51 protein-coding genes and 1 pseudogene (1 of these 52 cut by a window edge) are annotated in these 56956 nt (G+C 73.2%); 18 read left to right on the top strand and 34 right to left on the bottom strand.

Translation table 11 applies throughout. From position 1 onward, the window contains the following. Positions 1 to 1877, top strand: partial view of an Lhr family helicase gene (locus tag ABD811_RS07255; protein WP_344942737.1) — the end only. 2962 nt of this gene lie to the left of the window's left edge; 1877 of the gene's 4839 nt are visible here — the last part of the coding sequence; its start codon lies off the left edge, out of view; its stop codon occupies positions 1875 to 1877. 194 nt (positions 1878 to 2071) lie between these two features. On the opposite strand, the gene secA2 is transcribed toward ABD811_RS07255, so the two are convergent. Continuing rightward, positions 2072 to 4417: an accessory Sec system translocase SecA2 gene (secA2, locus tag ABD811_RS07250; protein ID WP_344942734.1), complete on the bottom strand. Its 2346-nt coding sequence runs from the start codon at positions 4415 to 4417 to the stop codon at positions 2072 to 2074. A gap of 212 nt (positions 4418 to 4629) precedes the next feature. On the opposite strand from secA2, the gene ABD811_RS07245 reads away from it, so the two are divergent. Further along, a complete protein-coding gene (locus tag ABD811_RS07245) occupies positions 4630 to 4764 on the top strand; it encodes a hypothetical protein (protein WP_344942731.1) in 135 nt (44 codons plus the stop codon). Positions 4765 to 4812: 48 nt separating this feature from the next. On the opposite strand, the gene ABD811_RS07240 is transcribed toward ABD811_RS07245, so the two are convergent. Then, entirely contained in the window at positions 4813 to 6033 is a 1221-nt protein-coding gene (locus ABD811_RS07240) for an ROK family transcriptional regulator (RefSeq protein ID WP_344942728.1), read from the bottom strand. 254 nt (positions 6034 to 6287) lie between these two features. Between ABD811_RS07240 and ABD811_RS07235 the strand changes: the two genes are divergently transcribed. From ABD811_RS07235 to ABD811_RS07205, 7 genes are all read left to right on the top strand, one after another. After that, positions 6288 to 7553 carry an extracellular solute-binding protein gene (locus ABD811_RS07235; RefSeq protein WP_344942726.1) on the top strand — a complete coding sequence of 422 codons (1266 nt, stop codon included), beginning with the start codon at positions 6288 to 6290 and terminating at the stop codon, positions 7551 to 7553. A 15-nt stretch (positions 7554 to 7568) separates the two neighbouring features. Continuing rightward, on the top strand, positions 7569 to 8552 hold the full coding sequence (locus ABD811_RS07230) for a carbohydrate ABC transporter permease (RefSeq protein WP_344942724.1): 984 nt from the start codon (positions 7569 to 7571) through the stop codon (positions 8550 to 8552). Beyond that, the gene (locus tag ABD811_RS07225) at positions 8549 to 9397 is read left to right on the top strand and encodes a carbohydrate ABC transporter permease (protein WP_344942722.1); all 849 of its coding nucleotides are present in this window, start codon (positions 8549 to 8551) and stop codon (positions 9395 to 9397) included. The genes ABD811_RS07230 and ABD811_RS07225 overlap by 4 nt, the downstream gene beginning before the upstream one ends. Before the next feature lie 58 nt (positions 9398 to 9455). Next, positions 9456 to 10904, top strand: a complete 1449-nt coding sequence (locus tag ABD811_RS07220; protein ID WP_344942720.1) for a glycoside hydrolase family 3 protein — start codon at positions 9456 to 9458, stop codon at positions 10902 to 10904. Between the two features lie 191 nt (positions 10905 to 11095). Next, entirely contained in the window at positions 11096 to 11560 is a 465-nt protein-coding gene (locus tag ABD811_RS07215) for an RrF2 family transcriptional regulator (RefSeq protein WP_344942716.1), read from the top strand. Positions 11561 to 11570: 10 nt separating this feature from the next. Then, complete coding sequence (locus ABD811_RS07210) at positions 11571 to 12377, top strand: DNA-formamidopyrimidine glycosylase family protein (protein ID WP_344942713.1); 807 nt, start codon at positions 11571 to 11573, stop codon at positions 12375 to 12377. Positions 12378 to 12522: 145 nt separating this feature from the next. After that, positions 12523 to 13416, top strand: coding sequence for a LysR family transcriptional regulator (locus tag ABD811_RS07205; RefSeq protein ID WP_344942710.1), 894 nt, complete (start codon positions 12523 to 12525; stop codon positions 13414 to 13416). 104 nt (positions 13417 to 13520) lie between these two features. Here ABD811_RS07205 and ABD811_RS07200 read toward each other — a convergent pair whose 3' ends face one another. The 3 genes from ABD811_RS07200 to ABD811_RS07190 form a co-directional block, all read right to left on the bottom strand. Beyond that, entirely contained in the window at positions 13521 to 15326 is a 1806-nt protein-coding gene (locus tag ABD811_RS07200) for a M43 family zinc metalloprotease (RefSeq protein ID WP_344942707.1), read from the bottom strand. 39 nt (positions 15327 to 15365) lie between these two features. Then, positions 15366 to 15677, bottom strand: a complete 312-nt coding sequence (locus ABD811_RS07195) for a hypothetical protein (protein ID WP_344942704.1) — start codon at positions 15675 to 15677, stop codon at positions 15366 to 15368. A gap of 361 nt (positions 15678 to 16038) precedes the next feature. Next, positions 16039 to 16905, bottom strand: a complete 867-nt coding sequence (locus tag ABD811_RS07190; RefSeq protein WP_344942701.1) for an LLM class flavin-dependent oxidoreductase — start codon at positions 16903 to 16905, stop codon at positions 16039 to 16041. Between the two features lie 243 nt (positions 16906 to 17148). Here ABD811_RS07190 and ABD811_RS07185 point away from each other — a divergent pair, with 243 nt between their 5' ends. Next, positions 17149 to 17553, top strand: a complete 405-nt coding sequence (locus ABD811_RS07185; protein WP_344942699.1) for an ATP-binding protein — start codon at positions 17149 to 17151, stop codon at positions 17551 to 17553. 51 nt (positions 17554 to 17604) lie between these two features. Here the strand turns inward: ABD811_RS07185 and ABD811_RS07180 are convergent, their stop codons facing one another. The 4 genes from ABD811_RS07180 to ABD811_RS07165 form a co-directional block, all read right to left on the bottom strand. After that, complete coding sequence (locus tag ABD811_RS07180; RefSeq protein ID WP_344942696.1) at positions 17605 to 18315, bottom strand: GNAT family N-acetyltransferase; 711 nt, start codon at positions 18313 to 18315, stop codon at positions 17605 to 17607. A gap of 82 nt (positions 18316 to 18397) precedes the next feature. Further along, positions 18398 to 18865, bottom strand: coding sequence for a Dps family protein (locus ABD811_RS07175; protein ID WP_344942693.1), 468 nt, complete (start codon positions 18863 to 18865; stop codon positions 18398 to 18400). A gap of 218 nt (positions 18866 to 19083) precedes the next feature. Beyond that, positions 19084 to 19455, bottom strand: a complete 372-nt coding sequence (locus tag ABD811_RS07170) for a helix-turn-helix domain-containing protein (protein WP_285493106.1) — start codon at positions 19453 to 19455, stop codon at positions 19084 to 19086. Between the two features lie 117 nt (positions 19456 to 19572). Beyond that, on the bottom strand, positions 19573 to 20877 hold the full coding sequence (locus tag ABD811_RS07165; RefSeq protein ID WP_344942687.1) for a CinA family nicotinamide mononucleotide deamidase-related protein: 1305 nt from the start codon (positions 20875 to 20877) through the stop codon (positions 19573 to 19575). A gap of 307 nt (positions 20878 to 21184) precedes the next feature. Between ABD811_RS07165 and ABD811_RS07160 the strand changes: the two genes are divergently transcribed. Then, the gene (locus ABD811_RS07160) at positions 21185 to 21466 is read left to right on the top strand and encodes a helix-turn-helix domain-containing protein (RefSeq protein ID WP_344942684.1); all 282 of its coding nucleotides are present in this window, start codon (positions 21185 to 21187) and stop codon (positions 21464 to 21466) included. A gap of 301 nt (positions 21467 to 21767) precedes the next feature. Here ABD811_RS07160 and ABD811_RS07155 read toward each other — a convergent pair whose 3' ends face one another. The 9 genes from ABD811_RS07155 to ABD811_RS07115 all read right to left on the bottom strand — a co-directional run bounded on the left by ABD811_RS07155 (position 21768) and on the right by ABD811_RS07115 (position 32566). After that, positions 21768 to 22271 (bottom strand): DUF1990 domain-containing protein, encoded by a 504-nt coding sequence (locus ABD811_RS07155; RefSeq protein WP_344942680.1) that lies wholly within the window; start codon positions 22269 to 22271, stop codon positions 21768 to 21770. Next, positions 22268 to 22900, bottom strand: a complete 633-nt coding sequence (gene pgsA / locus ABD811_RS07150) for a CDP-diacylglycerol--glycerol-3-phosphate 3-phosphatidyltransferase (protein WP_344942678.1) — start codon at positions 22898 to 22900, stop codon at positions 22268 to 22270. The genes ABD811_RS07155 and pgsA overlap by 4 nt, the downstream gene beginning before the upstream one ends. Further along, positions 22897 to 24318 carry a 30S ribosomal protein S12 methylthiotransferase RimO gene (gene rimO / locus ABD811_RS07145; RefSeq protein ID WP_344942675.1) on the bottom strand — a complete coding sequence of 474 codons (1422 nt, stop codon included), beginning with the start codon at positions 24316 to 24318 and terminating at the stop codon, positions 22897 to 22899. The genes pgsA and rimO overlap by 4 nt, the downstream gene beginning before the upstream one ends. 67 nt (positions 24319 to 24385) lie before the next feature. Beyond that, positions 24386 to 25075 carry a helix-turn-helix domain-containing protein gene (locus ABD811_RS07140; protein ID WP_425549375.1) on the bottom strand — a complete coding sequence of 230 codons (690 nt, stop codon included), beginning with the start codon at positions 25073 to 25075 and terminating at the stop codon, positions 24386 to 24388. A 394-nt stretch (positions 25076 to 25469) separates the two neighbouring features. Continuing rightward, positions 25470 to 28115, bottom strand: coding sequence for a DNA translocase FtsK (locus ABD811_RS07135; RefSeq protein ID WP_344942669.1), 2646 nt, complete (start codon positions 28113 to 28115; stop codon positions 25470 to 25472). A 142-nt stretch (positions 28116 to 28257) separates the two neighbouring features. After that, positions 28258 to 29943, bottom strand: a complete 1686-nt coding sequence (locus tag ABD811_RS07130) for a ribonuclease J (protein WP_344942665.1) — start codon at positions 29941 to 29943, stop codon at positions 28258 to 28260. Further along, positions 29940 to 30875 carry a 4-hydroxy-tetrahydrodipicolinate synthase gene (gene dapA, locus ABD811_RS07125; protein ID WP_344942663.1) on the bottom strand — a complete coding sequence of 312 codons (936 nt, stop codon included), beginning with the start codon at positions 30873 to 30875 and terminating at the stop codon, positions 29940 to 29942. Before dapA ends, ABD811_RS07130 begins: the two co-directional genes overlap by 4 nt. A gap of 331 nt (positions 30876 to 31206) precedes the next feature. Then, positions 31207 to 31410 carry a hypothetical protein gene (locus ABD811_RS07120; RefSeq protein WP_344942659.1) on the bottom strand — a complete coding sequence of 68 codons (204 nt, stop codon included), beginning with the start codon at positions 31408 to 31410 and terminating at the stop codon, positions 31207 to 31209. 130 nt (positions 31411 to 31540) lie between these two features. Then, the gene (locus ABD811_RS07115; RefSeq protein ID WP_344942657.1) at positions 31541 to 32566 is read right to left on the bottom strand and encodes a glycoside hydrolase family 18 protein; all 1026 of its coding nucleotides are present in this window, start codon (positions 32564 to 32566) and stop codon (positions 31541 to 31543) included. Between the two features lie 352 nt (positions 32567 to 32918). Between ABD811_RS07115 and ABD811_RS07110 the strand changes: the two genes are divergently transcribed. After that, the gene (locus ABD811_RS07110; protein ID WP_344942654.1) at positions 32919 to 33326 is read left to right on the top strand and encodes a RidA family protein; all 408 of its coding nucleotides are present in this window, start codon (positions 32919 to 32921) and stop codon (positions 33324 to 33326) included. Between the two features lie 26 nt (positions 33327 to 33352). On the opposite strand, the gene ABD811_RS07105 is transcribed toward ABD811_RS07110, so the two are convergent. Both ABD811_RS07105 and ABD811_RS07100 read right to left on the bottom strand, forming a co-directional pair. Then, on the bottom strand, positions 33353 to 34390 hold the full coding sequence (locus tag ABD811_RS07105) for a hypothetical protein (protein ID WP_344942651.1): 1038 nt from the start codon (positions 34388 to 34390) through the stop codon (positions 33353 to 33355). A gap of 2 nt (positions 34391 to 34392) precedes the next feature. Continuing rightward, on the bottom strand, positions 34393 to 35355 hold the full coding sequence (locus ABD811_RS07100) for a DMT family transporter (protein ID WP_344942649.1): 963 nt from the start codon (positions 35353 to 35355) through the stop codon (positions 34393 to 34395). Here ABD811_RS07100 and ABD811_RS07095 point away from each other — a divergent pair. Further along, positions 35354 to 36763 carry an aminotransferase-like domain-containing protein gene (locus tag ABD811_RS07095; protein ID WP_344942646.1) on the top strand — a complete coding sequence of 470 codons (1410 nt, stop codon included), beginning with the start codon at positions 35354 to 35356 and terminating at the stop codon, positions 36761 to 36763. The genes ABD811_RS07100 and ABD811_RS07095 overlap by 2 nt on opposite strands. On the opposite strand, the gene ABD811_RS07090 is transcribed toward ABD811_RS07095, so the two are convergent. Then, positions 36760 to 37116: a VOC family protein gene (locus ABD811_RS07090; RefSeq protein WP_344942643.1), complete on the bottom strand. Its 357-nt coding sequence runs from the start codon at positions 37114 to 37116 to the stop codon at positions 36760 to 36762. The two genes, ABD811_RS07095 and ABD811_RS07090, sit on opposite strands and share 4 nt — an antisense overlap. Before the next feature lie 131 nt (positions 37117 to 37247). On the opposite strand from ABD811_RS07090, the gene ABD811_RS07085 reads away from it, so the two are divergent. From ABD811_RS07085 to ABD811_RS07070, 4 genes are all read left to right on the top strand, one after another. Next, the gene (locus tag ABD811_RS07085; protein WP_344942641.1) at positions 37248 to 37847 is read left to right on the top strand and encodes a CGNR zinc finger domain-containing protein; all 600 of its coding nucleotides are present in this window, start codon (positions 37248 to 37250) and stop codon (positions 37845 to 37847) included. A gap of 65 nt (positions 37848 to 37912) precedes the next feature. After that, on the top strand, positions 37913 to 38470 hold the full coding sequence (locus ABD811_RS07080) for a GNAT family N-acetyltransferase (protein ID WP_344942638.1): 558 nt from the start codon (positions 37913 to 37915) through the stop codon (positions 38468 to 38470). Positions 38471 to 38525: 55 nt separating this feature from the next. Continuing rightward, a complete protein-coding gene (locus ABD811_RS07075; protein WP_344942774.1) occupies positions 38526 to 40229 on the top strand; it encodes an MFS transporter in 1704 nt (567 codons plus the stop codon). Between the two features lie 68 nt (positions 40230 to 40297). After that, positions 40298 to 41164 carry a 1,4-dihydroxy-2-naphthoate polyprenyltransferase gene (locus tag ABD811_RS07070; RefSeq protein ID WP_344942635.1) on the top strand — a complete coding sequence of 289 codons (867 nt, stop codon included), beginning with the start codon at positions 40298 to 40300 and terminating at the stop codon, positions 41162 to 41164. 19 nt (positions 41165 to 41183) lie between these two features. Here ABD811_RS07070 and ABD811_RS07065 read toward each other — a convergent pair whose 3' ends face one another. Next, a complete protein-coding gene (locus ABD811_RS07065; protein ID WP_344942632.1) occupies positions 41184 to 41879 on the bottom strand; it encodes a uracil-DNA glycosylase in 696 nt (231 codons plus the stop codon). 167 nt (positions 41880 to 42046) lie between these two features. Here ABD811_RS07065 and modA point away from each other — a divergent pair, with 167 nt between their 5' ends. Beyond that, positions 42047 to 42838 carry a molybdate ABC transporter substrate-binding protein gene (modA, locus tag ABD811_RS07060; RefSeq protein WP_344942629.1) on the top strand — a complete coding sequence of 264 codons (792 nt, stop codon included), beginning with the start codon at positions 42047 to 42049 and terminating at the stop codon, positions 42836 to 42838. Here modA and dacB read toward each other — a convergent pair. The 12 genes and pseudogenes from dacB to infB all read right to left on the bottom strand — a co-directional run. After that, positions 42835 to 44369 (bottom strand): annotated as a pseudogene (gene dacB, locus ABD811_RS07055) (D-alanyl-D-alanine carboxypeptidase/D-alanyl-D-alanine endopeptidase). The gene modA and the pseudogene dacB sit on opposite strands and share 4 nt — an antisense overlap. A gap of 23 nt (positions 44370 to 44392) precedes the next feature. Next, positions 44393 to 44974 carry a transglutaminase-like domain-containing protein gene (locus tag ABD811_RS07050; protein WP_344942769.1) on the bottom strand — a complete coding sequence of 194 codons (582 nt, stop codon included), beginning with the start codon at positions 44972 to 44974 and terminating at the stop codon, positions 44393 to 44395. Further along, the gene (gene dapB / locus ABD811_RS07045) at positions 44974 to 45714 is read right to left on the bottom strand and encodes a 4-hydroxy-tetrahydrodipicolinate reductase (RefSeq protein WP_344942626.1); all 741 of its coding nucleotides are present in this window, start codon (positions 45712 to 45714) and stop codon (positions 44974 to 44976) included. Before dapB ends, ABD811_RS07050 begins: the two co-directional genes overlap by 1 nt. Before the next feature lie 47 nt (positions 45715 to 45761). Then, positions 45762 to 47087 (bottom strand): M16 family metallopeptidase, encoded by a 1326-nt coding sequence (locus ABD811_RS07040; protein ID WP_344942623.1) that lies wholly within the window; start codon positions 47085 to 47087, stop codon positions 45762 to 45764. A gap of 183 nt (positions 47088 to 47270) precedes the next feature. After that, the gene (locus tag ABD811_RS07035; RefSeq protein WP_344942766.1) at positions 47271 to 49640 is read right to left on the bottom strand and encodes a polyribonucleotide nucleotidyltransferase; all 2370 of its coding nucleotides are present in this window, start codon (positions 49638 to 49640) and stop codon (positions 47271 to 47273) included. A 319-nt stretch (positions 49641 to 49959) separates the two neighbouring features. Next, a complete protein-coding gene (gene rpsO / locus ABD811_RS07030; RefSeq protein ID WP_344942619.1) occupies positions 49960 to 50229 on the bottom strand; it encodes a 30S ribosomal protein S15 in 270 nt (89 codons plus the stop codon). Between the two features lie 257 nt (positions 50230 to 50486). Beyond that, the gene (locus tag ABD811_RS07025; protein ID WP_344942616.1) at positions 50487 to 51446 is read right to left on the bottom strand and encodes a bifunctional riboflavin kinase/FAD synthetase; all 960 of its coding nucleotides are present in this window, start codon (positions 51444 to 51446) and stop codon (positions 50487 to 50489) included. A 162-nt stretch (positions 51447 to 51608) separates the two neighbouring features. Next, positions 51609 to 52493 (bottom strand): tRNA pseudouridine(55) synthase TruB, encoded by an 885-nt coding sequence (gene truB, locus ABD811_RS07020; protein WP_344942612.1) that lies wholly within the window; start codon positions 52491 to 52493, stop codon positions 51609 to 51611. Next, positions 52490 to 53905, bottom strand: coding sequence for a DHH family phosphoesterase (locus ABD811_RS07015; RefSeq protein ID WP_344942610.1), 1416 nt, complete (start codon positions 53903 to 53905; stop codon positions 52490 to 52492). Before ABD811_RS07015 ends, truB begins: the two co-directional genes overlap by 4 nt. After that, the gene (gene rbfA / locus ABD811_RS07010) at positions 53898 to 54380 is read right to left on the bottom strand and encodes a 30S ribosome-binding factor RbfA (protein ID WP_344942607.1); all 483 of its coding nucleotides are present in this window, start codon (positions 54378 to 54380) and stop codon (positions 53898 to 53900) included. Before rbfA ends, ABD811_RS07015 begins: the two co-directional genes overlap by 8 nt. A 97-nt stretch (positions 54381 to 54477) precedes the next feature. After that, positions 54478 to 54786, bottom strand: coding sequence for a DUF503 domain-containing protein (locus ABD811_RS07005; protein ID WP_344942604.1), 309 nt, complete (start codon positions 54784 to 54786; stop codon positions 54478 to 54480). A 297-nt stretch (positions 54787 to 55083) separates the two neighbouring features. After that, positions 55084 to 56956 (bottom strand): translation initiation factor IF-2 (gene infB / locus ABD811_RS07000; RefSeq protein ID WP_344942601.1); only part of this gene is annotated, 1873 nt, incomplete at its 5' end.

Genomic DNA, 56956 nt, shown 5'->3' with positions numbered 1-56956 from the left:
GCCGTGCCCGCGACGTGGAGGGCGTCGCCGACCTGCTGCGCGAGCTGGGCCCGCTGACCGCCGCCGAACTGGCCGCCCGCACGATCTCCCCGCCCGGCGCGGGCGAGCCCCTCGCCGCGGGCGACGTGGCGGCCGATGGCGACAGCGACGCGCCGGGCGGCGCGCAGGGGCCGCGGTGGGCGGCGGAGCTGGAGGAGACGCGGCGGGCGATCCGGGTGCGGGTCGGCGGGCGGGACTGCTGGGCGGCCGTCGAGGACGCGGCCCGGCTGCGCGACGCGCTGGGCGTGCCGCTGCCGGTGGGCGTCCCCGAGGCGTTCCTCGAGCCGGTGGACGACCCGCTCGGCGACCTGGTGTCCCGGTACGCGCGCACGCACGGGCCGTTCCGGGCGGCCGACGTCGCCGCGCGGTTCGGGCTGGGCGCGGCCGTGGTGACCGACGCGCTGCGGCGGCTGGGCGGCGCGGGACGCGTCGTGGAGGGCGAGTTCCTGCCCGTCGAGGCGATCTCGGGGCCGCCGACGAGCGAATGGTGCGACACCGGCGTGCTGCGGACGCTGCGGCGGCGGTCGCTGGCGCGGCTGCGCGCCGAGGTGGAACCGTCCCCGCCCGAGGCGCTGGGCCGGTTCCTGCCCGCCTGGCACGGCATCGCGGGCGGGTCCCGGCTGCGCGGCATCGACGCGCTGGTGCAGGCGATCGAGCAGTTGCAGGGCGCGGCGGTCCCGGCGTCGGCGCTGGAGACGCTGGTGCTGCCGTCGCGCGTCCCCGGCTACTCCCCGGCCCTGCTGGACGAGCTGACCTCGGCGGGCGAGGTGATCTGGGCCGGTCAGGGCGGACTGCCGGGCGGTGACGGCTGGGTGTCGCTGCAGCTGGCCGACACCGCGCCGCTGCTGATGCCCGAGCCGGCACCGATCACCCTGACGCCCGTGCACCAGGCGGTGCTGGACGCGCTCGGCGACGGCGGCGCGCTGTTCTTCCGCACGCTGTCCGACCGGGTCAACGCCACCGTCACCGCGTCCGACCAGGATCTGGTCACGGCCGTGTGGGACCTGGTCTGGGCGGGGCTGCTGACCAACGACACGCTGGCGCCGTTGCGGGCGGCGCTCGGGTCCGGGCGTCCGGCGCACCGGGCGCGCGCCACCCGCCGCCGGGGGCGTCCCGTGCTGCCGTCCCGTACGGGCCCGCCGACGGTCGCGGGCCGCTGGTGGCCGCTGCCCGAGCGTGAGTCCGACGCCACGCGCCGGTCGCACGCGCTGGCCGACGCGCTGCTGGAACGGTACGGCATCGTCATCAGGGGCGCGGTGGCCGCCGAGCGCGCCCCGGGCGGGTTCGCGGGCGTCTACCCGGTGCTGCGGGCGTTCGAGGAGAGCGGCCGGTGCCGCCGCGGCTACTTCGTCGAGGGCCTGGGCGCGGCCCAGTTCGCGCTGCCCGGGGCCGTCGACCGGCTGCGGGCGCTGCGTCCGCGGGAGCCCGCCGACCCGTGGGAGACCCCCGTCCGGCGGGACGACGACCGCGCGCTGGTGCTGGCGGCGGCCGACCCGGCCAACCCGTACGGCGCCGCCCTGCCGTGGCCTGAACGCGACGACGAGGTCGCCAGCGGTCACAAGCCGGGCCGCAAGGCGGGCGCGCTGGTCGTGCTGGTGGAGGGCCGTCTGGTGCTGTACGTCGAACGCGGCGGGCGGACGCTGCTGACCTGGTCCGACGATCCGCGGGTGCTGCAACCGGCAGTGGACGCGCTGGCCCTGGCCGTACGGGAGGGCGCGCTCGGCAAGCTCACCGTCGAACGCGCCGACGGCGAGTCGATCGGCCGGTCCCCTCTGGCCGCCGCCCTGGAGGCCGCCGGGTTCCACCCCACCCCGCGCGGCCTGCGCCTCCGCAGCTGACCCGTCCCGCGCCGCCCTCGGCGGCACGGCCGGCGCCCGCGCACAGGCCCGCGAGCACGCTGGCGACGGTGCGCGGCCCGCCCGGCAGGCACGCGATGTCGCACGGGCCCGGCGGCGCGGCGAACGGTCGGCCGCGGCCCAGCCCCCGGCGCGCACCGGCCGGCCGACGTCGCCGACGCCGTGGCCCGGTACGCCTAGCGGCGGCGGAACATGGCGACCAGGCCGCGGAAGGCTCGTTCGTCCAGCGACCCGAACGGGTTGTCGTGGACGACGTAGGTCCAGGTCGCCGAGGGGCGGGCCAGTCCCGCTCCGGGCATGTCGACCCGCCCGTCGGAGGCCTCCAGGGTGTCGAAGGTGTCGGCGGCGCGGTCGCGGGCCCGTCCCAGCAGGCGCTTGCCCGCGGGGACGGCCTCGCGGTTGAACTCGACCAGCGGGTCCAGGCCGCGGCCGAGCGAGCGCAGGTGGATGCCCTCGCGCAGGTCGGCGAGGAAGGCCAGGTGCTCGGCCCAGCAGCGGTCGAGGTGGAACAGCATGATCTGGCGGGCCGCGGCGGCGACCGGCTCGGGGCCGGCCGCCTCGACGAGCCGGGCGTGCTGTTCGGGGCGCAGGTCGGCCAGCAGCCGGTCGGCGGCGTCGCCGTGCAGGACGGCGTCGCGTTCGGCGAGCACCTCGCGGCGCTGCAGGCTGATCAGGTGGTGGTAGCGCCAGGTGTTGCGGTGGATCTCCATGTCCACGCCCTCGGCGACGCGCTGGGCGTGGTCGACGATCCAGTGCGCGCCCTTGGCGTCCACCCGCCCGTCCGGCGCGGCGGGCCCGTCGTGGGACTCGTCGGGCGCGTACCGGGCGACCAGGTCGTCCTCCAGGCTGGCGAAGAACACCGAGCCGCCCGGGTCGCCCTGCCGTCCGGCGCGGCCGCGCAGCTGGTCGTCCAGGCGGCTGCTGGGATGGCGGCCCGTCCCGATCACCAGCAGGCCGCCGAGGCCGGCCACCCGGTCGTGGTCGGCCGCGGGCGACGGGGCGGAGGACGCGGCCGTGGGCGGGACGCCGCCGCCGAGGCGGATGTCGGTGCCGCGCCCGGCCATCTGGGTGGAGACGGTGATGGCGCCGGGGGCCCCGGCCCGGGCGATGATCGCGGCCTCTTCGGCGTCGTTCTTGGCGTTGAGGACGACGCAGGGCAGGCCGGCGCGGTCCAGGCGGCGGGCCAGGCGTTCGGACTCGGCGACGTCGAGGGTGCCGACCAGCACAGGCCGTCCGGTGGCGTGCGCGGCGGCGATCTCGTCGACGATCGCGACCTCCTTGTCGGCCGCGGTGGCGTACAGCCGGTCGGGCTCGTCCACCCGCACGCACGGACGGTTGGGCGGAATGACCGCGATCTCCAGGTCGTAGAACTCGCGGAGCTGACCGGCGACGGCCAGGGCGGTGCCGGTCATGCCGCAGCGCACCGGGTAGCGGCCGACCAGCTCCTGAACGGTGATCGAGTCAAGGATCTCGCCGCTGGGGGACGCCTCCAGGGCCTCCTTGGCCTCGACCGCCGCCTGCAGCCCGTCCGGCCAGCGCTGCAGCAGCGCCACCCGCCCGCGCGAGGCGTTGACCAGCTTCACCGCGCCGTCGCGGACGATGTAGTCGACGTCGCGCTGGAGCAGCACCTCGGCATGCAGGGCGACGTTGACGGCGGTGAGGGCGTCCAGGTGCTCGGGGGCGTACAGGTCGATCCCGCCGAGGGCGTGCTCGACGGCGCGGGCCCCGGTGGCGGTCAGCTGGACGTTGCGGGCCTCCTCGTCGGCGGTGTAGTGCAGGCCGGGCCGCAGCCGCCGCACCAGCTCGGCGTAGGTGGGGTCGGCGGACGCCACGTCGGCGGCCCCGGCCAGGACGAGCGGCACGCGCGCCTCGTCCACCAGCACCGAGTCGGCCTCGTCGATCAGCGCGACCCCCGGCTCGGGCAGGACGAGGTCGGCGGGGTCGGTGGCCAGGCGGTCGCGCAGCAGGTCGAACCCGACCTCGCTGACGGGCGCGTAGGTGACGTCGGCGGCGTAGGCGCGGCGGCGCTCGTCCGGGGTGGACGACTGCCCGACCCACGCCACCGTCACGCCGAGCATCGCGTACAGCGGCCCCATCCATTCGGCGTCGCGCCGGGCCAGGTAGTCGTTGACCGACATCACGTGCACCCGGCGGCCGCTCAGGGCGTACCCGGCGGCGGCCAGCGCGCCCACCAGGGTCTTGCCCTCGCCGGTGGCCATCTCCACCACGTGCCCCGACAGCAGTCCCAGGGCGCCGAGAAGCTGCACGTCGTACGGCCGCTCGCCGAGGGTCCGCCGCGCCGCCTCCCGGCCCAAGGCGCACAGCTCGGGGGAGTCGCGGGCTGACGGGGGTTCGGTGCGCTCCTCGCGCAGGGACAGGGCGGCGGTGGTCAGGGCCTCGTCGGAGAGGGCGCGGACCTCGGGTTCGCGGGTCGCGGCCTCGGCGACCACGGCCTCGAACGGCCGCAGGTCGACGGTGCCGGGTCGCTGCAGGAGGCGGCGCAGCCGGTCGCGCAATGCCATGACGACGAGTGTCCTTGATCAGCTCGGTGCCGGGAAGACGTCGCGGGCGCCTTCCCTTCCAGGGTTCCACGCGACCTCGGCAGAAGGTCTGAGGGGTTCGTCCGCGTTCTCCTCCCTTGGGCGGATCCGCCGGCGCCGCGGTCCTGGGATGATCGGGTCGTAGGGGGTTGCGGTGACCCGGGGGCCGGGTCGCCGCGGAACGGGGAGTCGCCATGACACCGACGACACGGTGGGTCGCCGCGCAGCGGCGCAAGCGTCAGATCATCAGCCAGACCGTCCTCGACCGCGCCATGCGGGACCCTCGGCGGCGCCGCGAGCATCCGCCGGTCCGCCGTCCCGCGCGGTGAACCTCGGCGCCTCCGGCGTGACCCCGCGCGGAGGCGCCGGCGGGCGTGTCAGCCCGCGGGGGCGGAGAACACCTCTTCCCGGGCCTGTTCCAGGGCGGCGTGCAGGGCGCCGCGCAGGACGGGGTTGCCCTCGACCTCGGTGACGGCCACCGTCGGGCGGGTGGGGCTGTAGCGGCCCACGGCGCGTTCGATGCGGGTGGCGAGGGGACGTCCGCCGGCGCGTCCGAGCTGGCCCGACAGGACGACCAGGCCGGGGTCCAGGACGATGTTCACCGAGGTCACGCCGTAGGAGATGCGGTCGGCGAGCTCGTCCAGGAAGGCGCCGCCCAGGTCCTCGTCGGCGGCGGCGGCGCGGACGCAGTCGACGGCGGTGGGTTCGGTGAGACCGTGCGCGCGGGCCAGGTCGAGCACGGCGTCGGTGCTGACCAGGGAGCCGTAACCTCCGGCCAGGGCGGGAATGCCCCAGGAGCTGGACTTGGTGACGCCCTCGGCGTCGTGGTCGCGGCGGGCCGAGCCCATCGGCAGGGGCGCGCCGGGGACGGGCAGGTAGCCCAGCTCGCCCGCGCCGCCCGAGCGCCCCCGGTGCAGGCGTCCGCCGAGCATGACCGACAGGCCGATGCCGCGGCCCAGCCACACCAAGGCGAAGTCCTCGGCGCCGTGCGCCGCGCCGTAGGCGCGTTCGGCGATGGCGGCCAGGTTGACGTCGTTCTCGATGACGACGGGACGCCGCAGGTCGGTGTGCAGGGCGGCGAGCACGCCCTCATGCCAGGCGGGCAGGTCGAAGGCGAACTGCACGTCGCCGGTGCGCGGGTCGACGACGCCGGGCGTGCCGATGACCAGCGCGGTGACGCGGCGCAGCGCGACCCTTGCCGAGCGGCAGGCCCGCACCACGGCGCTGTGCACGGTCCTGACGGGGTCGTCGGCGCCGTTGGGGTCCACGGTGACCTGGGCGACGACGCCGCCGGTGATGTCGGCGACGGCGGCGGTGACCCCGTCCGGCCCCACCTCGATGCCCACCACGTAGGCGCTGGACGGCACGACGGCGTACAGCGCGGCGTTCGGCCCGCGTCCCCCGGCGCGCTCCCCCACCACCTGCACCAGCCCCCGCTCCTCCAGCCGGGCCAGCAACTGGGAGGCGGTCACCTTCGACAACCCGGTGTGCGCGCCGATCTGCGCGCGGGTCAGCGGCCCCTGCGTGACCAGAAGCTCAAGCGCGGCACGGTCGTTGAGCTCGCGTAGCAGCCGCGGCGTCCCCGGGCGCCCTGCCATGGCCCACCCCTCCAACGTCTCAATCCGCTAACAGGCGGTTTTGTTTAGGAAACTTTCTTGTTAGTTTACGCCCAGGCGGCCGGACCGCCGCCGGTGCCGGACCAGGCCGCACGACAGCGCCGACCGACGAGCAGGGCGTCACGGGGCCGATTCGGTGCCATGGCTGGGACCCTACGGGCTCCCCGCCGGTTCCACCGCATCGCCCGGACACGTACGCGAGGCCCGCCCGCTGGAAGAGCCGGAAAGGACCCCCAGTGAAGTACATCAAGGCAGCGGCCGTGACGGCCGCGCTCGCCCTGGCCGCCACGGCCTGCGGCGGCGGCAACGACGACGATGGCGGCACGGGCCAGAGCCCCGCCCAGCTCAAGGTCTGGATGATGGGCGACGGGACGCCCGAGCAGACCAAGTTCCTCGACGGCGTCGAGGCCGAGTTCAAGCAGAAGCACCCCAACACCGACGTGGTCGTCAAGTACGTGCCGTGGCCGCAGGTCGCCACCACCTTCCAGAAGGCCGCGGCGGGCGGCGAGGGCCCCGACGTCACCGAGCTGGGCAACACCGACGTCCAGTCCCACATCGAGCAGGGCAGCCTCGCCGACATCACCGCCAAGTTCGACGGCTGGGCCGACGGCGGCAAGCTCAACAAGACCGCGGTGGCCAACGACCGCTCCGGCGGCAAGACCTACGCCGTGCCGTGGTACGGCGGCGTGCGCGCCGTCTGGTACCGCAAGGACTGGTTCCAGGAGCTGGGGATCCAGCCGCCCAAGACGTGGGCCGAGCTGACCGCGGCGGCCAAGAAGATCCAGGACGAGAAGAAGGTGCCGGGCATCGGCGCGCCCAGCGACCAGACCAACGCGCTGCTCAGCTTCATCTGGGGCAACGGCGGCGAGGTGGCCGTCCCCGAGGGCGAGAAGTTCGTCGGCAAGCTCGACCAGCCGCCGGCCGTCGAGGCCGTCGACTTCTACGCCGGGCTGGTCACCCGGGACAAGGTCGCCCCGGCCAAGTACGTCGGCAAGAACGAGCTGGAGGGGCCGCAGCGCGACTTCGCGCTCGGCAAGCTCGGCATGTACATCGACGGGAGCTGGGCGCTGAAGGAGATGAAGAAGATCTCCGACAAGGACGCCGGCAAGTGGGCGGTGTTCCCGATCCCCGGCAAGAACGGCGGCAACGCGCCGGTCATGGCGGGCGGCTCGGACCTGGCGGTGTGGAACGACAGCAAGGCCAAGGACGTCGCGTTCGACTACATCACCGTCCTCAACAACGCCAAGAACGCCAAGGCGTGGGCCGACTACAGCGGCTTCTCCTCGATGCGCTCGGACGTCAGCTTCACCGACCCCACGCTCGCGGCCTTCACGCAGATCGCGGCCAACACCAAGTTCCCGCCGATCAGCGCGGGCTGGGGCGAGTTCGAGCAGGCCAAGAAGGTGCTGCCGAACGCGGTCAAGGCCGTGATGCAGGGCCGTCCGGCCGCGGAGGAACTGAAGAAGGCCAACGAGCAGGCCAACACGCTGCTCAACCCGTGATCGGGGGCTGACGCCATGCTCGACACCGCTCCGGCGGTGCGCAGGCGGCCCGGCCGGAGCGACCCCTCCGGCCGGGCCCGCCCCCGCCGCCCTCGCCGCGGGCCGCGCTACGGCCCGTACCTGCTCATCGCGCCGACCGTCGTCGTCATCGCGGTGCTGATGTTCTGGCCGATGGTCCAGATCGGGATCATGTCGTTCCAGAAGGTCGGCAACCGGCAGCTGCGCGGCGAGCCCGCCGAGAACGTCGGCACCGGCAACTTCGAGACGATCCTCGGCGACCCGTTCTTCTGGCAGACGCTCCGTCAGACCGTGCTGTTCGCGGTGGTCGCCGTGACGGCCACGCTGGTGCTCGGCACGCTGGTGGGGCTGCTGCTCAACCGGCTCGGCCGGCGCATGTCCAAGTTCGTCGCCGGGGGCGTGATGGTCGCCTGGGCCACCCCGCCGGTCACCGCCGCGATCATCTTCTCCTGGCTGTTCGGCACCACCGGCGGCCTGGTCAACTGGTTCCTGGACCTGCTGCCGGACGCGCTGGTCGGCGGCGGCTGGGCCGACTTCAACTGGTTCGCCAGCCCGCTGCCCACCTACACCGTGCTGACGGTGTGCGTGGTGTGGCAGTCCTGCCCGTTCGTGGCCGTCTCGGTGCTGGCCGGGCTCAAGAGCCTGCCCGGCGAGCTGTACGAGGCGGCGCGGGTGGACGGCGCCGGCCCGTGGCGCGCGTTCTGGCGGATCACCGTCCCGCTGCTCAAGCCGATCTTCATGGTGCTGGTCGTGATGAGCGTCATCTGGGACTTCAAGGTGTTCACCCAGCTGTTCGTCATGGCGGGCATGGCCAACCGGGACGCCTTCAACCTGTCCCTGTACGCCTACTCCGAGGCGTTCGGGTCGCTCAATCCCAAGCTCGGCATGGGCTCGGCGATCGCACTGGTGCTGACGGCGATCCTGCTGATCGTCACGGCCGTGTACGTGCGCGTCATGGTGCGGCAGGGGGAGACGTCATGACCGCGAGGACCAAGGGCGTGCGCAAGGCCGCGTTGAACGGCGCCGGGCTGCTGGTCTTCGCGGTCGCCGTGTTCCCGGTGCTGTGGATGGTGTCGACGGCGTTCAAGCCCAACACCGAGATCTTCAGCACCACGCCCCGGCCGCTGCCCGCGCATCCCACCCTGGAGCACTTCGACCTGGTGCTGAACGGCGGCATCGCCGAGGTGTCGTTCTGGGAGTACCTGCGCAACAGCGCGCTGCTGGCGCTCGGCACCGTGCTGGTGTCCAGCCTGCTGGCGCTGCTGGCCGCCGTCGCCGTGGCCCGGTTCCGGTTCCGGTTCCGCACCACCTTCCTGATCATGCTGCTGGTGGTGCAGATGGTGCCGTGCGAGGCGCTGGTCATCCCGCTGTTCATGGACCTCAAGCGGCTGGACATGCTGAACAGCCTGGCCGGGCTGCTGGTGGTGGACATCGCCTTCGCGGTGCCGTTCGCGATCTGGATGCTGCGCGGCTTCGTCGCCGCCGTGCCGCGCGAACTGGAGGACGCCGCCGCCATCGACGGCGCCGGGCCGGTGCGCACGTTCGTCACCGTCCTGCTGCCGCTGGTGGCGCCGGGCCTGGTGGCCACGAGCATCTTCTCGTTCATCACCGCCTGGAACGAGTTCATCTTCGCCTTCACCTTCCTCGACGACCAGGACAAATACACCTTGCCGATCATGTTGCAGTTCTTCTTCGGCCGCAGCGGCAACGCCTGGGGGCCGATCATGGCCGCCTCCACGCTGCTGACCGTGCCGGTCATCGCGTTCTTCCTGCTGGTCCAGCGCCGGATGGTCGCGGGCCTGACCGCCGGGGCGGTGAAGGGATGAGCGAGCTGGAGGGAAGGCGGCGCCTTCTTGGCGCCCCGGAGCCGAGCGGGAGGCAGGGATGAGTGAGAGCGAGATCATCCGGTTGGCGCGGGGCACGCTGCTGCCCGCCTTCCCCGGCGCGCTGCCGCCCCGCTGGCTGCTGGAGGAGGTGGAGAACGGGCTGGGCGGCGTCACCGTCTTCGCGATCAACGGCAACGTGCCCGGCACCGACGAGCTGGCCGCGCTGACCGCCGAGCTGCGCAAGGCGGGCGACCCGCTGGTCACCATCGACGAGGAGGGCGGCGACGTCACCCGCCTCACCGGGCACGTGACCGCCAGCCCCTATCCGGGCAACGCCGCGCTCGGCGCCGTCGACGACCCCGAGCTGACCCGCCGGGTCTACCGGTCGCTGGGCGCCGAGCTGGCCGAGGTGGGGGTGAACCTCAACTTCGCCCCGTCGGTGGACGTCAACACCGCCGCCGACAACCCGGTGATCGGCACCCGCTCGTTCGGTTCCGACGCCGAGCTGGTGGCCCGGCACGCGGCCGCCGCCGTGACCGGCACCCAGGAGGCGGGCGTGGCCGCGTGCGCCAAGCACTTCCCCGGCCACGGCGCCACCGTGGCCGACTCCCACCTGGGCGTGCCGATCGTGGACGCCGACATGGCGCTGCTGGAACGCCGCGAGCTGGTGCCGTTCCGCGCGGCGATCGGGGCGGGCACGCGGGCGGTGATGACCGGGCACCTGAACCTGCCCGCGGTCACCGAGGGCGTCCCGGCCACCCTGTCGCCCGCCGCGATCACCGGGCTGCTGCGCGGCCGCCTCGGCTACGACGGGGTGATCGTGACCGACGCGCTGGACATGGACGGCGCCAGCGGCGAGATCGGGATCCCCGAGGCGTCCGTGCGGGCCCTGCTCGCGGGCGCCGACCTGCTGTGCCTGGGGTCGCGCGAGCACCACGACAGCCTGCGCGCCGTCCTGGCGGCGATCGAGGAGGCGGTGCGGATCGGGCGGCTGCCCCTGGACCGGCTGGCGGACGCGGCGGCCCGCACCCGCGCGCTGCGCGACTGGCTGGCGGACCGCGCCCCGGCCGCCGCCGACCGCGCCGCCGGGCTGGAGGCGGCCCGCCGGGCGGTGCGGGTGTCGGGCGAGCTGCCCGACTGGCGGGGCGGCGGGGGAGCCCCGCTGGTCGTCGAGGTGGCCGCGACCGGCAACATCGCGGTCGGCCCCACCCCGTGGGGGCTCGGCCCGTGGGCGCCGGACGCGGTGCGGGCCGAGGGTTCGGCGGCGGAGGCGACGGGTGTGCTGGAACGTGCCAGCGGCCGTGGTCTCGTCGTCGTGCTGCGCGACGCGCACCGCCACGCGGGACAGCGGGCCCTGGCCCAGGCCCTGGTGGCCGCCCGTCCCGACACCGTCGTGGTGGAGATGGGCCTGCCGGTGTGGCGTCCGGACGGGGCCGTCCACCTGGCCACCTACGGCGCCGCCCACGCCAACGCCCAGGCCGCCGCCGAGCTTCTCGGCCTGACCTGACCGCCGCGTGTCCCCGCACGGCCGCCGCCGGGGCGGTCGTGCGGGGACATGCCGCACCCGCCCGTCGAACGGCTCCGGCAACGCTGTGAACTGCCCCTTCGCCGCGTCCGCCGCCCCGGCCGCCGTGGTGCCCGCAGACCGGGGCGGGAGACAAAGCCCAACCAGTCCGATCGGCAAGGGATAATGCTGTCATGCGATTGTCCGCCCGGGTCGACTACGCGCTGCGTGCCGCCGCGGAGCTGGCTGTGGCCGGGAGTCACCCGGTGACAGCGGTCCAGCTCGCCGAGGCGCAGCAGATCCCGCCCAAGTTCCTCGAGAACATCCTCGGCCAGCTGCGCCGCTCCGGACTGGTCCGCAGCCAGCGCGGCCCCGAGGGCGGTTACTGGCTGGCCAGGCCGGCCGACCAGATCTCCCTGGCCGACATCATCCGCGCCATCGACGGGCCGCTGCTGGGAGTGCGGGGCGAGCGTCCCGAGCACGTCGGCTACGAGGGCCCGGCCCGTTCGCTGCAGGAGGTGTGGATCGCGCTGCGCGCCAGCGAGCGCAACATCCTGGAGCGGGTCTCCCTCGCCCACATCGCGTCGGGCGAGCTGCCCGAGCCGGTGCGCAAGCTGACCGAGGACCCCGCCGCCTGGGAGAGCCCGTCCTTCATCTGAGGGACGCACCATGCCCGAGGGCGACGTCGTCTGGCAGACCGCCCGGCGCCTGCACGAGGCGCTCGCCGGGCGTCCGCTGACGCGCAGCGACTTCCGGGTGCCCCGGCTGGCGACCGCCGACCTGCGGGGACGCACCGTCCTCGAGGCCGTCGCGCGCGGCAAGCACCTGCTCGTGCGCGTCGACGGCGGCGTCACCGTCCACACGCACCTGATGATGGAGGGCGTGTGGCGCGTGCGCCGGGCCGCCGGGCCTCCCCCGCGCGACCACCGCATCCGCCTGGTCCTCGGCAACGCCGAATGGCTGGCGCTCGGCTACTCCCTCGGCGTCGTGGAGCTGCTGCGCACCGCCGAGGAGCACCGCGCCGTCGGGCACCTCGGCCCCGACCTGCTGGACGCGGCGTGGGGCCCCGGCCCCGCCGCCGAGGCCGTCCGGCGGCTTGAGGAGCGGCCCGCGCGCCCGATCGGCGAGGCGCTGCTCGACCAGACCCGCCTGGCCGGGGTCGGCAACGTCTACAAGGCCGAGGTGCTGTTCCTGCGCGGCGTCCACCCCTGGACGCCCGTCGGCGACGTCCCCGACCTGCCGGGGCTGGTGGAGCTGGCGCACCGGCTGCTGGACGCCAACAAGGCCCGTTACGGCCACATCACCACCGGCGACCGGCGTCCCGGCCGCGAGCACTGGGTCTACGGACGCGCGGGCCGCCCCTGCCGCCGCTGCGGCACCCGCGTGGAACGCGCCGACCAGGGCCCGGACGCCGCCGAACGCGTCACCTTCTGGTGTCCGCGCTGCCAGCCCGCCCCGGCGGGCGGCACCCCGTAGCTCCCCCCGAGGCCGGCGGTCGGCGCCCGCCGGGGTCGCGCGAGCCCCCGGGCGGGTCGCCGCCTTCTGGCGATCCTCCGCCGCGCGGAAGGTGAAGTCAATTCTCGGGTTCGCTTGCCAATCCCCAAGCTCTACCTTGGACGGCATGACGTTGGACGACCTTCGGGTGTTCGTGGCCGTGTGCGAGGCGCAGAGCCTGAGCGCGGTGGCGCGGGAGATGTCGTGCAGCCAGTCGGCGGTCAGCCAGCACGTCAAGCGGCTGGAACGGGAGACCGGCCTGGTGCTGCTGGAGCGGCGGCCGCGCGGGGTGGTGCCCACCCGGGCGGGGCAGATCCTGCGGCGCGCGGCCGCCGAGGGCCTGGCCGGGCTGGACGCGGCGCTGCGGCAACTGGACGACCTGCGGCGCGGCCGGGGCGGCACGGTGCGGATCGCGACCGGCGCGACCACCGTGCGGCACTTCATGGCGGCGGGCGTGGCGGTGTTCCGGGACCGCCACCCCGACGTGACGCTGCAGTTCCAGACGGCCAACTCCAGCCGCCGCTGCCTGGAGGCGGTGCACGCCCACGACGCCGACCTGGCGTGGGTGACGATCGGCCCGCCGGTGGACGGGATCGAGCAGCGTCCCTCGTACCGGATGCCGTGGGTGCTGGCGGTGCGCGCGGACGCGCCGCTGGCGCGCCGCGAGTCGGTCTCGCTCGCCGACCTGGCCGGGACCCGGCACATCGAGCTGCCCGAGCAGTCGACGTCGCGCGGGCATCTGACGGGGCATCTGGAGCGGCACGGCGTGCGCCTGGACTCCACCACGAGCGTGGCCGACTGGGACACCGCGCTGCTGCTGGCCGAGCTCGGGCTCGGGCACGCCGTCCTGCCCGCGCTGCCCGGCTGGACGCGCAGCCCCCGGGGCGACGTTCGGCTCGTGCCGATCCCGGAGCTGCCGCCGCTGGCGGCGGGCTGGGCGGCGCGCAGCTGGGACGCCCTCAGCCCGCTCGCCGTGGAGTTCGCCGATACCGTCCTCGCCCACCTGCCCAAGGCGCCGTGAACGAGGCGGGCCCGGGGCCTGCCGCGGCACGTCCGTGACACCGTGCCGGGCAGGCCCGCCGTGACGGCTCCGTGGCGGCCCGGAGCCGTCACGGAAGCGGGCGGTCACGGCAGCGAGACCATCGACGGGCCCTCGCTGGTACCGACGTTGGGAATGAGGTCCTGGGGATCCCAGGTCACCCCGTCACGGGTGGCGGAGTGGTAGACGCCGGGGTCTCCGTCCATCCCCTTCCACACCATGTGCAGACGGCCGCCGAGCACGCCCAGAACCGGCGTGTGGCTCGTCCCGACACCGCTGATGTGGTTCTGCGGCTCCCATTTCGTTCCGTCCGGACTGGTGGAGTGGTAGATGCCGGAGTCGGCGTCCATTCCCTTCCACACCATGTGCAGCAGGCCGTCGAACACGGCCAGGGACGCGCCGTGACTCGTGCCGACGCCCTCCACGTGGTTCTGCGGCTGCCAGTTGACGCCGTCGATGCTGCTGGAGTGGTAGATGCCCGAGTCCGCTCCCATCCCCTTCCAGACCATGTGCAGCACGCCGTTGAACACGGTGACGAACGGGCCGTTGCTGGTCCCGACGCCGCCGATGAGGTTCTGCGGCTGCCAGCCGAGGCCGTCGGCACTGGTGGAGTGGTAGATGCCCGAGTCCGTCCCGATGCCCTTCCACACCATGTGCAGCACGCCGTTGGACGCGGTGATGGACGGCTTGTGGCTCGTCCCGACCGCCGGCACGAGATTCTGCGGCCGCCAGTTGGCGCCGTCGGCGCTGCTGGAGTGGTAGATGCCGGGGTCTCCGTCGAGGCCCTTCCACGCCATGTGCAGCAGGTCGCCGTGCTCGGTGACGGACGCACCGCTGCTGGTGCCGACGAAGGGCAACAGGATCTGCGGCGTCCACTGCTGCCCGTCACCGGTGGACGACACGTAGAGCCCCGGGTCGCCGCCGATGCCCTTCCAGGCGCGGAAGAGCGCGGGCCTGAGCAGCTGGCTGGTGCCTATGGACGCGCGCGGCCCGTCCAGCGCGGCCTGCATGCGCACCGTCTGCCCCTTGGTGAACATGAACATGCAGGCGTCGTCGGTGTAGTCCATGTAGTTCATGAACATGTCGCCGCTGGGCGCGTTGCCGCACGTGATGTGCGGGAACTGCGGGCAGCCGAAGTTGGGCCCGGCCTGGTTGGGGGTGTCGTCGACCTGGTCGGAGCCGGTGCACGCCGTACCGTCGTCGCCCCAGATGTGGAAGAGGTTCAGCCAGTGCCCGACCTCGTGCGTCGCGCTGCGGCCGAGGTGGAACGGCGGGGCGGCCGTCCCGGTCGTACCGAACGCCGTGTAGGTGATGACGACGCCGTCGGTGTCCCTCGGCCCGCCGGGGAACTGCGCGTAGCCCAGCAGCCCCCCTGCCAGCCGGCACACCCAGATGTTGAGGTACCGGTCGCTGGGCCAGGCGTCGGCGCCTCCCTGGGCGGCGTGCTTGACCGAGTCGTCGGTGTCGAACGCGGCGACGGTGGTCTGCGTGCGCGTGATGCCGTTGGTGGGGTTGTCGAGCGGGTCGCGGGTGGCGAGCCGGAACTCGATGAAGGCGTCCCCGACCAGCGGCTTGAACGCGTCGGGGACGTTGGCGACGTCCGGGTTGAGTTTGCGGAAGTCGCGGTTCAGGACGTCGATCTGGCTGCGCACCTGCGCGTCGTCGATGTTCTGCACGGGGGTCTGGAAGACGACGTGCACGACGGTGGGAATGACGGTCACGCCCAGGCGCTCCTCGGCCCGGCGGGCCGTCCGGAACCGCTGGGCGTGCGTCTCGATCTCCGCTCTGGCCACGGCGTACCCGGGACGTTCGGTCAGCAGCCTGCGGTGGACGTCCATCGTGCCGCAGCGGCGCTGCGCGGGCATCGGGGTGCCGGTCTCGCCGACGGTCATCTCACTCACCTTCCCGTCGGGTGGTTCGCTGAGAGCGCGTTATCCGCGCGGGATGACGAGCAGCCGATCCGGAGACGATTCCAGGATTTCGAGGGTCGTTTCCCTGGGCCGCTCGCCGGGAAAGGACAGGCGCACGCGGTCCGGGGTTTCGGCCCGCCATCGGCCGGTCCTCGTGCGCGGCCGGTCGTCGGGTCCGGAATAGTGTTCGACCGCGGTTCCGTCGTCCCGCAGTTCGAACCCGTGCCGGCCGCGTGAGCGCGGGAACGGGAAGTCGGCCGGCCGGTAGACCCGGACGTCGCCGTGGTCCTCCTCATGGGAGTGCAGCCAGCGTTTCCCGCTCCATTCGGGCATGTCGCTATCACCCCGCCTTCCGAAGCCCCCGTGCGAGGCGTCACCTGTCGCGCGCGTCCGCGCCCTACAGAACGGCCACGCGAGGCGCGATTCACCTCACGTCGACAACGACGTCAACGTGTGCATTTTTCTCAGAATAGGGCGACGAACGACATATCTGTCAACCGCGAAATGCCATTGTCGATTACTTTCCGAAGACCTGAATCTCGATCGGGGCCGCCATTGCCGGAAGCCCGGCGGGGCGGCCCTCCGAACAGACGGGACAGGCGAATCCGCGAGTTTGCCCGGTCCTTGCCCGGCCTCGTCGACGACCGGCCGGAATGAATCGTTCCGGCGGGGCGCGAGGACGACCTGCGGGTGTTCAGGGGATGAGCGGCCGGACCTGCTCGGCGGCGAAGCGCACGAATCCCTCAAGGTCGGGCTCGTCGGCCGTGGGCTGCAGGACGACCGTGTCGGCGCCCGCGTCCGCCAGCCGCGCCACCGCGTCGGCGACGGCCGCCGCGTCCCCGGCCGCCCCGAACGGCGTCCGCGACGCGTTGCGGTCGAACTCGGCTTCGAGCCGTGCGGCCGCGTCCGGCCCGGTGGCGGCGTGCAGGTAGACGACGATCTCGTGGTCCCCGGTGCGCCCGGCCGCCGTCCGTCCCTCTTCGACCAGCTCGCGCGCCCGGCGCAGCGCGTCCGGCTCGGTGTCGGCGGTGAGCACCGTGCCGTCGGCGCACTCGCCGGTCAGCCGCAGCGTGCGCGGCCCCGTCGCCCCGGCCAGGATCGCCGGCGCGGTGGGCGGCGGCCAGTCGAGCGCGACGTCGTCGAGCCTGACGTACCGGCCGTCCGTGGTGACGCGCTCGCCGCGCAGCAGCGCCCGCATCGCCGTCAGATGCTCGCGCAGCAGCGTCATCGGTGACTCGGCGCGGGCGCCGACCTGCTCCATCCACTCCTGGACGCCGTGCCCGACCGCCAGCGCGACGCGTCCCGGGAACAGCCGGTGCAGCGTGGCGGTCTCCATCGTGGCCAGCGCGACGTTGCGCAACGGCACCGGCAGCAGACCCACGCCGACGCGCACCCGCCGCGTCCACGCCAACGCGGCGGCGGCCGAGGCAACGCCGCTCTCGAAGAAGCAGTCCTCCCACAGCCACAGCTGTTCGAGCCCCGCCTCGTCGGCGGCCACCGCGACGTCGCGCAACCGCTCCGGCGGCACCTGCGGCCGGAACACCACACCCAGACCAGTCATGTGATCATCGTGCCCGAGTCCGGCTCCCCTCAGCGAGCGGATATCCCCGCCGGATCCGCGACGCAATTCCCATGGCCGTCCCGAGGCCGGCGCGTCGGCCGCCGCGGTGAACGCGGGCTCATGTGGCACTTGTGACACAGTCCGTTGGTGCTCAGGGAAGAACCCCCTGACCGTGAAAGCGTGTCATACGGCGCGGAGGGCCCCGTTCATCCTTGCGACGACGCCGTGAGGAAGGAGAGGGCCATGCGAGCGAGCGACGTTCCCGCGCCGCGGCTTGAGGCGCTGGTGGTGCCCGGGATCGAGCGGGCGGTCGGGCATGTGCGGCGCTGGCTGAGCGACGTGCTCGGACCCGACCATCCGGGGCTGTACGACTGCTCGGTGTGCGTGTCGGAACTGATGACCAACGCGCTGCGCCACACCGACTCCGGGCTCGGCGGCAGCATCCGGGTCGAGCTGGTCATCGGGCGGGAGCGGGTGCGGGGGGAGGTCACCGACGACGGCGGCGCGGAATCGGTGCCGCGCGTGCTGGACGCGGGTGACGGGGTACGGGGGCGGGGCCTGCGGATCGTGGAGGCGTACTCGCTGGCGTGGGGCGTGCGGCGCCGGGGCCACGGATTCACCGTCTGGTTCGTCCTGGACGCGCGGTGACACCGTGAGGGGGACACAGCGGGCCGGGCCCGACACCGTGACGGGAACGCCCTAAGCGCGTGCTCTGACGCGGTAGTGGTAGCGGGAGCGGGGCACGAAGCCCGCGCGCGTGTAGAGGGCCTGGGCGGCCGTGTTGCGTTCGGTCACGCATAGGTAGGCACGGCGGGCACCCTGGGCGCGTCCGTGGTTGAGCAGGGCGTGCAGCACTTCGCGGGCGAGTCCTTGGCGGCGCGCGTGGGGGGCCGTGGCCATGCAGTAGACGCCGAGCCAGTCGCCTTGGAGGACGGCGCGCCCCACGCTGTCACCGAGCGTGGCGTACGCGGCGGGCACCCCGGTGATGATGCCGGTGGCGGCGGGCAGCGCGTCGGGGTGGCGGCCGTCGACCGACCACCAGGTGTCCAGCCAGGTGCCGGACGGCGTGCCGGCGACCGCGACCTCCCGGGTGACGGGACGGTCGGCGGCCAGGTCGGCCGTCATGACCAGGGTCGGGTCGGCGACGGTGTAGCCGCGACGCTGCAGCATGTCGTCCAAGCCGGAGGGACGCGACCAGGGGCTGACGGAGAACACCGCCGGAAGGCCGCGGTCGTAGTAGAAGCGCTCGGCGGCCTCCACGGCGGCGGGCAGGTCGGGGGGCTCGGCGGCGGGCCAGACGGAGTTGGCGCGTTTGGTGACCCCGTGCGCGTACCGCAGCCGCCAGCCGTGCGCGTCCTCCACGTGCGCGGCGGGCCACGCCTGGTCGACCAGCCGGTCGAAGACCGTCACCGGCCCCTCCTCATGCGAAGCCCCGGCCGCTCCCGGCCGGGGCTTCGGCGTTGGACGATCGTGGACGTCGCGCCACCCGGAATCACAGCTGGGCCTGGAACATCCAGTGCTGCATCTCCAGCTTGCTGGTGGCCTCGATGAGCAGGTCCTGGGTGACCGGGTCGGGCTCGTCGGTGGCCCGCACGCGCTCGCGGAACCGCTCGATCAGCTGGGCCAGCACGTCGGTCATCGCGGCCACCACCTTGTCGTCGGCCACGTAACCCGGCTCCAGCTGCTGGATCGGGGTGCGGTCGGCGACGGTGCGGGCCCGGCCGTCGGGGTTGATCCCGAGGGCGATGGCGCGCTCGGCCATCTCGTCGGTGTACGTGCGGGCCAGCTCCACGACCTCGTCGAGGTGCTCGTGGACGACCTTGAAGTTGCGGCCCGTCAGGTTCCAGTGGGCCTGCTTGGCGAACAGCGACAGATCGATCATGTCGACGAGGGCGCCCTGCAGCGCCTCCGCCACGACCTTGCGAGCCTCATCACCCAGCGGGCTCTTGACCGTTGCCATGTCGGGCTCCTTCCGCGTCACTTGACCGGTATCGGCGTCAACAGTGGAAGGCTCCCCACAATTGCCATGTTCACCCGTGAGAACGCCCACATCAGGCGGTATCACCCCACGTCACCTCAAGGCACAGGGGTCACGGCACAAGGGGCATGGGCGTACCAGGCAGGGCACGGGCGTACGCCGCGCGCCGGGCGGCCGGGGCGGGCCGCCGTGTGTCCGTGCTAGGCCGCGACCATGTCGGCGCGGAACTCGCCGGTGATCTCCTCCGGGGTGGCCGGGATGCGTTCGGACGGGATCCGCTCGTCGGAGATGCGCTCGTGCTCGGGCGGTGCGCCCGCCAGCACCGGCTCGTGCTGGAGCTCGGCCAGGGCCAGCTGGTCCGCCACTTCACGAAGAACGTGCGACAGCGGGACCCCCAGGGCCTTGCAGATCGAGGAGAGCAGTTCCGAAGAGGCTTCTTTCTGTCCCCGCTCGACCTCGGAGAGGTAGCCGAGGGAAACCCGTGCCGCCGCGGACACCTCGCGGAGGGTGCGTCCCTGGCGCAGCCGCAGCTGCCGCAGTACGTCACCGAGCAGCTGGCGAAGCAGGACCATCGTCTCGCTCCCTCCCTCAGTGTGGACCATCTGACGGTTCCACCGTACCCGCCTTGGACGCGGGGGTGGCAGACCGTGGATTTCGTGTTCGCTTGGAACGTAACGCTGTAATCAGCCCTAGACTTCCCGATCTTCGCGAGCGTCGCCGCCGCCGAGAGCCGCCTCCCACCGCACCGGCAAGCCCAGCAGGACGCGTCGCAGCAGCTCAAGCGCGTGCACGACGGTCATCCGGCGGATCATGCCGCGCGCCTCGGCACCGGTGCCGGGCACGGGAAGTCGCGGCTCGATCACCACGGGCGGTCCTTCGGGGCCGGCAACGCCGACGAAGACGGTGCCGACGGGACGCCCGTCCTGCGGGTCGGGACCCGCGACGCCGGTGACCGCCACGCCGTAGGTCGCGCCGAGGCGTTCCCGCACGCCGGAGGCCATCGCCGCGGCCACGTCCGGATGCACCGCGCCGTGCCGGGCCAGCAGATCGGCCGGGACGCCGAGCATCGTCTGCTTCAACAACGTGGAGTACGTGACCATTCCCCCGGCGTACGTCGCCGACGAGCCCGGCATCCCGGTGAGCTCGGCGCCGATCAGCCCCCCGGTCAGGGACTCGGCGGTCGCGACCGTCGCCGACCGCTCGGCGAGCAGCCGGTGCACGACCCGGTCCAAGGTCTCGTCGTCCACGCCGTAGACCGCGTCCGGGCCGAGCAGTCCGCGGACGCGCCGCTCGACGTCGTCGAGCCGGTCCGGCGCGGCGGTGACGCGGACCCGCACCTCGGCGGGCGCGGGCAGGTACGCCACCGCGACGCCGTCGAGGGCCTCCACCGGGGCCAGCGCGGCGGCGAGCTCGGACTCCCAGATGCCGGCGGTGCGCAGGACGCGGCGGGCCTGCGGGAGGTCGTGGCCCCGGGACCGTGCGACGCCCGTCAGCTCCGGCAGCACGACCTCCTCCATGATCGTGCGCATCTCGGACGGGACGCCCGGCAGCGCGTACACCGTCCCGCCCGGCAGCCGCACCCGCAGGCCCGGGGCGCTGCCCGCCGAGTTGGCCAGCAGCCCGGCGCCCTCGGGGACGTCCGCCATGCGCAGCGCCATCGGCCGCAGCTCGCGCCCGGCCGCGGCGACGCGCTCGCGCAGCCGCCGCTCCAGCACCGGGTCGCGGACGAGCACCACGCCCGCCGCCTTGGCCAGCGCGTCCCGGGTGACATCGTCGTTGGTCGGGCCGAGGCCGCCGGTGGTGATGACCGCGTCCGCCCGGCCGAGCGCCTCGGTGACCGCCTCGACGATCACGTCGAGCTCGTCGCCGACGACCACGCTGCGCGTCACCTCGAGGCCGTGGTCGGTCAGCCGCCGCCCCAGCCACGCCGCGTTGCCGTTGACCGTGTCGCCGAGCAGCAACTCGTCCCCGACGGTGAGCAACTCGACCCGCATCGCGTCCCCTCTCCCCAGCGGTGAGCACCGAATCTACTCGCGCCGCGACGGCCTGCCGGGGATCGGGGCGGCGGGACAGCGGCGGGACGACACGCCGCGGGCGACCCGCCGATGGGGCGATCCTGATCGTCAGCACATCCCGGGCGCGCGGCCGCACTGAATCCTTTCAATCGTGCGGGACGGCCGAACCGCCCGACGGGTTGACCGTGGAACGTGTCCGGAACAGGCCGATCGGAAGCATTGTCGGACCCTGACGAGGACGGTTAGGACTGACCACAATATTGGTCATCCGTCTCCCCGAGAACTCATGACACATCCCGCGAAAACGCTCCCCGCCCCGGCCGCCGACATCGACCGCCACTGGATCGGCTCGCTGGCCCGGGTCGACCGTCTCACCTCCCGCCAGCTGGAGGTCTTCCTGCTGCTCGGCAGGGGGATGTCCAACCGTCAGATCGCGCTGGCGCTGGAGGTGAGCGAGCACACCGTCAAGGCCCACATCGCCAAGGTCCTGAGAACCCTCGGCCTGGAGTCGCGCCTGCAGGCCGGGCTGGCCGCCCTGCTCCACCAGCAGCGCGACTCGCCCGGGTGAACACACGCCGACAGCCGGGGAAGGCCGCCCGCCTCATGCTCCACCCATTGGAATCGCCCTGGTCAGCGCGCTTGTCAGAATAGGGGCCATCGAGAGCATTCGACGGCTTCATCCAAAAGGATAATTGCGGCGCCACGCCTGATGACCGAGGCTGGAGACGTCCGTCCAGCACGAAGGGCGTCCGGAGCGCCCTCCACAGTTCTCCCCGGCGGGTCCAGGGCGACGGCCCGCCGGGGACTCCCCGCTCGCCCCGGGAGACCCGAGAGACCCCGGGAGACACCCGCGCCGGGCACCTGCGCGCCTAGTGGACCAGGCGGCGCAGGGTGGTGCCCAGGCGGTGGGCGTAGACGCGTTGGAAGAGCGGGGCCAGGGGGCCCGCCGCGCGCATCTGCCAGCCGGCGGGGCGGCTGAACGAGGTCACCTGGAGCCACACGTCGTCCATGTCGTCCAGCTCCACCACGAACGACTCCTCCCCCGTGGCGGGATGCCCCGGCAGGGTGCCGTAGCCGAAGCCCGCACGACGTTCACCGTCCTCGGCCCACACGACCCGGCACGGCGCCGACAGGCTCAGCGGGCCGACGCCCATACGCGACTCGACGTGCACGCCGGGCGCGGCCCGCGGCGCCGACGCGTCGATGCGCACGCCCGCCGCACGGTGCATCCAGAACTCCAGGACGGCGTCGGCCGCCTCCCGCATCGCGCGCGGCCCCGAACCGACCAGGGCGCGGTGGCGCAGGTGCCGGTAGCCGCCGGGCAGGGCGCCGCGTTCGGTGGCGCCGACCTCGGCGTACGTCAGCCCCGTCACGGCACCTTCCCCGACGGCGCCGGACGCGCGGCGCGGCGCAGCCGCCACGCCTGGACGACGTAGTCCACGCCGGTCACCACCGTCACCGCCACGGCCGCGCCCATGGCCGCCCAGCGCACCGGGTCGAACGGGCCGGGCAGGATGTACAGGCCGATCGCGATGACCTGCAGCAGCGTCTTCAGCTTGCCGCCCTTGCTGGCGGGGATCACGCCGTAGCGGATCACCACCAGGCGCAGGACGGTGATGCCGATCTCCCGGGTGAGGATCATTCCGGTGACCCACCACCACAGCTCGCCGTGCACCGACAGGCCGATCAGCGCCGCCCCGGTCAGCGCCTTGTCGGCGATCGGGTCGGCGATCTTGCCGAAGTCGGTGACCAGGCCGCGGCTGCGGGCCAGATCGCCGTCGATCTTGTCGGTGACGGAGGCCACCGCGAACGTCGCGAACGCCGCCAGCCGCCAGGCCGTGCCGTCCTGGAACAGCAGCCACACGAACACCGGCACCATGAGGATGCGCAGCATCGTCAGGCCGTTGGCGATGTTGTAGACGCTGGCCTGCGGAGTGGACGAACCGGAGGCGCCGGGCGGCCCCGCCGAGCCCGCCACCGGGTCGGGCGCTCCGGCGATCATGACATGTCCGCCACGAGGTCGACGCCGTCGCTGCCGGTCACGGTGGCCGTGACGATGTCGCCGAGGGCCGCCCCGGTGGCGCCGCGCACGACGACCGTGCCGTCCACCTCGGGCGCCTGGTGGGCGGCGCGTCCCTCGAACGCGCCGTCCGGCGTCTTGTCCTCCAGCAGCACCTCGACCCGCGTCCCGACGCGCTCCTCGGCGCGCTGCGCGGTCAACTCCTCGGCCAACGCCGACACCTCCTCCACCCGGGCGGCGACCTCCTCGGGCGGCAGCTTGCCGTCCAGGGTCGCGGCCTCGGTCCCGTCCTCGTCGGAGTACCCGAAGACGCCCGCCGCATCCAGCCGGGCGGCGGACAGGAACGCGACCAGCTCATCGAGGTCGTCGTCGGTCTCGCCGGGGAATCCGACGATGAAGTTGGACCGCACGCCCGCCTCCGGCGCCAGCGCGCGGACGCGGTCGAGCAGCTCCAGGAAGCGCTCCCGGTCGCCGAAGCGGCGCATCCGGCGCAGCACCGGCCCCGCGGCGTGCTGGAACGACAGGTCGAAGTACGGCGCGACGCCCGGGGTCTGGCAGATCGTCTCGATGAGGCCGGGACGAAGCTCGGCGGGCTGCAGGTAGCTGACGCGCACCCGCTCGACGCCGTCCACCGCCGCCAGCTCGGGCAGCAGCTTCTCCAGGGCGCGCAGGTCGCCCAGGTCCTTGCCGTAGGAGGTGGAGTTCTCGCTGACCAGCACCAGCTCGCGCACGTCGTGCCCGGCCAGCCAGCGCGCCTCCGCCAGCACCTCGGCCGGGGGACGCGACACGTACGCGCCGCGGAAGGCGGGGATCGCGCAGAACGAGCAGCGGCGGTCGCAGCCGGACGCCAGTTTCAGCGGCGCGACCGGCCCGCCGCCCAGCCGGCGCCGCAGCACCCGCGGCCCGGACGCCGGGGCGACGCCGTCGGGCAGGTCCGCGGGCGCGCCGTGCCCGGGGACCGCGACGGCCGAGGCGGACGCCGACCGCTCCACGGGCGAGATCGGCAGCAGCGTGCGGCGGTCACGCGGGATGTGCGGGGTGAGCCGGCGTCCGGCGAGCACGTCGTCCAGCCGCTCGCCGATCGCGGAGTAGTCGTCGAAGCCGAGCACCGCGTCGGCCTCGGGCAGCGCCTCGGCCAGCTCCCTGCCGTACCGCTCGGCCATGCAGCCCGCCGCCACGACCTTGGCGCCCGAGTCGTGCGCGGCCAGCAGCGTGTCGATGGAGTCCTTCTTGGCCGCCTCGATGAAACCGCAGGTGTTGACCACGACCACGTCGGCGTCGTCGGCGTTGTCGGTCAGGCCCCACCCCGACTCCTCCAGGCGGGCGGCGAGCTCTTCGGAGTCCACCTCGTTGCGCGCGCATCCGAGTGTGACGAGGGAGACCGTGCGGCGTATGGACATGTCCTAACGGTAACGGGCCGCGGGCCCCGCGCAGACCGCTCGGGGGCACCCCGCCCGAACCGGCGGATCAGGCGGCGTCGGGGTCGTTGGGCGTGAAGCTCAGCCGGACCACCCCGCCGTTCTGGTCAGGGGTGCCCAGGTTCTTGCCGTTGACGGTCAGCCGCACCCCGGAGCTGTTGCCGATGATGACGCTGATCTTCTTCTTGGCCGTCCACTCGCGCGACTGCCCGGGACGCAGCGTGCCGCTGAACAGCTCACGGCCCTTGTCGCCCTGCACGCTCAGCCACGTGTTGCGCCGCGCCTGCACCGCGAGCTGGACGTTCTTGCGCGGCGCCACGGCCACCGGCTCCTCGGCCCGCTGCGTGCGCGTGGGTGACGGGGAGGCCGCGGGCAGCTCGGGCGACCCGGCAACCTGCCGGGCGGTGCGGTGCGCGGAGTCGCCGCTGAACACCTGGAACACCCCGTAGATGACCACGAGGGCCAGGGCCAGGGCCATCGCCGCGCTCCAGTTCGGCGCGCGGCGCTCGCGGAACGGCACCGGGTTCTCCGGCTCGAACGCGGTGACCGCGGAGATCGGCGCGGGGGCGCCGCCGTGCATGGCGTCGAACTCCTGCACCAGCGGCTCCGGATCGATGCCGATCACGCGGCCGATGCTGCGGATGTGCCCGCGGGCGTAGAAGTTGCCGCCGCAGGCGCTGAAGTCGTCGCGTTCGATGCCGCGGATGACGGTCTCGCGGATCCGGGTTCTCAGGCTCACCTGCGTGACGGTGAGACCGGCCTGCTGACGCTCCCTCGCCAAGGTCTCACCAATGCTCACGCCGGGCCTCCCTGAGAGCGCGCCATGGACCGTCCCCACACTCCTGTGACACCAGTCTAGAAATCGCAATGCCCGCTGGGCGACAGGCAACACGTTCGAAACTGGGCAAGATTTCGCATCAATCCGCCATGCCGACGAGGGAAACGACACCGAAGGAGTCGTCCCTCCGCCGCCCCCGCCGACCAAAGATCATTTTCGGTATGGCGAGGGATTTATGGCGGATTGTCCGCGAACGCGGGCGACGGACGGAGCAGCCGCGCCGCCCGCGGTGGGGCGATCGTATGCGATCATCACGGTCCGGCGGCGGGTGTTCTCCCATGATTCTCCGCGCGGTTCACGATTCGCCGCGCAGTTTGGCCAGCACCTCCGCCAGCTCGTCCGGTTTGGTGAGCACGTCCCGCGCCTTGGAGCCCTCGCTCGGACCGACGATGCCGCGGCTCTCCATCAGGTCCATCAGCCGGCCCGCCTTGGCGAACCCCACGCGCAGCTTGCGCTGCAGCATCGACGTCGACCCGAACTGCGTGCTGACCACCAGCTCGATGGCCTGCAGCAGCAGGTCCATGTCGTCGCCGATCTCCTCGTCGATCTGCTTCTTCGGGCCCGCCGCCTCGGTGACGTCCTCCCGGTAGGCGGGCTCCATCTGCTTCTTGCAGTGGTCGACGACGGCGTGGATCTCCTTCTCGGAGACGAACGCGTTCTGGATGCGCATCGGCTTGCTGGCGCCCATCGGCAGGAACAGCGCGTCGCCCTGCCCGACCAGCTTCTCCGCGCCCGGCTGGTCGAGGATGACGCGGCTGTCGGCCAGCGAGGAGGTGGCGAACGCCAGCCGGGACGGCACGTTCGCCTTGATCAGCCCGGTCACCACGTCCACGCTGGGCCGCTGGGTGGCCAGCACCAGATGGATCCCGGCGGCGCGGGCCAGCTGGGTGATGCGCACCACCGAGTCCTCGACGTCGCGCGGCGCCACCATCATCAGGTCGGCCAGCTCGTCCACGATCACCAGCATGTACGGGTACGGCTGGTAGACGCGCTCGCTGCCGGGCGGCGCGGTGAGCCGTCCCGCCCGCACCGCCTTGTTGAAGTCGTCGATGTGCCGGAACCCGGACGCGGCCAGGTCGTCGTAGCGGCGGTCCATCTCCCCGACCACCCACTCCAGCGCCTCGGCGGCCTTCTTCGGGTTGGTGATGATAGGGGTGATCAGGTGCGGGATGCCCTGGTACATGGTCAGCTCGACCCGCTTGGGGTCGACCAGGATCATCCGCACCTCGTCCGGGGTGGCCCGCATCAGCACCGAGGTGATCAGCCCGTTGATGCAGGTCGACTTGCCGGCGCCGGTGGCGCCCGCGATGAGGATGTGCGGCATCTTCGCCAGGTTCGCCACCACCGTGCGGCCCTCGACGTCCTTGCCCAGCCCCACGACCATCGGGTGCTGCTCGTTGGTCGCGGCGGGCGAGCGCAGCACGTCGCCCAGGCTGACGATGTCCTTGTCGACGTTGGGGATCTCCACGCCGATCGCGGACTTGCCGGGGATCGGGGAGATGATCCGCACGTCCGCGCTCTTGACCGCGTAGGCGATGTTCTTGGTCAGCGCGGTGACCTTCTCGACCTTCACCGCCGGGCCCAGCTCGATCTCGTACCGCGTGATCGTCGGCCCCCGGGTGAACCCGGTGACCTGCGCGTCGATGTCGAACTGCTCCAGCACCCCGGTGAGCGCCTGCACCACCGTGTCGTTGGCCTTGGTGCGCGGCTTGGCCGCCGTGCCGGGACGCAGCACCGCCGGCGAGGGCAGCTCGTAGATCTCCCCCGACGACGAGAGCGGCAGCTGCTCGGCGCGGCGCGGCGCCGGGGTCGGGTCCGGCACCTCGGCGGCGGCGTGCGGCTCGGACACCGCCTCGGTCACCGGCTCGGGCTCCGCCGGCGGGTCGGGGACGGCCGCGGGAGGCGCCGGCGAGCCGAACGGGTCGGGGCCGAACAGGTCGTCGGCCAGATCCGGTTGCGGCGCGGTCTTCTTCGGCTTCTCCTCCAGGACGGGGGTGTCGTACGGCTTGGAGTGCTCGCCGACCTCCAGCTCGTCGTCGTCCCGCTGCGTCTTCTTGCGGCGGCGTTTGGGCTTGGGCGCCTCGTCGCCCTCGTCCGCGGCGGCGGGGCGCCGTCCGGGACGCTCCGGGCGTCCCTGCAGCGTCGCCACCGACCACAGGTCGTGCAGCCGCTCGGGCACCCGGTTGATCGGCGTGGCCGTGACCACCAGCAGCCCGAACGCCGACAGCAGGATCAGCAGCGGCACCGTCACCCATCCGCTGAGCGCGGCCTCCAGCGGCGCGGCGGCCAGCCAGCCGACGACGCCGCCCGCCGCCCGCACGCCCTCCATGTCCTTGGCCGGGGACGGGCCGCCCGCGGCGATGTGCAGGATGCCCAGCACGCCGACGCCCAGCGCCGTCATGCCGATGACGATGCGCGGGTTCTCCTCGTTGTGCTCGGGATGGCGCAGCACCCGCCAGGCCAGCACGGCCAGCAGCACCGGCAGGCCCATGCAGACCACGCCGAGGCCGCCGCGCACCACCTGCTCCAGCGCCTCGGTGAGCACGCCGTCGGGCCGCCACCACGTCACCGAGGCCAGCACGATCGCGCCGCCCAGCAGCGCCAGGCCCAGGCCGTCGCGCTGGTGCTCGGCGTCCAGGTCGCGGGCGCCGCGCCCGTACGCGCGGAACACCGACCCGACCGTCACCGCCAGCAGGTGGTAGAGCTTGAACAGCAGCGTGAACAGACCGACGAACAGCTGCGAGAACGGACCGGGCTGCTGCGGGGGGCGTTTGGCCGACCCGCGTCCGCCACCGCCCCGGGCACCGCCGCTCGGACGCTTTCGCGGAGCCGGCGAGCCGGAGGGTTTGCGCGCCGCGGCCGACCGGGTGCGCGACGACCCCGAGGCCGCTTTGCCACGCCCAGCAGCCCCCTTCGCTCCCCCGGACGCACGTGTGGCCATGATGCTGAGACTAGCCAAGCACCTCACGGGTTCCGCGAGCACCGACGGCGGCGTGTTGCACACCCGTCCCTCACGACCTCCCCCGCCCGGACGTCGCGCCGGGCGGGGCTTCGAGGGGCGGGCGAGGCCCTGCCCCGGGCGCTCAGAGCTCGACGACCACCGGGACGATCATCGGGCGGCGCCGGTAGCTGTCGCTGACCCATTTGCCGACCGTGCGCCGGATCAGCTGGCTGAGCTGGTGCGAGTCGTTGATCCCGTCGGCGGCCGCGTCCCGCAGCACCGCCTCGATCCGGTCCAGCACCTCGTCGAAGTCCTCGTTGACGATGCCCGCGCCGCGCGCGTGGATCTCCGGACCGGCCAGCAGCTTGCCCGAGGTGGAGTCGACGGCCACGACGATGGAGACGAACCCCTCCTCGCCGAGGATCCGGCGGTCCTTCAGCGACGTCTCGGTGACCTCGCCGACCGACAGCCCGTCGACGTACACGTATCCGGCGGGCACCGCGCCGACGATCCGGGCCCGGCCGTCCACCAGGTCGACCACCACACCGTCCTCGGCGATGACGATGTTGTCGTCCGGCACGCCGGTCAGCGAGGCGAGCTTGGCGTGCGCGCGCAGGTGCCGCCACTCGCCGTGGATCGGCAGGAAGTTGCCGGGCTTGGTGACGTTCAGGACGTACAGCAGCTCACCGGCCGGGGAGTGCCCCGACACGTGCACCAGCGCGTTGCCCTTGTGCACCACGCGGGCGCCCCACCGGGTCAGGCCGTTGATGACCCGGTTGACCGACTCCTCGTTGCCGGGGATCAGCGAGGACGCCAGCACCACCGTGTCGCGCTCGGTGACGCGGATCTGGTGGTCGCGGTTGGCCATCCGCGACAGCGCCGACATCGGCTCGCCCTGCGAACCGGTGCACACCAGCACCAGCCGGTCCGGCGGAACGTTGTCGATCTCCTTCTGCTCCACCATGATCGCTTCGGGCACGTTGAGGTAGCCCAGCTCGCGGGCCACGCCCATGTTGCGCACCATCGAGCGGCCGATGAAGCACACCTTGCGGCCGTTGGCGACCGCCGCGTCCAGCACCTGCTGCACGCGGTGCACGTGCGAGGCGAAGCACGCCACGATGATCCGCTCCTGCGCGGTGCGGAACACCTCGTCGATCACCGGGCCGATGTTGCGCTCGCTGGTGACGAACCCGGGCACCTCGGCGTTCGTCGAGTCCGACATCAGCAGGTCGACGCCCTCGGCGCCCAGCCGCGCGAACCCCGGCAGGTCGGTCAGCCGCCCGTCCAGGGGCAGCTGGTCCATCTTGAAGTCGCCGGTGTGCAGCACCAGGCCGGCGGGGGTGCGCACCGCCACGGCGAGCGCGTCCGGGATGGAGTGGTTGACGGCCAGGAACTCGCACTCGAACGGCCCGAACGTCCGCCGCTCGCCCTCGCCGACCTCGATCAGCACCGGCTTGATGCGGTGCTCGGCGAGCTTGGCGGCCAGCAGCGCCAGCGTCAGCCGCGACCCCACGACCGGGATGTCGGGCCGCTCGCGCAGCAGGTACGGGACGGCGCCGATGTGGTCCTCGTGACCGTGGGTGAGGATGAGCGCGTCCACCGCGTCCAGGCGGCCGCGGATGTACTCGAAATCGGGCAGGATCAGGTCGACGCCCGGTTGCTCGGTCTCGGGGAACAGCACCCCGCAGTCGACCACCAGCAACCGCCCGTCGAACTCGAAGACGGTCATGTTGCGGCCGATCTCGCCCAGCCCGCCGAGCGCGACGACGCGCAGCCCGCCCTCCGCCAACGGCGGCGGAGAAGAAAGATCCGGGTGCGGATGACTCACGCATTGACCTCCGGAACACTTGCCTCCGGCACTTTTACTCCCCCAATCATCAGGTCTTCCCGCAGACGCGCCGCGAACTCGGGCGAGGCGTCCACCAGCGGCGCGCGGACGGTGCCGCCGGGCAGCCCCAGCAGGTTCAGCGCGGCCTTGACGGCGATGGCGCCCTGCGTACGGGTCATGATCGCGGTGACGACGGGCAGCAGCCGGCGGTGGATCGCCAGGGCCCGCTCCCGGTCGCCGGCGCGGTACGCCTCGATCATCTCATGCAGATCCGCGCCCACCACGTGGCCGATCACGCTGACGAACCCGGCGGCCCCCACCGCCAGCCACGGCAGGTTGAGGGCGTCGTCGCCGGAGTAGAACACCAGCGGGCTGGCGGCCATCACCTGCGACCCGGCGAACAGGTCGCCCTTGGCGTCCTTGACCGCCAGGATGCGCGGGTGCTCGGCCAGGCGCAGCAGGGTGTCGGTCTGGATCGGCACCCCGGTGCGGCCCGGGATGTCGTACAGCATCACCGGCAGCCCGGTGGCGTCGGCCACCTCGGTGAAGTGCCGCAGCAGGCCCTCCTGCGGCGGCTTGTTGTAGTACGGCGTGACCACCAGCAGTCCGTGCGCTCCGGCGGCCTCGGCCTGGCGGGCCAGCTCGGCGCTGTGCGCGGTGTCGTTGGTCCCGGCACCGGCGACGACCATCGCGCGGTCGCCGACCGCGTCCGCGACGATGCGTACCAGCTGCTGTTTCTCGGCGTCGCCGGTGGTGGGCGACTCGCCGGTCGTCCCGTTGACGACCAGGCCGTCACAGCGCTGCTCGTCGACCAGATGGGCCGCCAGCCGGGCGGCTCCGTCGTAGTCGACACGGCCGTCGGGCAGGAAGGGGGTGACCATCGCGGTCAGCATCCGCCCGAACGGAGCGTCACTCGTTGTGCTGGGTGCCATGCAACGAACGGTACCGCTACGGCGGGGCCCCGTGGACCCGCAGGTCCCTCCACCCCGAGGGGGTGTCCGACCAGGTCCGCCCGGGCGCGGCGACGCCGGCGCGCGACGGGGGGCCGCGACGTGGAAGAAGCCGTCGCCACACGCTCGGGGGTACGCGTGGCGACGGCTTCTCTGACGCACATGGTTGCACGCGAATTACGCGTTCCGGGTCCAGTCCGGCCACTATCCGGACTCGATCGGATAACGCGGGGAGGCGGCGCCGGAGGCCGGGGGCCGCGGCCGGGCGATCACCATGCGGGAAATCATGGCCATTTGCAGGGTTTGCCGACTTTCATCCGGTTTCCTGGTCGGGCACGCCGCTGAGCTGCTGCAACCGGGAGCGCAACTCCTCCACGTCCGGGGTCCGGACGAGCTCGTTGCCCCGGACCGCCCACCAGTGCCCGGACCCGCCCCTGCCGATCCGCCACCCGGCGAACTCGGCCGACAGCTCGCCGATGCGGTCGGCGTCGCGCCACGCGGTCTGCTGAAGTCTCATCGGCCTCGTTCCCCCACTTCCTTTTTGTCCGGCTTGCACTCCGCACGATGCTTACCCGACGCCCCCGGCTCCGCAACAACCGGGTTGAACAGGCAGAACGCGCGTTTGGGAACGTGACAAGGGCCCTTTCCTAGCCGCTAAGGTTTCCTGACGTTTCGGGCAGCCAACTCGCCCGGTAAAGGCCCCATTCACGCGCGTCGGTCGTCCACTCGGCGTAAACGCCCACGCCGTAGGGCCGCGCCGGCGGACGTTCCAGCTCGTCCAGGCCGCGCCGCACCCCCCGCAGCGCGACCGACAGGTCCTCGGCCCAGTCCATGAGCGGCCGGTACGTCGGGACGCCCATGAACACCGTCGTACGGTCGCCGATCAGCTCCAGGGTGCGCCGGGTGTGGCGGGCGAAATGCCATCCCGCCAGCGACTTCGTCGGCAGCGACACGTCGTAGGTCATGATCGCCACCTGGTCGGCCCGGTCGGCGACCGCCCGCAGGTACTCGGCGGTCGGGCGCGACGGGTAGTGCACGGTGCCGTGACGCGGGATGAACGTCTTGTAGACGGGCTGGGCCGCGTCCACCAGCGTGGGCTGCTCCAGCGCCACCGACAGCACCCGGCCGCGGCCCCTGGTCAACTCCCGGGTGCGCTCCAGCAGGTCCAGGAACGCGCTGTCGTCGGGGTAGATGGGCTCGAAGTCGTAGTGGATGCCGTCGAAGCCCAGGTCCAGGAAGATCCGGTCGGTGTCCAGCACCCGTGCGCGCACGGCCGGGTCGTCCAGGTCGGTGACGCCGTGCCCGTCCACCTTGCGGATCTGCCCCAGGTACGCCTGGGCGCGCACGCCCGGCGCGTACCGCCGCATCGCCTTGATGAGCTCCCCCGCGTTGCGGTACTTGGCGGACGGCACCGTGCCGTCGGCCTCGAACGGCCCGGCGTGGAAGAACACGTCGGTGATGTGGTTCTCCCGCAGCAGCCGCGCCAGGTCGCGGTACTCCTGTTCGGTGTGCGGCTCCCCCACCCACTGGTGCCGCGCCCACAACCCGTTGACCAGCGTGCCCCGCGCTTTGGGCTCAGGCTGCCACCACGTCCACGCCCCTGCGACCACCAGGGCCACCAAGCCCAGCACGTAGGCACAGCCCCACAACGCCACCTTCACAACCCGCCGCACCGCCCACCCCTCACCAAGAGACAACCTCAGAACAAAAGCCCCACCCCATCACAAACACGCGACCGCCCGCCGACCCGACGGCGGCAGGCGCTGCGTACCCGAGGCTCGAGCGCAGCCGGGCGGTCGCACGATCACGCAGAGCTGCGGCCGCCACGCACGGCCGGGTCCCGCTCAGCGGCGAGTCCGCGCGCCGCAGGTCCGCTTCGGGGGGCGAGCCGGTGTACTGCTTGGTCACCATCGGGTTCCCCAGTCACTGAAAAGTGCGTTCTTCCACGTCAGCGGTCACTCTCTTACAGTTCCCCCGTAACCACGAGAGAGCGAGGGCCCCGCGGCTCTCTGACGAGGAGGCGACATGGCCATCACCCTGGTGGACCCCGAAGGACTGCCGAAGATCGACGTCTACCGGCAGGTGTCGATCGCCACCGGGTCGAAGCTGGTGTTCATCGCCGGGCAGGTCGCCTGGGACGCCGGCGGCGTCACCGTCGGCGAGGGCGACCTCGCCGCTCAGGTCGAGCGGTGCTACCTCAACGTCGGTGCCGCCCTGGCCGGGGCCGGTGCCTCCTTCGATGACGTGGCCAAACTGACCGCCTACGTCGTCGACTGGACCCCCGACAAGATGCCCCTGTTCCTGGAGGGGATCGCTCGGGCGGCCGCGAAGCTCGGGGGCACTCCGGTGCCGCCGGCCACGCTGGTGGGCGTCGCGGCGCTGGACGTCCCCGAGCATCTGGTGGAGGTGGAGGCCACCGCGGTCATCGACTGAACGGCCATTGACTGAACAGAGACCGCTCAGAACACGGGGATGATGTCCTCGGGGTCGATGACGTCGACGTCGATGCCGTCGATGTCCAGTTCGGGGATGGCGGGGAACTCGATGCCCCAGCGTTCGACGATGGCGCGGACGCGGGCCATCGCGAGCCTCCAGTTCTCCGCCTGCTCCTCGTGGGACAGGATGCCGAGGCCGGCGTCGCGGGCGTGGTCCATCAGCACGCGGTGGTTGGCCAGGAAGTACGGCGGCAGGTCCCAGAAGCCTTCCGGGGGCTCCCAGAGGATCATGGAGAGGAAGACGAAGCCGGCGCGCAGCTGCCTGGTGATCTGGCCCTTGACGTCCTCGCTCAGGCCGGGCCACTCCTTCTCCAGGATCGTCATGCAGATCTGCAGGTGACGGGACTCGTCGCGGCCGATGCGGTGGAACATCTCCCGGAAGACGGGGTGCCGGGTGCCCGACGACATGCCGCGGAACAGCGTCGAGGCGGCCATCTCGCCCATCATGAAGCTGGTGAACAGGACGGCGAGCGGGTACTTGCGCACGGCGCCGTTGTAGCCCTGCCAGTACCTGCCGCCATTGTAGTACAGCCAGCCGATGTTGTTGTGCGCGGCCCTCTCCAGGTCGGTGCGCGGCGTCCAGTCGAGGGGCCCGCCCGGCCACATCCGGGCGATGGCGCGCTGGCAGCACTCCTCGTGGTTCATCTCGTCACGGGTGATCGAGAAGAAGCACTTGCGGACCGGGTCCTCCTCGTGCTGCTCGAACGCCTGGATGGTGGCGCGGGCGAACACCGCGGGGCCGGAGGCGTCGAAGTTGGCCAGCACCGCGAACCAGTACATGATCCCGAGCCGCTGCCGCGCGGTGAAGTCGTCCGCGCGCAGGTCGTCCCACGGCAGCTCGGCCGGGTTCCAGACGGTGCGCTTGGACTTCTCGTAGATCGCGGCCAGCTTGGCGGTCTCGACCCGCCACTGCATCGGGTAGATGTTCGGCTGCGGGATGCGCGGCGCCGGCCAGAACCCGTCGTCGGGGACGGTGAGGCCGTCCGGCGGTTTCGCGGACATGGTCACCTCGATGCGACGCTTCTCCTCTCATCGTGCGCGACGGTGTTCCGTCCCGCAAGGTGCCCGGGGCGGACACGGGTGCGCTGGGTGAGGGCCACGCAGACCAGGACGGCGACCGCGGCCAGCACGGTGAGGCCGTCGATCAGCTCGCCGAGGAGGATGCCCGACCACAGCAGGGTCAGGACGGGCTGGGCGAGCTGGACCTGGCTGGCGCGGGCGATCCCGGCCCGGGCCAGGCCCTCGTACCAGGCGAAGAACCCCAGGTAGGCGGAGAACAGCGCCACGTATCCGAAGCCGGTGACGGTGTGGGCCGTCCAGTCGGGGTCCGTGGTGGCCAGCAGGTAGGCGGTGACGGGAAAGGTGATCGGCGCGCAGATCACGGTGGCCCAGGAGATCACGCGCCAGCCGGCCATGTCGCGGGCCAGGCGGCCGCCCTCGGTGTAGCCGATCGCGGCGGCGACCAGCGCGCCGAACAGCAGGAGGTCGGCGGGGGTGAGGTGGCCGGCGCCCCGGGCGAGCGCGAACGCCGTGACGCAGGCGGCTCCGGCGCCACTGGCCAGCCAGAACGCCGGGGACGGCCGTTCGCCGGCGCGCAGCACGCCGGCCACGGCGGTGGCGGCGGGCAGCAGGCCGACCACGACGGCCGAGTGCGCGGACGAGGCGCCGTGCTCGAGGGCGAGCGTGGACAGCACCGGGAAGCCGAAGATGACGCCGCCGCCGACCGCCAGCAGGCCGGGCAACTGGTCGCGGCGGGGCCGGCGGGCGCGCACCGCGGCCAGCGCGAGCATGGCGAGCACGGCGGCCGCGGCGGAGCGGCCGATGCCGATCAGGTAGGGGTCGAGCCCCTCCAGCGCGTAGACGGTGCTCGGGATGGTGAACGAGTAGATCAGCACGCCGAGCCCGGCCAGGCCCAGGCCGCGCTGCGCTATCGACGCGGGGGCAGTAGCGCTATCCTTACCTCTCATGCAAAAGGATAGCAGTGCGGTCGCCCTGGCCGACGCGCTGCGTGCCGAGGCACGGCGGCTGCGGCCCGGCACCCGCCTGCCGTCCAGCCGCGTCCTGGTCGAACGGCACCGGGTCAGCCCCGTCACGGTGGCGCGGGCCCTCGGGCTGCTGGCCGCCGAGGGCGTCGTGGTGACCCGTCCGGGAAGCGGCACCTACGTCGCCGAGCGTCCCGCCCGGGCGCCCGGACCCGCCGACCACGGCTGGCAGGCGGTCGCGCTCGGCGACCGCTCGATCGAGGCGGGCGGCGTGACGTGGCTGCTGGAGCCGCCGCGCGAGGGCGTGGTGCCGCTCAGCGGCGGCTATCTGCATCCGGTGCTGCAGCCGGTGCGCGCCATCGCCGCGGCGGCGGCGCGCGCGGCCCGGCGTCCGGACGCCTGGGAGGCGCCGCCGCTGGGCGGGATGCCGGAGCTGCGCGCCTGGTTCGCCCGCACGGTCGGCGGCGACGTCACCCCCGCCGACGTGCTGATCACCTCGGGTGGGCAGCAGTCGATCACCACGGTGCTGCGGGCGCTGCTGCCGCCGGGCGCGCCGCTGCTGGTCGAGTCGCCGACCTACGTGGGCGCCACGGCCGTCGCGCGGGCGAGCGGGCTGCACCCGGTGCCGGTCCCGGTGGACGCCGACGGGTTGCGTCCCGACCTGCTCGCCGAGGCGTTCGCGATGACCGGCGCCCGCGCGCTGTACTGCCAGCCGACCTTCCACAACCCGACCGGCGCGGTGCTGGCCGCCGAGCGCCGCGCCCAGGTGCTGGCGGTGGCGCGGGCTGCGGGCGCGTTCGTGGTCGAGGACGACTTCGCCCGTCACCTGGGCATCGAGCCGGGCCCGCCGCCGCTGGTGACCCAGGACGGGGACGGCCGCGTCGTGCACATCGCCTCGCTCACCAAGGCCACCGCACCGAGCCTGCGGGTCAGCGCCGTGATCGCCCGCGGCCCGGTGGCCGAGCGGATCCGCGCCACCCAGCTCGTCGAGGGCTTCTTCCCGGCCCGGCCACTGCAGGAGACGCTGCTGGAACTGGTCAGCTCGCCGGGCTGGCCGCGTCACCTGCGCGCCGTCCGCACCGCCCTGAAGTCCCGGCGGGACGCGCTGCTCGCCGCGCTCGGCCGCGAGCTGCCGGAGTTCCGGGTCACCCGCCCGTCCGGCGGCATCCACCTGTGGGCGCGGCTGCCGGACGGGACGAGCGACGTCGAGCTGGCCGACACGGCGCTGCGCGGCGGCGTGCTGGTGAGCGCCGGACGGCCGTTCTTCCCCGCCGAGCCGTCCGGCCCCCACCTGCGGCTCAGCTACGCCTCGGCCGCGTCCGAGGCCGAACTGGCCGAGGGCGTCCGCCGCCTGGCGGCCGCCCTGCACGCCGCTCCGGACGCCGCCGGCTAACCGTCCTGGGTGACGAAGCAGAACTCGTTGCCCTCGGGGTCGTGCCAGACCTGGAACGGGCGCGCCGGGTTGCCCAGCGGCTCGCCCGCCGGAGACGCGCCGAGACGCCGGGCGCGTTCGCCGGCGACGTGGATGTCGGGCACCCCCACGTCCAGGTGAACGCGGTTCTTGACCGTCTTGCCCTCGGGCACCCGCTGGAACGACAGCACGGGACCGTTCGGCCCCAGGGACTCCAGGTCGATCCAGTCGTCCTCGCGGGACGTCACCTTCATGTCCAGCAGCTCTCCCCAGAACGCCGCCAGGGCGTCGGGGTCGTTGCAGTCGATCGCCACGTTGGTCACCGTCGGCGCCATGGTCGCCTCCTTTGTCGACACCGGTCATCACCGTATGACGGTGTCTTCCCGCATCGCAACCGGTCAATCACGGATACCGGTGTCGCCCCTGGTAGCCTCGGTGCGGAGGGCAGGAGAGGATGATGGCCGAGATGCGAGCCGCGGAATCCGGCCCCGCCCTGCTGCTGCGGGACTTCGTCAACACGCTCGACGTCGAACGCGGCGTCGACCGCTTCACCACGCCCGGCGAGCTGGCGCGCTGGCTGGAGGGCCGCGGGCTGGTCGCGGGCCCGGCGCGCGCGACCAGGCAGGACGTCGCCGTCGCCGTCACCCTGCGCGAGGGCCTGCGCGCCGCCATGCTCGCCCACCACTCCCCCGCCGCCGGCCCGCCGCCCGCGGAGCTGGAGGGGGCGCTGGAGCGGCTGCCGCTGCGGGTCTCGCTGACGGACGGACGGCCCGTGCTCGTACCGGTCGGGTCCGGCGTGGCGGCCGGGCTGGCGCGGATCGCGGCGGCGGTCGTGGCGTCCACGGCGGACGGCACCTGGCCCCGGTTGAAGGTCTGCCAGGAGGACACGTGCCTGTGGGCGTTCCTGGACACGTCGAAGAACCGTTCCCGGGCGTGGTGTTCCATGCGCGTGTGCGGCAACCGCACCAAGACCCGCGCCTACCGGGCGCGCCGCCGCGCCGCGACCCCGGAGACGGCGACCCCGGAGACGGCTCCGGAGGCGGCGCCGGAGGCGGAAGGATCATGACGTGCGTCCGGGACGAGCGCGACCTGTAGCGTGATCGCGTACGCGCGAGGAGAGGACGGAACGTCATGGCCGATGTGGGCGTGCGGCCCGCGCGCCGCCCGGACGCGGCCGCCGTCGCCGACATCCAGGTCCGCGCCTGGCGGCGGTTCTACCGCGACCTGCTGCCCGCCGCCGTGCTGGACGAGGTGACCAGCCCGGCCGCCCGCGACCGCTGGCACGAGCGGTGGGCCGAGTCGATCACCGCGCCGCCGAGCCCGCGGCACCGGGTGCTGGTGGCGGTGGCGTCCGACCTGGTCGTGGGGTTCGCCGCGCACGGCCCCGCCGACGATCCGGGCGCCGCCCCGGGCACCGCCGAACTGGTGACGCTGCTGGTGGACCCGGCGCACACCGGCGCCGGGCACGGCAGCCGCCTGCTGGCCGCCACCGTCGACCTGCTGCGCGACGACGGCACCGAGACGTTGATCACGTGGGTGTTCGAGGCGGACGAGGCGATGCGCGCGTTCCTCGGCTCGGCCGGGTGGGCGCCGGACGGGGCGTCCCGCACCCTGGACATGGGCGAACCGGTGCGCGAGATCCGCCTGCACACCGACATCCGCGAACCGCGGGACCGGCCCGAGCCGTAAAACCGGGGGCGGTGCGGGGCCGCTCCGGCCCGCCCTTATGTTGGAAGCCGTGCCCATGTCCATGCCCCTGACCTCGTCGACCGCGCCGACGCCGGCCCGTGCGACCGGCCGCCGCCGTTGGCTCGGCATGGCCGTGATCAGCCTGGGCGTCGCGCTGATCGTGGTGGACGCCACGATCGTCAGCGTCCTGCTCCCGCAGATCATCTCCGGGCTCGGCCTCACCAGCACCGACGCCGAGTGGGTGACGTCGGTGTACGCGCTGGTGTTCGCCGCGCTGCTGATCCCCTTCGGCCGGGCGGGCGACCTGTTCGGGCGGCGCCGCCTGTTCGTGCTGGGCGTGGGCGTGTTCACGGTCGCGAGCGTGGCCGCCGCGCTGGCGCCGGGCGGCTCGGCGCTGATCGGCGCGCGCGCCGCGCAGGGCGTGGGCGCCGCGATGATCCTGCCCGCCACCCTGTCGACGGTGCACGCGACGTTCACCGGACGGGACCGGGCCGTGGCGTTCGGGATCTACGGTTCGCTGATCAGCGGCATGGCCGCGCTGGGCCCGCTGGTGGGCGGCGCGGTGGCGTCCGCGTCGGGCTGGCGGTGGGCGTTCGGCGTGAACCTGCCGCTGGGCGCCGCGCTGGCCGCCGGGGCGCTGCTGCTCATGCCGGAGACCCGCGCGCCGCGTCCGGCGCGCGCGGACGGACGGCGGGGCGCGCTGCGCGACATCGACTGGGCGGGCGGCGTGCTGTCGGCGCTCGGGTTCGGCGCGCTGATGTGCGGGCTGATCGAAGGCCAGTCCTACGGCTGGTGGACGGCGACCCGGGGGTTCTCGGCCGGACCGTTCGACTGGCCCGCGACCGGGCTGTCGCCCATCCCGATCATGCTGGGGCTGTCGGCGGTGCTGCTGTCGGCGCTGGTGCTGGTGGAACGCGCGCGGGCCGCCGCGGGCCGCCCGGTGCTGCTCGACCTCACCCTGTTCAAGATCCCCGGCTTCCGGCGCGGGAACCTGACCCTGGCCCTGGTCAACGTGGGCGAGCTGGGCCTGCTGTTCGTGCTGCCGCTGTTCCTGCTGGGCGCGCACGGCAGCGCGCCGCTGCAGATCAGCCTGGCGATCCTGCCGCTGGCGGCCGGCGCGTTCCTGGCGGGCGGCGCCGCCGGACGGCTCGCGCAGCGCGGCGGCCCGCACCGGGTCGTCCAGCTCGGCATGGCGCTGGAGGTCGCCGCCGTCGTCGCGCTGGCGGTCACCCTCGGCCCCGCAACCGGCGGCCTCGGCCTGGCGCCGTGGATGCTGCTGTACGGGCTCGGGCTCGGCCTGACCTCCGCGCAGCTCACCAACGTGTCGCTGATGGACGTGCCGAGGGCGCAGGCGGGCCAGGCGTCCGGCACCCAGTCCACCTCCCGGCAGGTCGGCGCCGCCCTCGGCATCGCGTTCGTCGGCGCGGTGTTCGCCACCAGCCTCGGCGACGCCATGGCCGACCGGCTCCAGGACGGCCCCCTGACCGCGGACCGGCAGGCGGCGATCGTGCATGAGCTGCGCCACAGCGCCGGAACGTACGCGCGCGACCTGCACGACGCGCCCGGCATGGGCGACGTGGCGCGGGCGGCGGACGAGAGCCTGGCCGTGGCGACGAAACGGGCCGTGCTGGCGACGGGCGCCGTCCTGGCGCTCGGCATGGTGATGACGCTGCGGCTGCGTCCGGCCGCCGGCTCGGCGGGCTCCGGCGGAGGGCCGGGCGCACGCGGTGATCGGGATCGGCCAGAATCTAGGCGGTAACCCGTCCCGACGCACCGCGTCCCCGACCGAACAGCGTCCCCGAACAGCGTCCCTGAACAGAGGTCACCGTGGCCACGCTCTCCCAATGGGTCGCCGGATCCCGGCCCCGCACCCTGCCCGCCTCCGTCGTACCCGTCGCCGTCGGCACGGGGGTCGCCATCGACCAGGACGGGTTCGTGTGGTGGCGGGCCCTGCTCGCGGCGTTCGTCGCGCTGCTGCTGCAGATCGGCGTCAACTACTCCAACGACTACAGCGACGGCATCCGCGGCACCGACGAGGCCCGCGTCGGGCCGCTGCGGCTGGTCGGCTCCAAGGTCGCCCCGCCCCGCCAGGTGCTGGCGGCCGCCCTCGGCTGCTTCCTCGCCGCCGCCGTGGCCGGCCTGGTGCTGGCCGCCGTGACCACCTGGTGGATCCTGCTGGTCGGCGCCGCCGCGATCCTGGCCGCCTGGTTCTACACCGGCGGCGCGAACCCCTACGGGTACCGGGCGCTCGGCGAGCTGTCGGTGTTCGTGTTCTTCGGGCTGGTCGCCGTCGTCGGCACCGTGTACGTCCAGACGGAGACGCTGCCGTGGGAGGCGTGGGCGGCGGCGGTGCCGGTCGGGCTGCTGGCCTGCGGGCTGCTGGTCGTCAACAACCTGCGCGACATCCCCACCGACGCCACGTCCGGCAAGCGCACCCTCGCCGTCCTGCTGGGGGACCGCCGCACCCGCGTCCTGTACGCCGCGTGCACCGCCCTGCCGTTCACCATCGTGCTGGCCGTGGCCGCCCCGCACCCGTGGGCCCTGCTCGCGCTGCTGGCCGCGCCGCTGTCGGTGCCGCCCGCGCAGACCGTGATGGGCGGCGCGACCGGCCCGGCCCTGATCCCCGTGCTGGGCCAGACCGGCCGCCTGCAGCTGGCGTTCGGCGCGCTGTTCGCCGTCGGCCTGGCCCTGTGAGCCGCCTCCCCTGGGCCTGCTAGGCCAGTTCGGGCGCGGCCAGCTCCCAGCGGATCTCGGGCTGGCCCGCGTCGACGAGGGCCTTGTTGACGGCGCTGAACGGCTTGGTGCCGAAGAACTTCTTGGCGCTCAGCGGGCTGGGGTGCGCCGACTCGAGTACGACGTGGTGCGCGCCCGTGACGAGCGGGGCCTTCTTGCGCGCGTACCCGCCCCACAGCACGAACACCACCCGGTCGGTCTTGTCGTTCAGCGCGCGGATGGCGGCGTCGGTGAACTGCTCCCAGCCCTTGCCCGCGTGCGAGCCCGCCTGCCCCTCGCGCACCGTCAGCACGGCGTTGAGCAGCAGGACGCCCTGGTCGGCCCACGGGGTCAGGTCGCCGGACTTGGCGACCGGCACGTCCAGGTCGGCGGCCAGCTCCTTGAAGATGTTGCGCAGCGACGGAGGCAGCCGCACGCCCTCGCGGACGCTGAAGCTCAGCCCGTGCGCCTGCCCCGGCCCGTGGTAGGGGTCCTGTCCGAGGATCAGCACGCGCGCCTGGTCGAACGGGCAGTGCCGGAACGCGTTGAACAGGTCCTCCCGGGGCGGGTACACGGTGCCGGAGTCGTACTCCTGCGCCACGAAGGCGCCCAGCCCGGCCATCGCCTCCGGGTCCAGCAACGGGCCCAGCCGGCGCCGCCAGTCGTCGGGCAGCAGCTCCATCAGGTCGAGCGACATCCACGCCTCCGTTTGGGGGGAAGTTTCGTTACGCGCACGCGCGGACGCGTGCGGGGCCGGCACGCCGTCGTCCGGCGCCTCCGTCTGCACGCACATTAGCCGCGCGCACTGACACACCGGGGACGAATCACCGGCGGCGACCATAGCCATCCCTAAGATGAGGCCATATGCCCGACACCCCCCGTCGACGGCGCCTGGCCGCCTGCGCCGTCCTCGTCCTGCTCTGTCTCGCGGGGACCGCGGGGGGCTGCGGCCGCTCGTCCGGCCCCAGGACGCTGACCGTGCTGGCCGCTTCGTCGCTCACCGAGGTCCTCGGCGAGCTCACCACCGCCTACACCCAGACGCACCGGGACGTGCGGATGCAGACCGTCTTCGGCGGCTCCCAGGAGATGGCCGCGCGGCTGGAGGACCGCGGCACCGGCGACGTGCTGATCACCGCGGACGAGACGACGATGAACGACGCCGAGGCCGACCTCACCGGCCCCCGCCGCGTCGTCGCGCACAACTCGATGACGATCGCGGTCGCGCCCGGCAATCCCCGGCGCATCCGCGACCTGTCCAGCCTGACCCGGCCGGGCCTGCGGATCGCGATCGGCGCGGAGTCCGTCCCGGCCGGCCGCTACGCGCGTCAGCTGCTGGCCCGCGCGGGCCTGACCGTGCGGTGGACGTCCGAGGAGATCAACGTGCGGGCCGTGCTGGACCGGGTCCGCACCGGCGAGGCCGACGCCGGGCTGGTCTACATCACCGACCTGCGCTCGGCGGGCATCGCCACCAGCAGCGTGCCGATCCCCGCCGGGCAGAACGTCACCGCCACCTATCCGGCCGCCGTGGTCAAGGACAGCGCGCACGCGCGGGACGCGGGCGACTTCGTCGCCTGGCTCACCTCACCCACCGCCCGCGCGCTGTTCCACAAGTACGGCTTCGTCCTCCCGGAGGCTCCGCAGGCTCCGCAGGCCTAGCAGGCGGCGGCGGTCCAGGAGCATTCGAGGTCCGCACGCGGCGTGACCGTGCGGGCGGCGCGCCGGAGGGACGGACCGCCGGCGAGCCGGATCGCGATCCTGTCCTCGATGTCCTTGGGCGCGGACCGGGCACGGTAGCCGTTGAGGACGATGGAGAAGATCAGGCGGCGGTCGTCGGGCCCCCTGACATAGCCCGACAGGGCGGTGACGCCGGTGAGGGTGCCGGTCTTGGCGCGCACGTTGCCCGCGGCGGCGCTGTGCCTCATCCGGGACGCCAGCGTGCCGCCCACCCACGGGTGAGGGTGCCCGGCCACCGGCAGGGCGTCGGCGAAGGCGGGGAACCAGCGCCTGCCGCGCACCCGCAACAGCAGTTCGGACAGCTGCCGCGCCGTCGTCCGGTTCGAGCGGGACAGACCGGAACCGTCGGCGAACGTCAGACGCGAGGTGTCCACGCCGAGACGCCCCAGCTGGCGGCGCGTCACCGACAGGCCCGCGGGCCAGCTCCCGACGCCCTTCCTCTTACGGCCCATCGCCTTGACGAGGATCTCGGCGATGGTGTTGTTGCTGAGCTTCATGTAGGGGACGGCCAGCCTCCTCAACGGCATGGAGCGGCGGACGGCCACCCTCCTGGCGCGGGCGGGCGTACGGCCGCGCACGGTGGCGCCCTCGACGCGCACGCCGTGGGCGCGGAGCGCGGCGCGGAAGACGGCCGCCGCGTACAGGGTGGGTTCGTGGACGCTGCGCAACTGCCGGCGCACGGGCCCGTCCGCCGGATACGACCCGGTGACACGGACCGTGGTGGTGCCGCGCGGCCTGGTGATGGACAGCGTCGACCTCGTCCCGGGCGCGCCGGTCCTGGCCCGGTTGTCGACGGTGAGGTAACGGGTCGAAGGCCACAACGCGACATGGACGGGCGCGCCCGGACGGCCCGCGGCGACGTTCACCCGCACGGCCCCGGCGTGGAGTTCCCGATCCGGAGAAAGCGTCAGAGCGGACACCTGGGCGGCGTAGGCGTACTGCTCGTCGTCGGCCTCCCAGTCGCCTCCCAGGCGCCGGTCGTCGAAGTGGGTGTCGTCGGCGACGAGCCTGCCCTCGACGCGCCGGATCCCCGCCCTGGCCACCGCCCCGGCCAGCCGCCGGTAGTCGCGCGGCCGCAGCGTCGGGTCGCCGGTGCCCTTGAGGTACAGGTCGCCGCGCACCCGCCCACCGCGCCGGGGCCCGGACGCGACGGTCGTGCGGAACCGGTACCGGGGCCCAGCACGCCGAACGCGGCCGCGAGGGTCGGCAGCTTCTGGTTGGACGCGGGCATCAGCGGCGTGTCGGCGCCCCGCTCGTACAGGGTCCGCCCCGTTCCCGCGTCACGCACCACGACACCGACCCCGGCGCCCGCCAGACGCGGGTCGGCGAGGATGGCGCCGATGTCGCCCCGGAGGTCGTCCGGGTCGGCCACGACGGCACGGACCGCCGGCGTGGAGACGGCGGTGACGGCCGTCGTGACCGCCACCACGGCGGCGAGCAGCGCGCTACGCATGGCGAGAGCCTAGCGACGCAGCGTCACTCCAGTGTGGAAGGCAGGCGGCCGTTCTCGCACATGGCCACGCAGTCGTCGTGGCTCCTGAGCACGTCCAGGACGGCGGGATGCGGCGCGGCGTACACGGTGAGGTAGTCCTCCTCACCCAGCGCGGGATCGGGACGGTAGGCCAGCGCGTCCTCCATGGCGGAGAAACGCACGTCGACGCCCGGCTTGTTGCCGCGCGGGTCGAGCCGCACCCACCGGTCGTCGATCAGCGCGGCGGCCAGCCCGTGCACGACGAAGCCGTCGCCGTCCCGCAGACGCTGGTAGCACAACCCCGCCTGGACGCCGCCCGCCCGCAGCAGCGCCACGAACGCGTGCGCCTTGGCGTAGCACAGGCCGGTGCCCTCGCTCAGCACGTCCGACGCGCGCCAGGTGACACGTCGGTCGCCCGCGTCCAGGGAATGGGTCACCCGGTCGCGGACGTACTCGAACGCGCCCCGCGCGTAGGCGACGTCGTCGCCGGTGCGCAGCTCGGAGGCGACCCGCTGCACCACCGGATGCTCGTGGTCGATCGCCTCGTCCTCGGCGAGGTAGTCCCAGGGCTCCCCCGCGAAGCGCATCACAGCCCGAGCAGCGACTCGATGCCCACGGTGAGCCGGTCGGGCAGCCCGGCGACCGAACGCACGCCCAGCAGCACGCCCGGCATGAACGACTCGCGGTTCATCGAGTCGTGCCGGACGGTGAGGACCTCGCCGTGCCCGCCGAGCAGCACCTCCTGGTGGGCGATCAGGCCGGACAGGCGGACGGCGTGCACCCGCACCCCGTCCACGTCGGCGCCCCGCGCGCCCTTGAGCTCGGCGGTGGTGGCGTCCGGCGAGGGACCCGTACCCGCCTCGCCGCGCGCCGCCGCGACCAGCTCGGCGGTGCGGTGCGCGGTGCCGCTCGGCGCGTCCGCCTTGTTCGGATGGTGCAGCTCGATGATCTCGACGGACTCGAAGAACGGGGCGGCCTTCTGCGCGAAGTGCATCATCAGCACGGCGCCGATGCCGAAGTTGGGGGCGATGAGCACGTTGCCCTTGCCGTGCGCCGTCAGCCAGGACCGCACGGTGTCCAGCCGGGACGCGTCGAAGCCGGTGGTGCCCACCACCACGTGCAGGCCGTGCTCGACGCACCACCGCACGTTGTCCATGACCGCGTCGGGATGGGTGAAGTCGACCGCGACGTCGGCGGCGGCGAGCGGGTCGCGCACGTCGTCCTGGTCGACGGCGGCCACCAGCTCCATGTCGTCCGCGCCCTCCACGGCCCGGCACACCTCGGCGCCCATGCGTCCGCGCGCGCCCAGCACCCCGACTTTGATCACGTTCTCCTCCTGTTCGGACCGGTGACCGAGCCTATCCCAGCCGCAGGTCAGAGGGTGAAGTCGCGGTCGCCGAACGGGCCGATGACGGTGAGGGCCTGCGGCCCGGCCAGCACGTCGCGGGCCACCGCGCGCACGTCGTCCAGGGTGACGGCGTCGATGCGGGCCAGCACCTCGTCGACGGCCAGCAGCGACTCGTACACCAGCTCGCTCTTGGCGATGCGGCTCATCCGCGAGCCGGTGTCCTCCAGGCCCAGCACCATGCCGCCGCGCAGCTGCCCCTTGCCGCGCGCCAGCTCCTCTTCGGTCAACCCGCGCTCGGCCACGGACGCCACCTCGTCCCGGCAGATGGACAACACCTCGTCGACCTTGCCGGGCTGGCAGCCCGCGTACACGCCGAAGACGCCGCTGTCGGCGTACTGGGAGGTGTAGCTATAGACCGAGTACGCCAGGCCGCGCTTCTCCCGGACCTCCTGGAACAGCCGCGACGACATCCCGCCGCCCAGCGCCGCGTTCAGCACCCCGAGCGCGAACCGGCGGTCGTCGCCGCGGGCGACGCCGACGCCGCCGAGCACCAGATGGGCCTGCTCGGTGTCCTTGTCCAGCACGCGGACGGACGGGGACACCGAGACGGGCTCGCCGCCCAGCCGGGGCGGGTTGGGCAGCTCGTCGCCGGCCAGCCGGTCGGCGTAGGCCTCCCGCACCAGCCGGACGACCTCGTCGTGGTCGACCCGGCCCGCCACCGCCACGACCAGGTTCGGCAGGACGTAGCGCTCGCGGTAGTAGCCGTGGATGCGGTCCCGGGTCAGCGCGTTGATCGACTCGACCGTGCCCAGGATGGGACGGCCCAGCGGCTCGTCCCCGTACAGCGCGGCGGCGAACTCGTCGTGGATCAGGTCGCCGGGGTCGTCGTCGCGCATGTGGATCTCTTCGAGGATCACGCCGCGCTCGGCCTCGACGTCCTCGGGCCGGTTCAGCGAGGACGCCACCATGTCGCACACCACGTCGGCGGCCAGCGGCAGGTCGGAGTCCAGCACCCGCGCGTAGTAGCAGGTGTACTCCTTGGACGTGAAGGCGTTCAGGTCGCCGCCGACCGCTTCGACCGCGGCGGAGATCTCCAGCGCGGACCGGCGCGCGGTGCCCTTGAACAGCACGTGCTCCAGGTAGTGGCTGGCGCCCGCGTCGGCGGGGGCCTCGTCTCGGGAGCCGACGCCCGCCCAGATGCCGAACGCCGCCGAACGCACCGTCGGCATCGACTCGGTCACCACGCGCAGCCCGCCGGGCAGCACCGTCCGCTTGACCGGGCCGGAACCGTCGGTGCCGGGGTGGATGGTCTGGGTCGTTCCGGGCTCCTGCGCCCTCGCCGCCAGGGTCACGTGTCGCTCGCATTCACTCGGGGGCGGACGATCCGGCGCCTCGCGCCGGGTCGAAACAGGCCGACCGGCCACCCCAAGAGTAGGGGGAGGCCGGTCGGGAGGTCAGGCGACCGCAGCGAGGCTCCAGCGGAGCGCGGACCGCCTGACCGACTGACGGGGGTATGGGGGTCGCCCCCCATACGGTCAGGTGTTGCGCTGGGCCGCGTCGTCGCCTCCGCTGCGGCGGGTGCGGCGACGGCGCGGACGCCGGCGCTCGCCGCCCTCGGACTCGGAGGCGCCGCCGTCCTCGGTCGGCTCGGCGGTCTCGGCCACGGCGACCTCGCCGTCACCGTCGTCGTCGCCGGCGTCGGAACCGGCCGCGGCCTGCTCGCGCTCGGCGGTCTCGCGCTCGACGACGTCCACCGGCACCAGCGACAGCTTGCCGCGCTGGTCGATCTCGGTCACCTCGACCTGGATCTTCTCGCCGACCTTGATGACGTCCTCGACGTTCTCGATCCGGGCGCCGCCGTGCAGCTTGCGGATCTGCGAGACGTGCAGCAGGCCGTCCTTGCCGGGCAGCAGCGACACGAACGCGCCGAACGCCGTGGTCTTGACGACCGTGCCCAGGTACCGCTCGCCCACCTCGGGCATGTGCGGGTTGGCGATCGCGTTGATCGCCTGCCGCGCGGCCTCGGCGGACGGGCCGTCGGTGGCGCCGACGTAGATCGTCCCGTCGTCCTCGATGGTGATGTCGGCGCCGGTGTCGTCCTGGATCGAGTTGATCATCTTGCCCTTGGGGCCGATCACCTCGCCGATCTTGTCGACCGGAACCTTGATGGTGATGATCCGCGGCGCGTTCGGGCTCATCTCCGCGGGCGCCTCGATCGCCTCGGCCATCACGTCCAGGATCGCCAGCCGCGCGCCCCGGGCCTGACGCAGCGCCGCGGCCAGCACCTGGGCGGGGATGCCGTCCAGCTTGGTGTCCAGCTGCAGCGCCGTGATCACGTCACGGGTGCCGGCGACCTTGAAGTCCATGTCGCCGAAGGCGTCCTCGGCGCCGAGGATGTCGGTCAGCGTGACGTACTCGCCGCCCTCGTGGATCAGGCCCATCGCGATGCCGGCCACCATCGCCTTGAGCGGCACGCCCGCGTCCAGCAGCGACATGGTGGACGCGCACACCGAGCCCATCGAGGTGGAGCCGTTGGAGCCGACCGCCTCCGACACCTGCCGGATCGCGTAGGGGAACTCCTCGCGGCTCGGCAGCACCGGGATCAGCGCCCGCTCGGCCAGCGCGCCGTGCCCGATCTCGCGGCGCTTGGGCGAGCCGACCCGGCCGGTCTCACCGGTGGAGTACGGCGGGAAGTTGTAGTGGTGCATGTAGCGCTTGGTGCGATCGGGGTTGAGCGTGTCGATCGTCTGCTCCATGCGCAGCATGTTCAGCGTCGTCACACCCAGGATCTGGGTCTCGCCGCGCTCGAACAGCGCCGAGCCGTGCACCCGCGGGATCACGTGCGCCTCGGCCGCCAGGCTGCGGATGTCCTTGACGCCGCGGCCGTCGATGCGCACCCCGTCGCGGATGATGCGCTCGCGCACCAGCCGCTTGGTCAGGGCGCGGAACGCCGCGGGGATCTCCTTCTCCCGGCCCTCGAAGTCGGCGGCCAGCTTCTCCAGCGCGGACGCCTTGATCTCGTCCAGGCGGTTCTCGCGGGTCTGCTTGTCGGCGATCGTCAGCGCCTCGGTCAGCTCGGCGGCCGCGGTGGCGTTGACCGCCTCCAGCACGTCGTCCTGGTAGTCGGGGAACAGCGGGTACTCGGCGGTCGGCTTGGCGGCCTTGGCGGCCAGCTCGGCCTGCGCCTTGCACAGGGCGGCGATGAACGGCTTGGCGGCCTCCAGGCCCTCGGCCACCGTCTCCTCGGTGGGGGCCACGGCGCCGTCGGCCACCAGGGCCAGGGTGTCGCGGGTGGACTCGGCCTCCACCATCATGATCGCGACGTCGCCGTCCTCCAGCACCCGGCCGGCGACCACCATGTCGAAGGTGGCCCGCTCCAGCTCGGGGTGGGTGGGGAAGCCGACCCAGCGGCCGTCGATCAGCGCGACGCGCACGCCGCCGATCGGGCCCGAGAACGGCAGCCCGGCCAGTTGGGTGGACAGCGACGCGGCGTTGATCGCCACCACGTCGTACAGGTGGTCGGGGTGCAGCGACAGGATCGTCGCCACGACCTGGATCTCGTTGCGCAGCCCCTTGACGAACGACGGGCGCAGCGGCCGGTCGATCAGCCGGCAGGTGAGGATGGCGTCCTCGGACGGCCGGCCCTCACGGCGGAAGAACGAGCCGGGGATGCGCCCGGCGGCGTACATCCGCTCCTCGACGTCCACCGTCAGCGGGAAGAAGTCCAGGTTCTCCTTGGGCTTCTTGGACGCGGTGGTCGCCGACAGCACCATCGTCTCGTCGTCGAGGTAGGCGACGGCCGAGCCGGCGGCCTGGCGGGCCAGCCGGCCGGTCTCGAACCGGACGACGCGGATGCCGAGCGGTCCGTTGTCGATCACGGCCTGGGAGCTGTGCGCCCCTTCCATGCGCGCGCCCTGGCTCACGGGAATCTCGGTCACGGGAATCTCCTTGGTTTCTCGTGCGCCCTCGCGGCCCGGTTCCCGTGGATGTCGCGCTGTGCCGGTCTTCGATCGAAGCGCCCGGATCGTCCCACGTAGTCGTGCGTCCCCCACCCGTCTCCGGCGGAGGCATGATCCGGGAGCCACTACCGAGGACCGGCCCGCACCAGGGGGATGTCCGCGAGGCTCTTTCTGTGTTCAGTTATCCGGCCGGAGGCGGTTTCACTCCCGCCGGGCGGAAAAAGTCGGAGGGAGCGGCCCCGAGCGAGCCGCTCCCCCCACCGTCCTAGCGGCGCAGACCGAGACGCTCGATCAGCCGCCGGTAGCGGTTGATGTCCTTGTTCTGCAGGTACTTCAGGAGCCGGCGACGCTGGCCGACCAGCAGCAGCAGGCCGCGGCGGCTGTGGTGGTCGTGCTTGTGCTCCTTGAGGTGCTCGGTCAGATCGTTGATCCGCCTGGTCAGCAGCGCGACCTGGACCTCCGGGGATCCGGTGTCACCCTCAGCGGTCGCGTACTCGGCGATGATCTTCTGCTTGGTAGCGGTGTCGAGCGGCACGTGGCTCCTTCAATGAGATCGTCATCCGCAGATCCCGCACCCTGGCGGGCGCTCGGGTCCGCATGATGCGTTCAGGAATAAGGGGGCGAGCCGCATGAGGGTGCAGCCCACCGGCCGGTATGGTTCCGGCGACTCTTCACCGTACCATGCCCGGCTTGTGCACCGGTCGCCGTCCCCGACGGACGGTGATCGTCCGGCTTCGCCCCGTGCGGGCCGCGTGACCCGTGCCGGCGTCCCGGCCGGTGCCGCCCTCCGGCCTAACTCGCGTCCGGGGCGGTGGCGGTGATCTCGCGGGTGCGCTCCACGTCCCGGTGCATCTGCTCGATCAGCGACTCGACCGAGTCGAACTTCAGCGTGTCGCGCAGGCGGGCCTGGAAGTCCACGGCCATGTGCTCGCCGTACAGGTCCAGGTCGTCGCGGTCGAGCGCGTACGCCTCGACGGTGCGCTCGCCGGTGCCCTCGAACGTGGGGTTGGTGCCGATGGAGATCGCGGCGGGCCAGCGGAAGCCCGGGTAGCGGTCGGAGTCGCACACCAGCCACCCGGCGTAGACGCCGTCGCGGGGGATCGCGGTGTGCGGCAGCGTCTCCAGGTTGGCGGTGGGGAACCCCAGCGCGCGTCCCCGCATGTGCCCGCGCACCACCACGCCCTCCACGCGGTGCGGGCGGCCCAGCGCGTGCGCGGCGCTCTCGACGTCGCCCGCGTCCAGCCGGGAGCGGATGTAGCTGGAGGAGATCGTGTCGCCGTTGGCCACCAGCGGCATGCCCTCGGCGGTGAAGTCGTACTTCTCGCCCAGCTCCTGCAGCAGCGCCACGTCGCCCTTGGCCCGGTGGCCGAACCGGAAGTCCTCGCCGACGATCACGTGCGCCGCGTGCAGCCGGTCGACCAGCACCGACTGGACGAACTCGTCCGGCGGCACCTTCGACAGCTCCAGCGTGAACGGCACCACGACCACCGCGTCGGTGCCGAGGCCCTCCAGCAGTCCGATGCGGCGCCCGGTGGTCGCCAGCAGCGGCGGATGGGTGCCCGGCCGGACGACCTCGTCGGGATGCGGATCGAAGGTGATCACCACCGACCGCAGGCCGCGCGCGCGGGCCAGCTCGGCGGCCCGGCCGACGATCCGCTGGTGCCCGCGGTGGACGCCGTCGAACACGCCGATGGTGACGACCGACCTGCCCCAGTCGGCGGGAACCTCGTCGAGGCCATGCCAGCGCCGCACCATGCACTCCCCTGCGTCGGAACCTGCCTGCCCGGTCTTTCCTGTCGCATCACAGACTGCCATGCGCGGCCCCGCCACACGACCGAGGGGGCCGCCTCACGACGACGACACCCGCCGGACCGCGAAGAGTTTACTCGGGGGCAACAATGGCCGGGCGACCCGCTACGGGACGAAGACGGCCAGCGGCTTGGCCACCCTGCCCTGCTCCTCCATCAGCGCCAGCAGCGTCCCGTCGGGCGCGAACACCCCGACCGGCCCCGGCCCCAGGCCCGCCGCGGGCAGCCGCCCGCCGTGCATGACCTTGCGCGCCTCGTCGGCCGACACCTCGCGGCGCGGGAACGCGGCCGCCACCGCCTCGGCCATCGGCAGGATCTCCAGCTTCTCGGCGAGCTGGTCCAGCGTGCGGGCCATGGCCAGGTCGTAGGGGCCGACGCGGGTGCGGCGCAGCGCGGTCAGGTGGCCGCCGCAGCCGAGCGCGGCGCCCAGATCGCGGGCCAGCGCCCGGATGTAGGTGCCGGACGAGCAGGTGATGGACGCGTCCACGTCCACCAGGTCACCGTGGCGGCGCACGCCGGTGACGGTGAACGCGTGCACCGTCACCGGACGGGCCGCCAGCGCCACCTCCTTGCCCTCGCGGGCCATCTTGTAGGCGCGTTTCCCGTCCACCTTGATCGCGCTGACCTGCGGCGGCACCTGGCTGATCGGCCCGGTCAGCGCCGCGACCCCGGCGCGCAGCGCCTCGTCGGTCACGTCCGCGGCCGACGCGACGGCGGTGATCTCGCCCTCGGCGTCGTCGGTGTTGGTGGACTGGCCGAGCCGGATCGTGGCGTCGTAGCCCTTCTCCGTCAGCGCCAGATGCCCCAGCAGCCGGGTCGCCGCGCCCACGCCGACCACCAGCACGCCGGTGGCCATCGGGTCGAGGGTGCCGGCGTGCCCGACCCGCCGGGTGCCGGCCAGCCGCCGCATGCGGCCGACCACGTCGTGGCTGGTCCAGTCGGCGGGCTTGTCGACGACGACCAGCCCTGAGATCTGTGCGCCGGTGCTCACCCTGCTCCCCCGTGGGTCCGCTGGTCGCCGGGGCCGCGCAGCACGGCGCGCAGCCGGTCGATGGTGTCGGCGGGCTCGCCCGTGGCGGTGAACGCCGCGGCGGTGCGGTGCCCGCCCCCGCCGAGCTCGCCGCAGGCGCCGCCCACGTCGACCCGGCCCCGGGACCGGGTGGAGACGTACCAGTCGCCCTCGTCGGTCTGCTTGCACACCACCGCGACCTCGGCGTCGTCGGCCCGCCGAAGCTGGTCGATGACGCCTTCGAGCTGGTCGTAGGGGACGCCGCGGTCGGCGCGGTCGGCCCGGCTGATCGCCGTCCACAGCAGGCCCAGGCCGCCAGCGGCGTCGCGGTCGAGCCGGGCCCGGCCCAGGGCGCCCGCCAGCACCTGCAGGTAGCCGAACGACGCGCGGTCCCACAGCTCGCGGCTCACCTCGTCGGGACGCACCCCCGCCTCCAGCAGCCGCGCCGCCATCGCGTGCACGGCGGGCGTGGTGCACCGGTACCGGAACGATCCGGTGTCGCTGGCCAGGCCCGCGTACAGGCCGAGGGCGATGTCGCGGGTGAGCGGGACGCGCAGCAGGCGGATCAGCTCGTCCACCAGCATCGCGGTGGCCGCCGCGTCCGGGTCGACCAGCCGGACCTGCTCGTGCCCGCAGGGGCCGAACCCGCCGCCGGCCGCGTGGTGGTCCAGGACGATCAGCGTCGCGGCGGTACGCGCCCGCGACGCCAGCGACCCCAGCCGGTCCACCGCCGCGGTGTCCAGCGCGATCATCAGCTGCGGGGCGGCGGGCATCCGCCACGGCTCGACCAGCAGGTCCTGGCCGGGCAGGAACCGCAGGCTCGACGGGACGGTGAACGGCTCGCCGAACGAGGCCAGCACCTGCTTGCCCAGGGACCGCAGCGCCAGGGCCAGCGCCAGCATGGAGCCCAGCGCGTCCCCGTCGGGGGTCACATGGCAGGCCAGGCAGATCTCGTCGGCCTTGCCGATCAGCTCGACCGCGCGGTCCCAGTCGGGGCCGGACCAGCGGGCCGGCGCGTCGCCGCGGCCGGACTCGCCGCGACCGGGTTCACCGCCGCCCGACCGCGCGCACGGCGCGGCGGCGCGGCGCTCGGCCCCGGGGCCGCACCGGCGCCCGGCGGCGCACCGGATCACCTCGGCGTACGGCCCCTCCCACGGCCCCAGGGCCTCGACCTCGGACCAGGTCTCGGCGCCCTCGGGCAGACCGGCACCGCCCCGCGCGGCGGCGATCCAGCCCTCCCACGGCATGGCGGGCAGACCGGGCTCGGGCGGCGTCGCGGGCTGGGAGGCCTGCGCGGTCGTCTCCCCGGGCCGGCTCTGCGGGCCCCAGCGAAGGTGCGGCGGGGTCGCACCGAGTAGGGCCGAGCGCCTCGCGCGCCCCTCCGGTTCAGTCATCTGACGAGTGTCCCGCCGCGCCGTCCCCGCCGTCTGTGCCGTCGGGCTCCTCATCGGCCTCACCCGTGCGGTAGGGGTTGGCATCCCCCGCCGGTGTGGCCGACCGGGCGGCCTGGGCCACCTCGGCGTCCTTGGCGCGGGCCTTGGCGAGCAGGTCGTCGATGTGCGCGGCGTTCTCGATCACGGCGTCCGGGACGAAGGTGATGCTCGGCGTGTGCCGGATGCCGGTCTTGCGGCCGACCTCCGACCGGATCACGCCCTTGGCGCTCTCCAGCGCCGCGGCGGTCTCCTTGCGCTCGCCCTCCGAGCCGTAGACGGTGTAGTAGACCGTGGCGTCGCGCAGATCGCCCGTGACGCGGGTGTCGGTCACGGTCACGAAGCCGAGCCGAGGGTCCTTGATCCGCCGCTCCAGCATCTCGGCGACGATCTGCTGGATGCGGTCGGCGAGCTTGCGCGCCCGGGCTGCGTCCGCCATGGTCGCACTCCTTTTCTATGGTCCTGGCAGGGCCGGGGCGACGCGGGGATCTCGCGCCCGGCCCGCGGGGCTCGGCACCGCGCCCCCGCGCCCCCGCTCAGTCTTCGTCGTTGAACAGCCGCCGTCTGGCCGACAGCAGCTCGATCTCCGGACGGCCCGCGACGAGCCGTTCGCAGTCGTCCAGCACCTGCGAGCAGTTGCCCGCCGTGGCCGACACCACCGCCACCGCGATCTCCGCCCGCCGGTGCAGATCGAGCGCGCCGGTCTCGGCGACGGCCACCGCGGGGAACCGCCGGTTCACCTCGGCGATGATCGGACGCACGACCGACCGCTTCTGTTTCAGCGAACGCACGTCGCCCAGCAGCAGATCCAGCGTCAGCGCACCCACGTACACCTGGTCGGTCACCTCGGGTAGTCGATATGACCCCGCGCGCGTGCGGGGTGTGGAGGCCGCCCCGCGGGAACGCCGCGTCCGGAGCGGGCCGGGGGCGACGGCGCCCTCCCCGCGGGCGGTGCCGGACCGGTCACGGCGACGCGGCCCGGCTGCCGGTCGGGGGCCCGGCGGCCGTCATGACGCAAGGGTAGAAGATCCACCCGGCGTCCTGTCACGCGGTTTTCGGGAACAGGACCGCGGGCCGTGTCGCCACGGCCCGCGGCCCGTCCTCGCTCGCGCGACTCGGTTCGGTCGGTTCGGTCGCGAGTGTCAGTCGCGCGGCTTCTCGCGCATCTCGAAGCACTCGATGACGTCACCGAGCTTGATGTCGTTGTAGCCGACGCCGATACCGCACTCGAAGCCCTCGCGGACCTCGGTCGCGTCCTCCTTGAACCGGCGCAGCGACGACACGGTGAGGTTGTCGGCCACCACGACGCCGTCGCGGACCAGCCGCGCCTTGGCGTTGCGCTGGATGACCCCCGAGGTGACCATCGAACCGGCCACGTTGCCGATCCGCGGCACCTTGAAGATCTCGCGGATCTCCGCGGTGCCGAGCTGGACCTCCTCGAACTCCGGCTTCAGCATGCCCTTGAGGGCCGCCTCGACCTCCTCGATCGCCTGGTAGATGACCGAGTAGTAGCGGATGTCCACGCCCTCGCGGTCGGCGATCTCCTGCGCGTTGCGCTCGGCCCGCACGTTGAAGCCGATGATCACCGCGCCGTCGGAGGCCAGCGACAGGTTGACGTCGTCCTGCGTGATCGCGCCGACACCGCGGCGGATCACCCGCAGGGTGACCTCCTCGCCGACGTCGATCTTCAGCAGCGAGTCCTCCAGGGCCTCCACCGAGCCGGACACGTCGCCCTTGAGGATGAGCAGCAGTTCCTGCCGCTCGCCCTGCTTGATGAAGTCCTCCAGGGACATGCTGCGGCGGGTGCGCATCAGCTCGGCGTTGCGCTTGCGCGCCTCGCGCTTGTCGGCGATCTGCCGGGCGACCCGGTCGTCGTCGACGACCAGGAAGCTGTCGCCCGCGCTGGGCACGGCGGTCAGGCCGAGCACCTGCACCGGACGCGACGGCGGCGCCTCCTCGACGTTCTTGCCGTTCTCGTCGAGCATCGCCCGCACGCGGCCGTGCGCCACGCCGCAGACGATCGAGTCGCCGACCTTCAGCGTGCCGCGCTGCACCAGCACGGTCGCCACGGCGCCCCGGCCGCGGTCGAGGTGGGCCTCGATGGCCGACCCCTGGGCGGGCATGTCCGGGTTCGCCTTCAGGTCGAGCTCGGCGTCGGCGGTCAGGATGATCGCCTCGAGCAGCCCGTCGATGTTGGTGCGCTGCTTGGCCGACACGTCCACGAACAGGGTCTGCCCGCCGAACTCCTCGGCGACCAGGCCGTACTCGGTCAGCTGGGCGCGCACCCGCTGCGGGTCGGCGCCCTCGACGTCGACCTTGTTGACCGCGACCACGATCGGCACCCCCGCCGCGGTGGCGTGGTCGATCGCCTCGGTGGTCTGCGGCTTGACGCCGTCGTCGGCGGCGACCACCAGCACCACCAGGTCGGTGGTGTCGGCGCCGCGGGCACGCATGGCGGTGAAGGCCTCGTGACCCGGGGTGTCGATGAAGGTGATCTTGCGCTCTTCGCCGTCGACCTCGGTCTCGACCTGGTAGGCGCCGATGTGCTGGGTGATGCCGCCGGCCTCGCCCGCCTGGACGTTGGCGTGCCGGATGGCGTCCAGCAGCTTGGTCTTACCGTGGTCGACGTGACCCATGACGGTCACGACCGGCGGACGCGGGCGCAGGTTGTCCTCGCCGCCCTCGTCCTCGCCGAACTCGATGTCGAACGACTCCAGCAGCTCGCGGTCCTCGTCCTCCGGGCTGACGATCTGGACGTCGAAGTCCAGCTCGATGCCCAGCAGCTTGAGGTCGTCCTCGTTGACCGACTGGGTCGCGGTGACCATCTTGCCCAGGTGCAGCATGATCTGCACCAGCGAGGCCGGGTTGGCACCGATCTTCTCGGCGAAGTCGGTCAGCGACGCGCCCTGCGGCAGGCGGATCGTCCTGCCGCCGCCCCGCGGGGCCTGCACGCCGCCGATCGCCGGCGCCTGCATGCTGTCGACGAACTCCTGGCGCCGCTGCCGCTTGGACTTG

The organism is Actinomadura miaoliensis, assembly GCF_039536785.1.
Taxonomy (GTDB): Bacteria; Actinomycetota; Actinomycetes; order Streptosporangiales; family Streptosporangiaceae; genus Spirillospora; species Spirillospora miaoliensis.
This window is presented reverse-complemented; position numbering and strand designations above follow the sequence as displayed.

Coding starts and splice junctions, on each gene's coding strand:
- ABD811_RS07205 (WP_344942710.1), top strand. CDS start 12,523: ATGACGTTGGACGACCTTCGGGTGTTCGTGGCCGTGTGCGAGGCGCAG.
- modA (WP_344942629.1), top strand. CDS start 42,047: ATGCCCGACACCCCCCGTCGACGGCGCCTGGCCGCCTGCGCCGTCCTC.
- secA2 (WP_344942734.1), bottom strand. CDS start 4,417: ATGGCATTGCGCGACCGGCTGCGCCGCCTCCTGCAGCGACCCGGCACC.
- ABD811_RS07200 (WP_344942707.1), bottom strand. CDS start 15,326: ATGACCGTCGGCGAGACCGGCACCCCGATGCCCGCGCAGCGCCGCTGC.
- ABD811_RS07195 (WP_344942704.1), bottom strand. CDS start 15,677: ATGCCCGAATGGAGCGGGAAACGCTGGCTGCACTCCCATGAGGAGGAC.
- ABD811_RS07095 (WP_344942646.1), top strand. CDS start 35,354: ATGCAAAAGGATAGCAGTGCGGTCGCCCTGGCCGACGCGCTGCGTGCC.
- ABD811_RS07035 (WP_344942766.1), bottom strand. CDS start 49,640: ATGGAAGGGGCGCACAGCTCCCAGGCCGTGATCGACAACGGACCGCTC.
- rimO (WP_344942675.1), bottom strand. CDS start 24,318: ATGTCCATACGCCGCACGGTCTCCCTCGTCACACTCGGATGCGCGCGC.
- ABD811_RS07120 (WP_344942659.1), bottom strand. CDS start 31,410: ATGAGACTTCAGCAGACCGCGTGGCGCGACGCCGACCGCATCGGCGAG.
- ABD811_RS07225 (WP_344942722.1), top strand. CDS start 8,549: ATGACCGCGAGGACCAAGGGCGTGCGCAAGGCCGCGTTGAACGGCGCC.
- rbfA (WP_344942607.1), bottom strand. CDS start 54,380: ATGGCGGACGCAGCCCGGGCGCGCAAGCTCGCCGACCGCATCCAGCAG.
- ABD811_RS07185 (WP_344942699.1), top strand. CDS start 17,149: ATGCGAGCGAGCGACGTTCCCGCGCCGCGGCTTGAGGCGCTGGTGGTG.
- ABD811_RS07240 (WP_344942728.1), bottom strand. CDS start 6,033: ATGGCAGGGCGCCCGGGGACGCCGCGGCTGCTACGCGAGCTCAACGAC.
- ABD811_RS07245 (WP_344942731.1), top strand. CDS start 4,630: ATGACACCGACGACACGGTGGGTCGCCGCGCAGCGGCGCAAGCGTCAG.
- pgsA (WP_344942678.1), bottom strand. CDS start 22,900: ATGATCGCCGGAGCGCCCGACCCGGTGGCGGGCTCGGCGGGGCCGCCC.
- ABD811_RS07080 (WP_344942638.1), top strand. CDS start 37,913: ATGGCCGATGTGGGCGTGCGGCCCGCGCGCCGCCCGGACGCGGCCGCC.
- ABD811_RS07190 (WP_344942701.1), bottom strand. CDS start 16,905: ATGACTGGTCTGGGTGTGGTGTTCCGGCCGCAGGTGCCGCCGGAGCGG.
- ABD811_RS07230 (WP_344942724.1), top strand. CDS start 7,569: ATGCTCGACACCGCTCCGGCGGTGCGCAGGCGGCCCGGCCGGAGCGAC.
- dapA (WP_344942663.1), bottom strand. CDS start 30,875: ATGGCACCCAGCACAACGAGTGACGCTCCGTTCGGGCGGATGCTGACC.
- ABD811_RS07075 (WP_344942774.1), top strand. CDS start 38,526: ATGTCCATGCCCCTGACCTCGTCGACCGCGCCGACGCCGGCCCGTGCG.
- ABD811_RS07160 (WP_344942684.1), top strand. CDS start 21,185: ATGACACATCCCGCGAAAACGCTCCCCGCCCCGGCCGCCGACATCGAC.
- ABD811_RS07215 (WP_344942716.1), top strand. CDS start 11,096: ATGCGATTGTCCGCCCGGGTCGACTACGCGCTGCGTGCCGCCGCGGAG.
- ABD811_RS07090 (WP_344942643.1), bottom strand. CDS start 37,116: ATGGCGCCGACGGTGACCAACGTGGCGATCGACTGCAACGACCCCGAC.
- ABD811_RS07210 (WP_344942713.1), top strand. CDS start 11,571: ATGCCCGAGGGCGACGTCGTCTGGCAGACCGCCCGGCGCCTGCACGAG.
- ABD811_RS07015 (WP_344942610.1), bottom strand. CDS start 53,905: ATGACTGAACCGGAGGGGCGCGCGAGGCGCTCGGCCCTACTCGGTGCG.
- ABD811_RS07100 (WP_344942649.1), bottom strand. CDS start 35,355: ATGAGAGGTAAGGATAGCGCTACTGCCCCCGCGTCGATAGCGCAGCGC.
- ABD811_RS07175 (WP_344942693.1), bottom strand. CDS start 18,865: ATGGCAACGGTCAAGAGCCCGCTGGGTGATGAGGCTCGCAAGGTCGTG.
- ABD811_RS07110 (WP_344942654.1), top strand. CDS start 32,919: ATGGCCATCACCCTGGTGGACCCCGAAGGACTGCCGAAGATCGACGTC.
- ABD811_RS07050 (WP_344942769.1), bottom strand. CDS start 44,974: ATGCGCTTCGCGGGGGAGCCCTGGGACTACCTCGCCGAGGACGAGGCG.
- ABD811_RS07105 (WP_344942651.1), bottom strand. CDS start 34,390: ATGTCCGCGAAACCGCCGGACGGCCTCACCGTCCCCGACGACGGGTTC.
- ABD811_RS07085 (WP_344942641.1), top strand. CDS start 37,248: ATGCGAGCCGCGGAATCCGGCCCCGCCCTGCTGCTGCGGGACTTCGTC.
- ABD811_RS07165 (WP_344942687.1), bottom strand. CDS start 20,877: ATGCGGGTCGAGTTGCTCACCGTCGGGGACGAGTTGCTGCTCGGCGAC.
- ABD811_RS07065 (WP_344942632.1), bottom strand. CDS start 41,879: ATGTCGCTCGACCTGATGGAGCTGCTGCCCGACGACTGGCGGCGCCGG.
- ABD811_RS07170 (WP_285493106.1), bottom strand. CDS start 19,455: ATGGTCCTGCTTCGCCAGCTGCTCGGTGACGTACTGCGGCAGCTGCGG.
- ABD811_RS07135 (WP_344942669.1), bottom strand. CDS start 28,115: ATGGCCACACGTGCGTCCGGGGGAGCGAAGGGGGCTGCTGGGCGTGGC.
- ABD811_RS07220 (WP_344942720.1), top strand. CDS start 9,456: ATGAGTGAGAGCGAGATCATCCGGTTGGCGCGGGGCACGCTGCTGCCC.